Genomic DNA, 57671 nt, shown 5'->3' on the forward strand with positions numbered 1-57671 from the left:
GGCCCTGGAGCGCCGGCACGGCGGGCCGACCCGGGTGGGCGAGGCGGCGCCGCTGTACATGTTCCATCCCCTGGCCCCGGGCCGGGTCGCCGACCTGATCCCGGCGGTGAAGCTGATCGTCCTGCTGCGCGACCCGGTGGAGCGGGCGTACTCGCACTGGAAGGAGCGGCGGACCGAGGGGGTGGAGTCGCTGGGCTTCGCCGAGGCCCTGGCCGCCGAGGAGGAGCGGACGGCGGGGGAGCGGGAGAAGCTGATCGCCGACCCGACGTACGTCAGCACCGCCTACGACTGGTACAGCTACCGGGCCCGGGGCCGCTACCTGGAGCACCTGACGCCCTGGCTGGACCGGTTCGACCGGGCGCAGGTGCTGATCCTGCCCAGCGAGATGCTCTACCGGGAGCCGGCCGCCAGCTACGCCCGGGTGCTGGAGTTCCTCGGCCTGCCGCCGTACCGGCTCGACCGGTACGAGGTGTTCAACGACCGGCGCAGCAGCGCCATGGACCCGGCGGTCCGGGACGAGCTGACCCGGTACTACGCGCCGCACAACCAGGCCCTCGCCGACCGGCTGGGCATGACCTTCAACTGGGGGAGCTGACCGTGGCGAGCGGGACCCGCACCACCGACGAGCACACCGCGACCCGCCGCGACCGCCGGGGGTCCCTGCACGCGCTGCGGTTCCGCCTGGTCGACGCCCCGGACTCGTACGGGGCGAAACGCCGGGCGAAGCGGGCGCGCTGGCTGTCGGAGACCTTCCCCGACCTGGCCGAGATGTCCGTGCTGGACCTCGGTGGCCGGCTGGGCAGCTGGACGAAGGTGCCGGTCCGCCCGAAGCACGTGCACGTGGTCAACCTGGAGCCGCTGCCGGCGGAGCTGCCCGACTGGGCCGAGGCGGACCACGCCGACGCCTGCGAGCTGCCACCGGCCATCCTGAACCGCCGCTACGACCTGGTGTTCAGCAACAGCGTGCTGGAGCACGTGGGCGGCCACGAGCGACGCCGCCGGATGGCCGAGGCGATCCGGGAGCTGGCCCCGCGGCACTGGGTGCAGACCCCGTACCGGTACTTCCCGGTGGAGCCGCACTGGGTGGCGCCGGGCATGCAGTTCCTGCCGGTGCCGGCCCGGGTGGCGGTGGCCCGGAAGTGGCCGCTGGCCTACACCCCGGGCAAGTCCTGGGAGGCGGCGATGAAGCAGGTGCTGACCACCGAGCTGATCGGCCGGGCGGAGCTGCGCTACCTGTTCCCCGACTCGACGATCCGGGCGGAGCGGATGCTCGGCCTGACCAAGTCCATCATCGCGGTCCGGACGGCCTGACCGGCCCCTGCCTCGCCCTGCGGACGGCCGTGTCCGCAGGGCGGGACGGGACGGGCGGCGCATCGGGGCGGCCACCGGGCGTGACAGACTGACCGCTGTGTTGCGCTGGTTGACCGCAGGTGAATCGCACGGACCCGCCCTCGTCGCGCTGCTGGAGGGGGTGCCCGCCGGCATCGCGCTGACCACCGGGGAGATCGCCGGTGAGCTGGCCCGGCGCCGGCTCGGCTACGGCCGGGGCGCCCGGATGTCGTTCGAGCAGGACGAGGTCGAGATCATCGGTGGTCTCCGGCACGGGCTGACCATCGGCAGCCCGGTGGCGATCCGGGTGGGCAACTCGGAGTGGCCCAAGTGGCAGACCGTGATGGCCGCCGACCCGGTCGACCCGGAGGAGCTGGCCGGGCAGGCCCGCAACGCCCCGCTCACCCGGCCGCGACCGGGCCACGCCGACCTGGCCGGCATGCAGAAGTACGGCCACACCGACGCCCGGCCGATCCTGGAGCGCGCCAGCGCCCGGGAGACGGCCGCCCGGGTCGCCGTCGGCACGGTGGCCAAGGCCCTGGTCAAGCAGGCCCTGGGCATCGAGATCGTCTCGCACGTGGTGGAGCTGGGTCCGGTGGCGGCGAAGCCGGGCCTGCGGCCGACCCCGGAGGACGCCGCCCGGATCGACGCCGACCCGCTGCGCTGCCTCGACCCGGAGGCCAGCGCCCGGATGGTCGCCGAGGTCGACGCCGCGAAGAAGGCCGCCGACACCCTCGGCGGCGTGGTCGAGGTGCTCGCGTACGGGGTGCCGCCGGGCCTGGGCAGCCACGTGCAGTGGGACCGCAAGCTCGACGCCCGGCTGGCCACCGCGCTGATGTCCATCCAGGCCATCAAGGGGGTGGAGATCGGCGACGGCTGGCAGCAGGCCCGCTCCCGGGGCTCCGCCGCGCACGACGAGATCATCCCGACCGCCACCGGCGTCCGCCGGGTGACCGACCGGGCCGGTGGCCTGGAGGGCGGCATCACCACCGGCGAGCCGCTGCGGGTGAAGGCGGCGATGAAGCCGATCTCCTCGCTGAACCGGGCGCTGGCCACCGTCGACGTCATCACCGGCGAGCCGGCCACCGCGATCAACCAGCGGTCGGACGTCTGCGCGGTGCCGGCGGCGGCGGTGGTCGCCGAGGCCATGGTCGCCCTGGTGCTCGCCGAGGCGGCGGTGGAGAAGTTCGGCGGCGACTCGGTCACCGAGATGCGCCGCAACCTCAGCGGCTACCTCGAAAGCCTGGTGATCCGGTGAGCGCGAGGAACGCAGCGGAGCGGAGTCCCGCAGTCGCGAACGAAGGGTGGCTCAGATGAGCACCCGGCCGGTCTGCGTGCTGGTCGGGGCGCCCGGCTCCGGCAAGACCACGGTGGGGCAGGCGCTGGCCGAGGCGCTCGGCGTCGAGTTCCGGGACACCGACGCGGACATCGAGGCGCTCGCCGGCAAGCCGATCCCGGAGATCTTCGTGGACGAGGGGGAGGAGCACTTCCGTACCCTCGAACGGGCGGCGGTGGCGGCGGCGCTGGCCTCGCACGCCGGGGTGCTCGCCCTCGGCGGCGGCGCCGTCCTCGCCGAGGAGAACCGCGCCGCGCTGATCGGGCACACCGTCGTACACCTGTCGGTGGAGCTGCCCGACGCGGTCAAGCGGGTCGGCCTGGGCGCCGGCCGGCCGCTGCTGGCGCTCAACCCACGGGCCACCCTCAAGCACCTGATGGACCAGCGCCGCCCGCTCTACGCCGAGGTGGCGACCGCGACCGTGGTCACCGACGGGCGTACCCCGGAGGAGCTGGCCACCGAGATCGCCGCCCTGCTCAAGCCCTGACCCGCCACGGAGTGGACATGGACGAGGTGACCCGGATCCCGGTCGGCGGCGAACGGCCGTACGACGTGCTGGTGGGACGTGACCTGCTCGACCCGCCGCCCCGGCTGCTGCCCGACGCCGAGCGGGTGGCCATCCTGCACGCGCCCCCGCTGAAGGCCCTGGCCGAGGGGCTCGCCGAGCGGGTCCGCGCGGCCGGGGTGACGCCGCTGCTGATCGAGGTGCCGGACGCCGAGGCGGGCAAGCACATCGACGTGGCCGCGGCCTGCTGGGACCGGCTCGGCGAGGCGGGCTTCACCCGTACCGACGCGGTGGTCGGGGTGGGCGGGGGCGCGGTCACCGACCTGGCCGGCTTCGTCGCGGCCTGCTGGCTGCGTGGGGTGCGCTGGGTGCCGGTGGCGACCTCGCTGCTCGGCATGGTCGACGCGGCCGTGGGTGGCAAGACCGGGATCAACACGGCGGCCGGCAAGAACCTGGTCGGCGCCTTCCACCCGCCGGCCGGGGTGATCTGCGACCTGGCGACCCTGGACAGCCTGCCCGCGGCCGACCTGGCCGCCGGCATGGCCGAGGTGGTCAAGTGCGGGTTCATCGCCGACCCGGCGATCCTCGACCTGGTCGAGCGGGACCCGGCCGCGGCGCTGGACCCGACCGGGCCGGTGGCCCGGGAGCTGATCGAGCGGGCCGTGCGGGTGAAGGCGGAGGTGGTCTCCGGGGACCTGCGCGAGTCGGGGGTACGCGAGGTGCTCAACTACGGGCACACCCTGGCCCACGCGATCGAGAAGGTCGAGGGCTACCGCTGGCGGCACGGGCACGCGGTGGCGGTGGGGCTGGTCTACGCGGCCACCCTGGCCCGGCTGGCCGGCCGACTCGACCCGGCCACCGCCGAGCGGCACCGCACCGCGGTCGCCGCGCTCGGCCTGCCGACCGGCTACCGGGCGGACGCCTGGCCGGAGCTGCTGGCCGCGATGCGGGTGGACAAGAAGGCCCGGGGGAGCCGGCTGCGGTTCGTGGTGCTGGACGGCCTGGCCCGCCCGGCGATCCTGGACGGCCCCTCCGACGAGCTGCTGCACGAGGCGTACCGGGAGATCAGCGCATGAGGGTGTACGTGCTCAACGGGCCGAACCTGGGCCGGCTCGGCACTCGCCAGGTCGACGTGTACGGGCTGACCAGCTACGCCGACCTGGCGCAGATGTGCGTGGACACCGGCCGGGAGCTGGGGCTGGACGTGGTGGTCCGGCAGACCGACGCGGAGCACGAGCTGCTCGGCTGGCTGCACGAGGCGGCCGACGAGGGCGCGGCGGTGGTGCTCAACCCGGCTGCCTGGTCGCACTACTCGATCGCGGTGCGGGACGCCTGCGCGCTGCTCCGCGGTCCGCTGGTCGAGGTGCACATCTCCAACATCCACGCCCGGGAGGAGTTCCGGCACCACTCGGTGGTCTCCGCGGTGGCCACCGGGGTGATCTGCGGCCTCGGCGTGGACGGCTACCGGCTGGCCCTGCACCACCTGGCCGGCCGCCGGGCTGAGCCGGCTCCGGACTGAGCCCGCGGTGGGCTGAGCCGGCGGTGGGGACCGGCGGCCGCGATGGCCACTCTCCGTGCTCTCACTTCTCGTAGCTCTGCGTGATGGTGCCGGCTGGCCGGTGCGGGTGCACGCCGCCGCCTTTGCTCTGCAGCCATCCGCGCATCACCCCACTGAGCTGCTGGGATGTGATTCTCGTCGGCCGGCTGCGGAGGCGGATCTGGTCGCGGACGGTGACTGCTGCGCCGGTGGCTGCAGAGCAAAGGCGGCCATGGTGGGTGTCGGAGGCCACACCAGCCGTTACTCTCTGTGATGTTTGGCACGTCAGCGGCGCGGGGCCCCGGTACGCCGGCCGCCCCGGCCCGCAGCACGGCGGACCCGGTTCGACACAGCTAGTAGACTTTCCAGGTCTGTCCGCCAATTGATGATCAAGGCAGGAAATGGCCACCACCAACGACCTCAAGAACGGCCTGGTACTCAACCTCGACGGCGAGCTGTGGTCCGTCGTCGAGTTCCAGCACGTCAAGCCCGGTAAGGGCGGCGCCTTCGTGCGTACCACGCTGAAGAACGTGCTGTCCGGCAAGGTGGTCGACAAGACCTTCAACGCGGGCACCAAGGTCGAGACCGCGACCGTCGACAAGCGCACCATGCAGTACCTCTACGCCGACGGCGAGGACTTCGTCTTCATGGACCTGGAGACGTTCGACCAGATCACCGTCCCCGGCGGCACCGTCGGCGAGGCGGCCAACTACCTCCTCCCGGAGGCCGAGGCGACCGTCGCCACCCACGAGGGCGTGCCGCTCTACATCGAGCTGCCCACCTCGGTGGTGCTCGAGGTCACCTACACCGAGCCGGGCCTGCAGGGCGACCGCTCGACCGGCGGCAACAAGCCGGCCACCGTCGAGACCGGCGCGACCGTGCCGGTGCCGCTCTTCATCACCACCGGCGAGAAGATCAAGGTCGACACCCGCGACGGCCGTTACCTCGGCCGAGCCTGATGGCCGAGGGTCCCAAGCAGCAGATGCCGGCGCGCCGCAAGGCGCGCAAGCGGGCGCTGGACGTGCTCTTCGAGGCCGACCTGCGGGACCGGCCCCCGGTCGAGGTGCTCGCCGGCTACATCGAGCGGATCGAGAAGCCCCGCCCGGAGCACCTGGGCTACGCGGTCGGCCTGGTCGAGGGCGTCGCGGCGCACCTGGACCGGATCGACGAGGTGATCGCCAGCTACGCCGAGGGCTGGACGCTGGACCGGATGCCGGTGGTCGACCGCAACCTCGCCCGGATCGCCGTGTACGAGCTGCTCTACGTCGACGAGATCGACGACGCGGTGGCGATCAGCGAGGCCGTCGAGCTGGCCCGCCAGATGTCGACCGACGATTCCCCGCGCTTCCTCAACGGCCTGCTCGGCCGGATCGCCGAGTACGCCACCCGCTGAGGTCACGGCAGTACGACAGACACCGAGGGCCCGTGCCGGACGGCACGGGCCCTCGGTGTGCGACAGCGGTCGGTCAGGACGCGAAGAACGCCCGCGGGTCGGCGACCAGCACACCGTGCTCGGTGAGCCGCTCGATCAGGCCCGACGGCGAGGCGTCGTAGACGATGGCCAGGGCGCGCAGGTCGTCGGCGCGGATGGAGAGCACCCGGCCGTTGTAGTCGCCGCGCTGCTGCTGGATGGCGCGGGCGTACCGGGCGACGTAGGCGAGGTCCTCGGAGGCCTCGTCGTAGAGCCGCTCCAGGTCCAGCACGATCTTGCTGGTGGGCTCGTGGCGCACCCCGCTGCCGTCGGGCAGCAGCTCCGAGACGGGAACGCGGTAGAAGTCGGCCAGCTCCGCCAGGCGGGACACGGTGACGGCCCGGTCGCCACGCTCGTACGAGCCGACCACCACGGCCTTCCACCGCCCGTTCGACTTCTCCTCCACCCCCTGCAGGGACAGGCCCTGCTGCTGGCGGATGGAGCGCAGGCGGGCGCCCAGCGACTTGGCGTATTCAGAGGGCATTCGGACACTCCCAGTGCTGCTCGGGGTTCTCCCAGCTATCGCTACGGAGCGTGACGGTACGGGGATTGCGACACGCGGTCAAGTGTTCGAGAGGGCCGGGTGTGGAAGCACGCGAGGCTTGTCCACATTTCTCCACCCTGATCGGGGGGTCAGTACCGGCGGCGGTTGGCCCGGTGACCGCTGGTAACGTGGCGTGAAGCCCCGGTCCGGGCCCCACGGGGCCCGCCCGGTCATCCAGACGTCCTTTAACGACCCGTCCCGTGAGGCGGGGAAGGAGGTCCGCCGTGGCCTACCCACCGGCTGCCCACTCGTCGCCGCCGCGACAACCCTCGGTGAAGGTGATCCTCGCCGCCGCCGACGTGTCGCGGGTGGTCGACCGCATCGCCCACCAGATCCTGGAGAAGACCCAGGGCGCCGCCGACACCGTGCTGCTCGGCATCCCCACCCGGGGCGTGCCCCTGGCCCGGCGGCTCGCCGCCCGGATCGCCACCTTCGAGGACGTCACCGTCCCGGTCGGCGTGCTCGACATCACCCTCTACCGCGACGACCTGCGCCGGCACGCCACCCGCGCGGTCGGCCCGACCGACCTGCCGGCCGACGGGATCGACGGCCGGCGGGTGATCCTCGTCGACGACGTGCTCTTCTCCGGCCGCACCGTGCGGGCCGCGCTGGACGCGCTCAGCGACGTGGGCCGCCCGGCCTCCGTGCAGCTCGCCGTCCTGGTCGACCGCGGCCACCGCCAGCTGCCGATCCGCGCCGACTACGTCGGCAAGAACATCCCGACCGCGCTCGCCGAGAGCGTCAAGGTCACCCTCGCCGAGACCGACGGTGCCGACGAGGTCAAGCTGTACGGGGGGACCCCCTCATGATCAGGCACCTGCTCTCCGGGGCCGACCTGGACGCGGCCACCGCCACCCAGATCCTGGACACCACCGCCGAGATGGCCACCGTCGCCGGCCGCGAGGTCAAGAAGCTCCCCGCCCTGCGCGGCCGGACCGTGGTCAACCTCTTCTACGAGGACTCCACCCGGACCCGGATCTCGTTCGAGGCGGCCGCCAAGCGGCTCAGCGCCGACGTGATCAACTTCTCGGCCAAGGGCTCCAGCGTGGCCAAGGGCGAGAGCCTGAAGGACACCGCGCTCACCCTCCAGGCCATGGGCGCCGACGCGGTGGTCGTCCGGCACCCCGCCTCCGGCGCCCCGCACCGGCTGGCCAACTGGGTCGACGGGTCCGTGGTCAACGCCGGCGACGGCACCCACGAACACCCCACCCAGGCGCTGCTCGACGCGTACACGATGCGCTCCCGGCTGGGCCGGCTCGCCGGCCTGCACGTGGCGATCGTCGGTGACGTGCTGCACTCCCGGGTGGCCCGCTCCAACGTGCTGCTGCTCTCCACCCTGGGCGCCAAGGTCACCCTGGTCGGCCCGCCCACGCTCATCCCGGTGGATATCGCCGCCGCGCTCGCGCCGGGCACCGACGTCTCGTACGACCTCGACGCCGTTCTTCCCGGTGTGGACGTGGTGATGATGCTGCGGGTGCAGCGGGAGCGGATGAACGACTCCTACTTCCCCTCGGCCCGCGAGTACGCCCGCCGCTACGGCCTCGACGGCCCGCGCATGCGCCGGCTGCCCGAGCACGCGATCGTCATGCACCCCGGCCCGATGAACCGGGGCATGGAGATCACGCCCGAGGTGGCCGACTCGCCCCGCTCCACCATCGTCGAACAGGTCGCCAACGGGGTCTCCGTGCGGATGGCCGTCCTCTACCTGCTGCTCGGAGGGAACAACCGGTGACCGCGTACCTCATCAAGAACGTCAGCGTGGTCGGCGCCGCGCCGGCCGACCTGCTGCTCCGCGACGGCGTCGTGGCCGAGACCGGCGCGGGGCTCACCGCGCCGGACGCCACCGTCATCGACGGCACCGGCCTGGTCGCCCTGCCCGGCCTGGTCGACCTGCACACCCACCTGCGTGAGCCCGGCCGGGAGGACGCCGAGACGGTCGAGTCCGGATCCCGGGCCGCCGCGCTCGGCGGCTACACCGCGGTCTGCGCGATGGCGAACACCTCGCCGGTGGCCGACACCGCCGGCGTGGTCGAGCAGGTCTGGCGGCTCGGCCGGGAGGCCGGGCTGGTCGACGTGCAGCCGATCGGCGCGGTCACCGTCGGCCTGGCCGGCGAGCAGCTGGCCGAGCTCGGCGCGATGGCCGACTCGGCGGCCCGGGTGCGGATCTTCTCCGACGACGGGCACTGCGTCGCCGACCCGAAGCTGATGCGCCGGGCGCTGGAGTACGTCAAGGCGTTCGACGGGGTCGTCGCCCAGCACGCCGAGGAGCCCCGGCTCACCGAGGGCGCGCAGATGCACGAGGGCGAGGTCTCCACCCGGCTCGGGCTGACCGGCTGGCCGGCGGTCGCCGAGGAGGCGATCATCGCCCGGGACGTGCTGCTGGCCGAGCACGTCGGCAGCCGGCTGCACATCTGCCACGTCTCCACGGCCGGCAGCGTGGCGGTGCTGCGCCACGCCAAGGCGCGCGGCGTGCAGGTGACCGCCGAGGTGACCCCGCACCACCTGCTGCTCACCGACGAGAAGGCGGAGACCTACGACCCGGTCTACAAGGTCAACCCGCCGCTGCGGACCGCGAGCGACATCGCCGCGCTCCGGGCGGCCCTGGCCGAGGGCGTGATCGACATCATCGCCACCGACCACGCCCCGCACGCCGTGGAGGACAAGGAGTGCGAGTGGGCGTACGCCCGGCCGGGCATGCTCGGCCTGGAGACGGCGCTCTCCATCGCGCTGGACGTGCTCGGCCCGCAGTGGGACCTGATCGCCGAGCGGATGTCCCGCACCCCGGCCCGGATCGCCGGGCTGGACGGGCACGGCCTCGACCCGGCCCCCGGCGTGCCGGCCAACCTGACCCTGGTCGACCCGGCCGCCCGCCGCGTCATCGAACCGGCGGAGCTGGCCAGCCGCAGTCGCAACACCCCGTACGCCCGCATGACGCTGCCGGGTCGCATCGTGGCGACCTTCCTGCGCGGCGAGCCGACGGTCCTGGACGGAAAGGCTGTTAAGTGAAGAGGCGTCCTGCGATTCTCGTCCTCGAGGACGGGCGCACGTTCCACGGCGAGGCGTACGGCAGCGTCGGGGAGACCTTCGGTGAGGCGGTCTTCAACACCGGCATGACCGGTTATCAGGAGACCCTGACCGACCCCTCGTACCACCGCCAGGTGGTGGTGCAGACCGCGCCGCACATCGGCAACACCGGCGTCAACGCCGAGGACGACGAGTCCGGCCGGATCTGGGTCGCCGGGTACGTGGTCCGCGACCCGGCCCGGATCGGCTCCAACTGGCGCGCCACCGGCGGCCTGGAGGACCGGCTCGCCGCCGAGGGCGTGGTCGGCATCAGCGGCGTCGACACCCGGGCGCTCACCCGGCACCTGCGGGAGCGGGGCGCCATGCGGGTCGGCATCTCCAGCGTCGACGACGACCCGCGCGCCCTCCTGGACCGGGTCCGCCGGTCGCCCCAGATGGTCGGCGCGGACCTCTCCGCCGAGGTGACCACCGCCAAGCCGTACGTGGTCGAGGCGCAGGGCCCGCACCGGTTCACCGTCGCGGCGCTGGACCTGGGCATCAAGCGCAACGTGCCGCGCCGGCTCGCCGCCCGCGGCGTCACCACCCACGTGCTGCCCGCCGGCTCCACCATCGAGGACCTGCTCGCCACCGGCGCGGACGCGGTCTTCTTCTCGCCCGGCCCGGGCGACCCGGCGACCGCCCACGGCCCGGTGGCCCTGGCCCGGGAGGTGCTCGGCCGGCGGATCCCGCTGTTCGGCATCTGCTTCGGCAGCCAGATCCTCGGCCGGGCGCTCGGCTTCGGCACCTACAAGCTGGGGTACGGCCACCGCGGCATCAACCAGCCGGTGCTCGACCGGGCCACCGGCAAGGTCGAGGTGACCAGCCACAACCACGGCTTCGCGGTGCAGGTGCCGGGCGCGCAGGCCGGGGCGGTCGTCCCCGACCAGGTGATCGACACCGAGTTCGGCGGCGTCCAGGTGTCCCATGTCTGCCTCAATGACAACGTGGTCGAGGGGCTGCGGGCCAAGGACGTGCCCGCCTTCACCGTCCAGTACCACCCGGAGGCGGCGGCCGGCCCGCACGACGCGGACTACCTGTTCGACCGTTTCGCCGAGCTCATCGAAGGCGGAAAGAATGCCTAAGCGGACCGACCTCAAGCACGTCCTGGTGATCGGCTCCGGGCCGATCGTGATCGGGCAGGCCTGCGAGTTCGACTACTCCGGCACCCAGGCCTGCCGGGTGCTGCGCAGCGAGGGGATCCGGGTCAGCCTGGTCAACTCCAACCCGGCGACGATCATGACGGACCCGGAGTTCGCCGACGCCACGTACGTCGAGCCGATCACCCCCGAGTTCGTCGAGCTGGTCATCGCCAAGGAGCGCCCCGACGCGCTGCTGCCCACCCTCGGCGGGCAGACCGCGCTGAACACCGCCGTCGCCCTGCACGAGGCCGGCGTGCTGGAGAAGTACGGCGTCGAGCTGATCGGCGCCAACATCGAGGCGATCAACCGGGGCGAGGACCGGCAACTGTTCAAGGACATCGTGGCCAAGGCCGGCGTACGCCTGGGCCTGGACGACCCGTCCTCGCTGGTGCCGCGCTCCCGGGTCTGCCACTCCATGGAGGAGGTCCAGCAGACCGTCGCCGAGCTGGGCCTGCCGGTGGTGATCCGGCCGTCGTTCACCATGGGCGGCCTCGGCTCCGGCATGGCACACACCGAGGAGGACCTGGCGCGGATCGCCGGCGCCGGCCTGGCCGCCAGCCCGGTGCACGAGGTGCTCATCGAGGAGAGCGTGCTCGGCTGGAAGGAGTACGAGCTCGAACTCATGCGCGACCGCCACGACAACGTGGTGGTCGTCTGCTCGATCGAGAACGTCGACCCGATGGGCGTGCACACCGGCGACAGCGTCACCGTCGCCCCGGCGATGACCCTCACCGACCGGGAGTACCAGCGGCTGCGCGACCTGGGCATCGCCGTGCTGCGCGAGGTCGGGGTGGACACCGGCGGCTGCAACATCCAGTTCGCGGTGAACCCGGCCGACGGCCGGATCGTCGTGATCGAGATGAACCCCCGGGTGTCCCGCTCCTCGGCCCTCGCGTCGAAGGCCACCGGCTTCCCGATCGCCAAGATCGCCGCGAAGCTGGCCATCGGCTACACCCTGGACGAGATCCCCAACGACATCACCCTGAAGACCCCGGCGGCGTTCGAGCCGACCCTGGACTACGTGGTGGTGAAGATCCCCCGGTTCGCGTTCGAGAAGTTCCCCGGCGCGGACCCGGAGCTGACCACCACCATGAAGTCGGTGGGCGAGGCGATGAGCCTCGGCCGCAACTTCACCGAGGCGCTGAACAAGGCGATGCGCTCGATGGAAACCAAATCATCGGGTTTCTGGACCACCCCGGACCCGGAGGGGGCAACCAGGGAGAACACCCTCGCCGCGCTGCGCGTGCCGCACGACGGCCGGCTCTACACCGTCGAGCGGGCGCTGCGCCTGGGCGCCTCGATCGCCGAGGTGGCCGAGGCGTCCGGCGGCATGGACCCCTGGTTCCTGGACCAGATCGCCGCGCTGGTCGAGCTGCGGGCCGAGATCGTCGACGCCCCGGTGCTCGACGCCGACCTGCTGCGCCGGGCCAAGCGGGCCGGCCTCTCCGACCGGCAGCTCGCCGCGCTCCGCCCCGAGCTGGCGGCCGAGGACGGTGTCCGCACCCTGCGCCACCGGCTCGGCGTCCGCCCGGTCTACAAGACCGTGGACACCTGCGCGGCCGAGTTCGAGGCCACCACGCCCTACCACTACTCGACGTACGACCAGGAGACCGAGGTCGCGCCCTCGGCACGCCCCAAGGTGATCATCCTGGGCTCCGGGCCGAACCGGATCGGCCAGGGCATCGAGTTCGACTACTCCTGCGTGCACGCGGTCATGGCCCTGCGGGAGGTGGGCTACGAGACGGTGATGGTCAACTGCAACCCGGAGACCGTCTCCACCGACTACGACACCGCCGACCGGCTCTACTTCGAGCCGCTGACCTTCGAGGACGTCCTCGAGGTGTGGCACACCGAGGACTCCTCCGGCAAGGCGGCCGGCGGGCCCGGCGTGGTCGGGGTGATCGTGCAGCTCGGCGGCCAGACCCCGCTCGGCCTGGCGCAGCGGCTGAAGAACGCCGGCGTGCCGGTGGTCGGCACCTCGCCGGAGTCGATCCACCTCGCCGAGGAGCGGGGCGCCTTCGGCGCGGTGCTGGCCCGGGCCGGGCTGCGCGCGCCGGCGCACGGCATGGCCACCTCGTACGACGAGGCGAAGGCGATCGCCGACGAGATCGGGTACCCGGTGCTGGTCCGCCCGTCGTACGTGCTCGGCGGGCGGGGCATGGAGATCGTCTACGACGACGCCACGCTGCGCGACTACATCGGCCGGGCCACCGACATCTCGCCCGACCACCCGGTGCTGGTGGACCGCTTCCTCGACGACGCCATCGAGATCGACGTGGATGCCCTGGTCGACGCCGACGGCGACGTCTACCTCGGCGGGGTGATGGAGCACATCGAGGAGGCCGGCATCCACTCCGGCGACTCGTCCTGCGCGCTGCCGCCGATCACCCTGGCCGGCTCCCACCTGGCGCAGGTCCGCCGCTACACCGAGGCGATCGCCCGGGGCGTCGGGGTGAAGGGCCTGCTCAACGTCCAGTACGCGCTCCAGGGCGACATGCTCTACGTGCTGGAGGCGAACCCGCGTGCCTCCCGGACCGTGCCGTTCGTCTCCAAGGCGACCGCGGTGCCGCTGGCCAAGGCGGCCGCCCGGATCGCGCTCGGCGCCACCATCGCCGAGCTGCGCGCCGAGGGGATGCTGCCGCCCACCGGGGACGGCGGCACCATGCCGGCCGACGCCCCGATCGCGGTCAAGGAGGCGGTGCTGCCGTTCAAGCGGTTCCGCACCCCGTCCGGCAAGGGCATCGACGTCCTGCTGGGCCCGGAGATGAAGTCCACCGGCGAGGTGATGGGCATCGACACCGGCTTCGGTCAGGCCTTCGCCAAGTCGCAGGCCGCCGCGTACGGCTCGCTGCCCACCGCCGGCAAGATCTTCGTCTCGGTCGCCAACCGGGACAAGCGCGGCATGATCTTCCCGATCAAGCGCCTCGCCGACCTGGGCTTCGAGATCGTCGCCACCACCGGCACCTCCGAGGTGCTGCGCCGGCACGGCATCGCCTGCGAGCAGATCCGCAAGCACTACGAGTCGGGCGAGGGCGAGGACGCGGTCTCGCTGATCCTAGGCGGCGACGTGGCCCTGGTGGTGAACACTCCGCAGGGCTCCGGCGCGAGCGCCCGCTCCGACGGCTACGAGATCCGCAGCGCCGCGGTGACCGCCGACATCCCCTGCGTCACCACGGTGCCCGGCGCCGCCGCGGCGGTCATGGGCATCGAGGCGAGGATCCGCGGCGACCTCCAGGTCCGCCCCCTCCAGGACCTCCACGCCGCCCTGCGGGCCGGCGAGTGACCGCCCCGCTTGCGTCGATCATGAAGGTGTCGCCCGCCGCCCCGGCGGGTCGCGGCAACACCTTCATGATCGACGGGGCCGGCCGTGGAGGCGTGGCGTGATCTTCGAGAAGGTGGTGCGGCCGGGGCTGTTCCGGATCGGGGGCGGGGACGCCGAGGCGGCGCACGAGTGGACCCTCGACCGGCTGGCCGCGGTGTCGCGGCGGCCGGCCGTGCTGGCGGCGCTGCGCGCCCGGTACTTCCGGTCCGCGCCGCGCACCGTGTTCGGAGTGGACTTCCCGAACCCGGTCGGGCTGGCGGCCGGCATGGACAAGAACGGGGTCGCGCTGCCGGCCTGGCCGGCGCTCGGCTTCGGCTTCGTCGAGGTGGGCACCGTCACCGCGCACGCCCAGCCGGGCAACCCCCGGCCCCGGCTGTTCCGGTTGCGCGACAGCGAGGCCGTGGTCAACCGGATGGGCTTCAACAACGCCGGCGCCGAGGCCCTGGCCGCCCGGCTGGCGGTGTTGCCGCGCCCGCTCGGCGTACCGCTGGGCATCTCGCTCGGCAAGTCCAAGGTGACCCCGCTGGACGAGGCCGTCGCGGACTACCTGGCGTCCTACCGGGCGCTGCGGGAGCACGGCGACTACTTCGCGGTCAACGTGTCCTCACCGAACACTCCGGGCCTGCGGTCCCTTCAGGACCGGTCCCACCTGGACGCGCTGCTCGCGGCCCTGGTCGGGGAGAAGCCGGTGCTGGTGAAGATCGCCCCGGACCTCACCGAGCCGGCCATCGCCGAGCTGCTGGAGGTCTGCCTCGACCGCGGCGCGGCCGGGGTGATCGCCACCAACACCACCCTCGCCCGGGAGGGGCTCGCCCCGGCCGACGTGGCGCGGGGCGCGGAGACCGGTGGCCTCTCCGGGCGTCCGCTGGCCGGGCGGGCCCGCGAGGTGGTCGCCTTCGTCCACCGGGAGACCGGCGGCCGGCTGCCGGTGGTCGGGGTCGGCGGCCTCCTCGACCCGGACGACGCGGCCCGGATGTTCGACGCCGGCGCCAGCCTGGTCCAGCTCTACACCGGGTTCATCTACCGGGGCCCGGCCCTGGTCCGGTCGGTGGCCCGGGCGGCCGCCCGGCCCTGACCCACCGTCGGACGACGACTCCAGGTCGCGGCGCGGCGGCAGACGCGCCGAGCTGGAGTTGTCGAACCGCGAGGACACCACGAAGGAGAACCGTGACCCCTGAGGAGATCCTCGCCGCCGACCGGGCGCACGTCTGGCACCCGTACGCGGCGCTGCCGCCGGCCAGCCCGCCGTACGTGGTGGAGAGCGCCGCGGGCGTACGGCTGCGGCTGGCCGACGGCCGGGAGCTGGTCGACGGGATGTCGTCCTGGTGGGCGGCGATCCACGGCTACCGGCACCCGGTGCTGGACGCCGCCGTCACCGACCAGCTCGGCCGGATGAGCCACGTGATGTTCGGCGGCCTCACCCACGAACCGGCGGTACGCCTGGCCCGGACCCTGGTCGAGCTGGCCCCGGACGGCCTGGAGCACGTCTTCCTCGCCGACTCCGGCTCGGTCAGCGTCGAGGTGGCGGTGAAGATGTGCCTGCAGTGGCAGCGGGCCACCGGCCGGCCGGAACGCCGCCGGCTGGGCACCTGGCGGGGTGGCTACCACGGCGACACGTTCCACCCGATGAGCGTCTGCGACCCCGAGGGCGGCATGCACCACCTCTGGGGGGACGTGCTGCCCCGGCAGGTCTTCGCGCCGGTGCCGCCGGGCGGCTTCGACACCCCGCCGGACCCGGCGTACGAGGCGGCCCTGGTGGACGCGGTCGGGCGGCACGCCGACGAGCTGGCGGCGGTGATCGTGGAGCCGGTGGTCCAGGGGGCCGGCGGCATGCGCTTCCACCACCCGCACTACCTGCGGGTGCTGCGCGAGGTGACCCGGGCGCACGGCATCCTGCTGGTCTTCGACGAGATCGCCACCGGCTTCGGCCGCACCGGGACGATGTTCGCCGCCGAGCACGCCGGGGTCGCCCCGGACGTGCTCTGCGTCGGCAAGGCGCTCACCGGCGGGTACCTCACCCTGGCCGCCGCCCTGTGCACCGCCGAGGTGGCCCGGGGGATCTCCGCGGCCGGGGTGCTGGCCCACGGGCCGACCTTCATGGGCAACCCGCTGGCCTGCGCGGTCGCCAACGCCTCCCTGGGGCTGCTGACGGCCGGGGACTGGGCCGGGCAGGTGCGGAGGGTCTCCGCCGGCCTGCGGGCCGGTCTGGAGCCGCTGCGGGGCCTTCCCGGGGTGGCCGACGTCCGGGTGCTCGGCGCGATCGGCGTGGTCCAGCTCGACCACGAGGTGGACCTGCCCCGGGCGACCACCGCCGCCGTCGCGCAGGGTGTCTGGCTGCGGCCGTTCCGCGACCTGGTCTACACCATGCCGCCGTACGTGACCGACGAGGCCGACGTGGCGCGGATCGTGGCCGGCGTCGAGGCGGCGGTCAAGGCGGGCTGAGCCCCGCACCGGGCCCTGGCGGCCCGACGAGCCGGCCGCGGCCGGCGACCGGACGACAACGGGCGACGGCGTACCCGTCGCACACCGGCGCGGCGCGAGGCCGCGCCCAGGAGAGGGAGAGTCGCGATGGAGAGCTTCGGCGCCCGTCTGCACCGGGCCGTGACCGAGCGGGGACCGCTCTGCGTGGGCATCGACCCGCATCCCGGCCTGCTGGCCCGCTGGGGCCTGTCCGACGACGTCGCGGGCCTCGACCGGTTCAGCCGGACGGTGGTGGACGCGCTCGGTGACCGGGTCGCGGTGGTCAAGCCCCAGTCGGCCTTCTTCGAGCGCTTCGGGTCGAGGGGCGTAGGAATTCTTGAGTCAACTATCCGACAGTTGCGAGATTCTGGCGCGCTCGTTCTCCTCGACGTCAAGCGGGGTGACATCGGCTCGACGGTCAGCGCGTACGCCTCGGCGTACCTCGATCCATCCAGCACGCTGTATGTCGACGCGGTCACGGCGAGTCCCTACCTGGGAGTAGGTTCGCTCGCGCCGATGTTCGAGCTGGCCGCCGCGAACGGGGGCGGTGTCTTCGTCCTGGCGCTCACCTCCAACCCCGAGGGCGCCGCGGTGCAGCGGGCCGTGGCGGCCGACGGGCGGACCGTCGCGCAGACCGTCATCGACGAGATTTCCCAGCTCAACCGGGGTGCGGAGCCGCTCGGCAGCTTCGGTCTGGTGGTCGGCGCGACGATCGGTGACACCGGTCACGACCTCTCCGGCGTGCACGGTCCGCTGCTCGCTCCAGGGCTGGGCGCGCAGGGCGCCACGGCGGCCGACCTGCGCACCGTCTTCGGGTCCAGCCTCGGCTCGGTGCTGCCGTCGTACTCCCGGGAGGTGCTGAACGCCGGTCCCGACGTGGCCGCCCTGCGGGCCGCCGCCGAGCGGGCGCTGGCCGACTGCCGGGCCGCCCTGGCCGGCGCGTGACTGACTGACGGCTCGGTCACTTTACGTTGATCTTCGCGCGTCCACGTTGCCGAAAACTCCGTTGACCGCTAGTTTTCCCCGCGCTGGGAACCACGGACCCCTTTGGTTGCCAGCGTCACCACGTTTCACAGCAGCGACGGCGCGTCCCGCCCGTCGCATGAGGGACCTGAGGAGAACTGGTGCCGCTCCCGTCACTGACCCCCGAGCAGCGCGCTGCCGCGCTGGAGAAGGCCGCGGAGATCCGCAAGGCCCGTGCCAAGCTGAAGGAGGACCTCAAGCAGGGCAAGACCAGCCTCGCCACCGTCCTTGAGCAGGCCGAGTCCGACGACGTCGTCGGCAAGCTGAAGGTGTCGGCCGTGCTGCAGGCGATGCCGGGCATCGGCAAGATCCGGGCCACCCAGATCATGGAGAAGCTCAAGATCGCCGACAGCCGCCGCCTGCGCGGCCTGGGCGAGCAGCAGCGCAAGGCTCTGCTTGGAGAGTTCGCCGCCAACTGAGCGCCCCAGGCGTGTAGAAACAAGCGGTGAGCACGGATGACGAGGCGCGCCCGGCGGCTCGGCTCACTGTCCTGGCCGGACCTTCGGGGGACGGCCGGGAGAGTGTCGTCGAGCTGGTCCGGGCGCGCTTTCCGTCGGTGTGGCGGCCCGTGGCCGCCACCACCCGGTCCCGCTGCCCGGGCGAGGTGCCCGGGGTGGACCGGCTCTTCCTCGACCCGGCCGAGTTCGACCGGATGGTCGCGGCCGACGAGCTGCTGGAGTGGAGCCGGGTCGGGCCGTACCGGCGCGGGGTGCCGCGCGCGGGCGTCCGGTCCCGGCTCGCCGAGGGGCGGCCCGTGCTGCTCCCGCTCGACCTGCCCGGCGCGCTCGCCGTCCGGGCCGCCGTGCCGGACGCGCAGCTGGTGCTCCTCGCCCCGCCGGCGTACCGGCCGGACCCGGCGGTCGCGGCCGCCTTCGCACACGCCGTGCGGCACGACCGGACCGAGCGGGCGGCCGACGAGCTGGTAGGCTTGCTCGGTTCTTCCTTCCTGGCTCCGGCCCAACCGCGCCCGAGCGGTTGAGAGCCACCGCTTCCGGGCGGTGCACACAACGCAGAGGTTTATTCGTGGGATCCATCGCCACCAACCCCGAGGGCATCACCAACCCGCCGATCGACGAGCTCCTCGAGAAGACGACCTCGAAGTACGCGCTGGTGATCTTCGCCGCGAAGCGCGCGCGCCAGGTCAACGCCTACTACAGCCAGCTCGGCGAGGGCCTGCTGGAGTACGTGGGCCCGCTCGTGGAGACCACTCCCCAGGAGAAGCCGCTCTCCATCGCGATGCGCGAGATCAACGCCGGTCTGCTCACCGCCGAGCCGACCGACCAGCCGTAAGTCCCACCCGCGCCGATGACCGCCGAGATCGTCCTCGGGGTCGGCGGCGGCATCGCCGCCTACAAGGCGTGTGAGCTGCTCCGGCTCTTCACCGAGTCGGGCCACCGGGTCCGGGTCGTGCCGACCGCGTCGGCGCTCCGCTTCGTCGGGGCGCCGACCTGGGCGGCGCTCTCCGGCCAGCCGGTCGCCGACGACGTCTGGTCCGACGTGCACGAGGTGCCGCACGTCCGGCTCGGCCAGCACGCCGACCTCGTGGTGGTGGCCCCGGCGACCGCCGACCTGCTCGCCAAGGCCGCCCACGGCCTCGCCGACGACCTGCTCACCAACACCCTGCTGACCGCCCGCTGCCCGGTCGTGCTCGCCCCGGCGATGCACACCGAGATGTGGGAGCACCCGGCCACCGTGGCCAACGTGGCCACGCTGCGCGCGCGGGGGGTCCGGGTGATCGAGCCGGCCGTCGGGCGGCTCACCGGCGCCGACACCGGCAAGGGCCGGCTGCCGGAGCCGGCGGAGATCTTCGCGGTCGCCCGCCGCGCCCTCGCCCGGGGCGTCGCCGCCCCGGCCGACCTGGCCGGCCGCCACGTGGTGGTCACCGCCGGCGGCACCCGCGAGCCGCTCGACCCGGTCCGGTTCCTGGGCAACCGCTCCTCCGGCAAGCAGGGGTACGCGTTCGCCCGCGCCGCGGTCGCCCGGGGCGCCCGGGTCACCCTGATCACGGCCAACGTCGCGCTCGCCGACCCGGCCGGGGTGGACCTGGTCCGGGTCGGCACCACCGAGGAGCTGCGCAAGGCGACCCTGGCGGCGGCCGCGGACGCGGACGCCGTGGTGATGGCCGCCGCCCCCGCCGACTTCCGCCCGGCCACCTACGCGCCGGGGAAGATCAAGAAGGCGGACGACGGCAGCGCGCCCACCATCGAGCTGGTCACCAACCCCGACATCGCCGCCGAGCTGGGCCGATGTCGCCGGCCGGAGCAGGTGCTGGTGGTCTTCGCCGCCGAGACCGGGGACGCCGAGGCGAACGGGCGGGCCAAGCTCGCCCGCAAGCGGGCGGACCTGATCGTGATCAACGAGGTGGGCGTGGACAAGGTCTTCGGCGCCGAGACCAACGCCGCCACCGTGATCGGGGCGGACGGGTCCGTGCACCGGCTGCCCGAGCAGCCCAAGGAGGACCTGGCCGACGCCGTCTGGGACCTCGTCGTGGCCCGCCTGACCGAGCCGTCCTGACGACTGGTCACGTGGCCGTTCCCGGGGTCACCCTGGATCACGGTGACTAAACTGCCGCCGAGTGACCTTTCAAAAGTTTTCACATGCTTAGGAGTGCCGTGACACGTCTCTTCACGTCCGAATCGGTCACGGAAGGCCACCCGGACAAGATCGCCGACCAGATCAGTGACGGCATTCTCGACGCGCTGCTCGCCAAGGACCCGCACAGCCGGGTCGCGGTCGAGACCCTGATCACCACCGGGCAGGTGCACGTCGCCGGCGAGGTCACCACCAAGGCGTACGTCGACATCCCGACCATCGTCCGCGAGACGATCCTGGAGATCGGGTACGACTCGTCGAAGAAGGGCTTCGACGGCTCCTCCTGCGGCGTCAGCGTCTCCATCGGCGCCCAGTCCCCGGACATCGCGCAGGGCGTGGACAACGCGTTCGAGCTGCGTACCGGCGGCTCGGAGAGCGCGCTGGACGCGCAGGGCGCCGGCGACCAGGGCATGATGTTCGGCTTCGCCTGCTCGGAGACGCCCGAGCTGATGCCGCTGCCGATCGCGCTCGCCCACCGGCTGGCCCGGCGCCTGGCCGCGGTGCGCAAGGACGGCACCGTGCCGTACCTGCGGCCGGACGGCAAGACCCAGGTGACCATCGAGTACGACGGCCTGCGCCCGGTCCGCCTCGACACGGTCGTGGTCTCCAGCCAGCACGCCGCGGACATCTCGCTCGAATCGCTGCTCACGCCGGACATCCGCGAGCACGTCATCACGCCCGAGCTGGAGGGCCTCGGCCTGGAGACCGAGGGCTACCGGCTGCTGGTCAACCCGACCGGGCGGTTCGAGATCGGCGGCCCGATGGGCGACGCCGGCCTCACCGGCCGGAAGATCATCGTCGACACCTACGGCGGCTACGCCCGCCACGGCGGCGGCGCCTTCTCCGGCAAGGACCCGTCCAAGGTGGACCGCTCCGCCGCGTACGCGATGCGCTGGGTCGCCAAGAACGTGGTCGCCGCCGGCCTCGCCGAGCGCTGCGAGGCGCAGGTCGCGTACGCGATCGGCAAGGCGCACCCGGTGAGCCTGTTCATCGAGACCTTCGGCACCGAGACCGTGCCGGTCGCCTCGATCGAGAAGGCCGTCGCCGAGGTCTTCGACCTGCGCCCGGCCGCGATCATCCGGGACCTCAACCTGCTCCGCCCGATCTACCAGCAGACCGCCGCGTACGGCCACTTCGGCCGCGAGCTGCCGGATCTGACCTGGGAGAGCACCGACCGGGCCGCCGACCTCAAGTCGGCCGCGGGAGCCTGACCGGCACCAGGCACAGCGACCGGCGACCCGCCCCGGGGTCGCCGGTCGCTCGTGTCTGCGTGGACCTGCCCCTGGCCCACCTCGACCGGCCGTTCGACTACCTGGTCCCCGCCGAGCTCGACGACGCGGCGCAGCCCGGCGTACGGGTGAAGGTGCGCTTCGCCGGCCAGCTCGTCGACGGCTGGCTGCTGGCGCGGGCCGAGCGGTCCGACCATCCCCGGCTGGCGTACCTGGAGAAGGTGGTCTCCCCGGTCCCGGTGCTGGCCCCGGAGGTGGTCCGGCTGGCCCGCGCGGTCGCCGACCGGTACGCCGGCAACCTCGCCGACGTGCTCCGGCTCGCCGTCCCGCCCCGGCACGCCCGGGTGGAGAAGGAACTCACCGCCGCCCCGGCGGCCGACGGCGCGGCCCCGGCGGAGGGCACCGGAACGGCCGACGGCGCGGCCCCGGCGGAGGGCACCGGAACGGCCGACGGCCCGGACCCGGCGGAGGGCGCCCGCCCGGCCGCCGGCGGTGCCTCGTCCGGAGCCGCGTCGGCCGCCGTCGCCGGTGGGCCGGTCGACCCGCGCGGCTGGCGGGACTACCCGGCCGGGCCGGCCCTCCTGCGCGCGCTCACCGACGGGCGGGCACCCCGCGCGGTCTGGTCCGCGCTGCCCGGCGAGGACTGGGCGGCCCGGTACGCCGACGCCGTCGCCGCCACCGTGGCCGGCGGCCGGGGCGCCCTGCTCGTGGTGGCCGACGCCCGGGACCTGGACCGCCTCGACGCCGCGCTCACCGACGCCCTCGGGCCGGGCCGGCACGTCTGCCTCTCCGCCGCGCTGGGCCCGGCCCGCCGCTACCGGGCCTTCCTCGCCGCGCTGCGCGGCGACGTGCCGGTGGTCGTCGGCACCCGGGCGGCCATGTTCGCCCCGGTCGACCGGCTCGGCCTCGTGGCGATCTGGGACGACGGCGACGACCTGCACGCCGAGCCCCGGGCGCCGTACCCGCACGCGCGTGAGGTGCTGCTCACCCGGGCCCAGCTCGGCGGGGCGGCCGCCCTGGTCGGCGGGTACGCCCGGACCGCCGAGGCGCAGCTGCTGGTGGAGACCGGCTGGGCCCGGGAGGTGGTCGCCGACCGGACGACCCTGCGGGCCCGGGTGCCGGCGATCGCCCCGACCGGGGACGACCCGCAGCTGGCCCGCGACCCCGGCGCCGCCTCCGCCCGGCTGCCCAGCCTGGCCTGGACCACCGCCCGGGACGCGCTCCGCGCCGACCTGCCGGTGCTGGTCCAGGTGCCCCGCCGTGGCTACCTGCCCTCGGTGTCCTGCGCCGACTGCCGTACCCCGGCCCGCTGCCCGCACTGCGCGGGGCCGCTCGCCCTGCCGGCGGCCGACGGCGCGCCGGCCTGCCGCTGGTGCGGCCGGGGCGTCGCCGCGTACGCCTGCCCGGAGTGCGGAGGCCGCCGGCTGCGGGCCGCGGTCACCGGGGCCCGGCGGACCGCCGAGGAGCTGGGCCGGGCCTTTCCCGGCGTGCCGGTGCGCACCTCCGGCCGCGAGGAGGTGCTCGGCACGGTGCCCGGTGGCGCGGGCCTGGTGGTCGCCACCCCGGGCGCCGAGCCGGTCGCCGAGGGCGGGTACGGGGCCGTGCTGCTGCTCGACTCGTGGGCGCTGCTCACCCGGGCCGACCTGCGGGCGGGGGAGGAGGCGCTGCGCCGCTGGCTGGCCGCCGCCGCGCTGGCCCGGCCCGGCCCGGCGGGCGGCCGGGTCGTGGTGGTGGCCGACGGCGGCCTCGCCCCGGTGCAGGCGCTGCTGCGCTGGGACGCGCCCTGGTTCGCCGCCCGGGAACTGGCCGAGCGGCGCGAGCTGGGCTTCCCGCCGGCGGTGCGGATGGCCAGCGTCACCGGACCGGCGGAGGCGGTGGCCGACCTGCTCGCCGGGGCCCGGCTGCCCGACGGCGCCGAGGTGCTCGGCCCGGTGCCCGCCGACGAGGGGCGGGAGCGGATGCTGGTCCGGGTGCCCCGGGCCCGGGCCGCCGCCCTGGCGCAGGCGCTGCACGTCGCCGCCGGGCAGCGCAGCGCCCGTAAGGCCGCCGACCCGGTCCGGCTCCAGGTCGATCCGCTCGCCCTGTTCTGAGCCGGCCCCGGCGTGGCGTGCGTGCCGGCCCGGCTGGTCGCCGACGGTCGTGACCAGGGGTTTGTCGCACACCTCGTGCGGCAAATCGGGAAACAGCCCGTGATAACCTTTCCCGTCATGCCCGGGTGAACGACGGCTCCAGGTCGCGGCGCGGCGTCAGACGCGCCGAGCTGGACTTGTCGGAGGGTCGCGCGCACAGGCGGCAGCGCGGGGAGCCGAGGCCAAATCGATGATGTCAATCAGCCGGTGAGCAGGGGTGGACCAGTCGTGACCGTTCGTCAGTCGATCGTCTTCAACGGTGACCTCGGCAGCGGCAAGAGCACCGTCTCCGTCGAGATCGCCAAGCGGCTGAACATGCGCCGGGTCAGCGTCGGCGACCTCTACCGGCAGATGGCCGAGGAGCGGCAGATGACCGCCCTCCAGCTGAACCTGCACGCCGAGCTGGACCAGGCCGTCGACGGCTACGTCGACCAGCTCCAGCGGGACATCGCCGCCTCCGGCGAGCGCCTGGTGATGGACTCCCGGCTGGCCTGGCACTTCTTCACCGACGCGCTCAAGGTGCACATGATCACCGAGCCGACCGAGGCGGCCCGCCGGGTGCTCGCCCGGCCGTCCGGCCCGGCCGAGAGCTACACCTCGATCGAGGAGGCGAAGGCCAAGCTCCGGGAGCGCAGTGAGAGCGAGCGCGGTCGGTTCATCGTGCGGTACGGCGTCGACAAGGCCCGGCTGCGCAACTACGACCTGATCTGTGACACCACCCGGGCCACCCCGGAGCAGGTGATCCAGCACGTCATCGACGTGTACGAGGGCCGGCTCGGCGCGGACGTGCTGCGCGACGGGCAGCCGCTGCTGCTGCTCGACCCGGCCCGGGTCTACCCGACCGAGGACGTCGCCGCCCTGCGCGGGCTCTGGGACTCGGAGTTCGTCGGCGACGTGGCCGGGGCCGGCGACGAGGCCCTGGCGCCGCTGACCATCGGCTACACCGGCGAGTACTTCTTCCTGGTCGACGGGCACCGCCGGCTCAGCGCCGCCCTGCAGAGCGGGTTCCCGCTGGTGCCGGCCCGGCTGGTCGCCGAGGTGGAGGAGCCGGTGGTCGGCGGGATGAGCGCGGTCGACTACTTCGCCGCCCAGGTCCGCCCCAGCCTGATCCACGACTGGGAGGCCGCGCACGGCCTCCAGCTCCCGCTGCCCGAGCACGCCCTGCTCGGCGGGGACGCGGTGCTGGCCGGGGAGCCGGGCACCGGCGCCTGAGCCGGCCTCCGGGCGGCGCGCGGGATCGCCGGACCGGGCGTACCGGAGCATGATGAAGGTCTCCGACCCCTGGGGAGGCCGACCGTGGACCCTGCCGACGCCCTCGCGCTGCTGATGTCCCCCGCGGGACGGGTCGACCCGTACCCGACCTACGAGCAGCTGCGCGCGCACGGGCCGGTGGTCCAGGCCGGGCCGGTCTTCTACCTGGTCACCGGGTACGCCGAGGCCGACGCGATCCTCCGCGACGCCCGGTTCGGGGTGATGGACGACGCGCTGCGGGACGAGTTCCTGCCCGGCTGGCGGGAGAGCCCGGCCGCCCTGTCCATCTCCCGGTCGATGCTGCGCACCAACCCGCCCGACCACAGCCGGATGCGGCGGCTGGCGGCCGGCGCGTTCACCCCGCGCCGGATCGCCGCCATGCGGGACGTGGTCGTCGCCCAGGCCGACGAGCTGATCGACGGGATGCTTGCCCGGGGCCGGGACGGCACGCCCGTCGACTTCCAGGCCGAGTTCGCGTACCCGCTGCCGGTGGGGTGATCTGCGCGCTGCTCGGGGTCCCGGCGGCCGACCGGCCGCTCTTCCGGCGCTGGGCGACCGACCTCACCGGCATCCTGGAGCCGGAGATCACCCCGGAGGAGCTGGCGGTGGCCGACCGGGGCGCCAGCGAGCTGCGCGACTACTTCACCGAGCTGGTCGCCGCCCGCCGCCGGGCCCCGGCCGACGACCTGACCACCGCGCTGGTGCAGGCGCACGACGCCGATGGCGGCCGGCTCTCCGGCGACGAGCTGCTGGCCAACCTGATCGTGCTGCTGGTGGCCGGCTTCGAGACCACCACCAACCTGCTCGGCAACGGCCTGGTGGTGCTGCTGGACCACCCCCGCGCGGCGGCGACCCTGCGCGACCACCCGGAGTTCGCCTCCGGGTACGTGGAGGAGCTGCTGCGCTACGACTCCCCGGTGCAGCTGACCTCCCGGATGAGCACCGCCCCGAGCCGGCACGGCGACCTCGACCTGCCCGCCGGGAGCTGGACGCTCGTGCTGCTCGGCGCCGCGAACCGGGATCCCCGCCGCTACCCGGAGCCGGGCCGCTTCGACCCGTGGCGCCCGCAGGTCCACCCGCTCTCGTTCGGCGCCGGCCCGCACTACTGCCTGGGCGCCGCGCTGGCCCGGCTGGAGGCGCAGGTGGCCTTCCCGCTGCTGCTGCGCCGGCTGCCCGCGCTGGCCCTGGCCGGGACGCCCGAGCGGCGGGTCCGGCTGACCCTGCGCGGGTACGCCACCCTGCCGCTCACCGTCGGTGACGAGGCGCCGCCGGCCGCCGATCGCGGTACGCCGGCCGGGACGGCGGGGGCGACTCCGTAGACTGGTACGGCACCACTCGTCCCAGTTGAAGGAGCCACCCCGCGTGACCGTCCAGCCCATCCGTCTGTTCGGGGATCCGGTGCTGCGCACGCCGGCCGATCCGGTCGTCGACTTCGACGCCGAGCTGCGCAAGCTGATCGCCGACCTGACCGACACGATGCGCGAGCAGAGCGGGGCCGGCCTGGCCGCGCCGCAGCTCGGGGTGGGCCTGCGCGTGTTCACCTTCGACGTCGACGACGTCCTCGGGCACCTGGTCAACCCGGTGCTGGAGTTCCCGGACGAGGAGGAGCAGGACGGTCCGGAGGGGTGCCTCTCCATCCCCGGGCTCTACTTCGACACCAAGCGCCGGCAGAACGTCATCGCCAAGGGCTTCAACGGCTACGGGGACCCGCTGCAGATCGTCGGCACCGGCCTGATGGCCCGGTGCGTCCAGCACGAGACCGACCACCTCGACGGCGTGCTCTTCGTGGACCGGCTCGACCCGGCCGGCCGCAAGGCGGCCATGAAGGCGATCCGCCAGGCCGAGTGGTACGACCCGGCCGCCCCGCCCACGGTCAAGGTCAGCCCGCACGCCGCCGGCAACCCGTTCGGCCTGGGGCGGTGACCCGGATGCGCCTGGTCTTCGCCGGTACGCCGGCCGTCGCCGTCCCCGCCCTGGACGCCATCGCCGCGTCCGGCCACGAGCTGCTGGCCGTGGTCACCCGACCCGACGCGCCCGCCGGCCGCGGCCGGGGCCTGGTCCGCTCGCCGGTCGGCGCCTGGGCCGACGCGCACGGCGTCGAGGTGCTCACCCCGGCGAAGCCCCGCGAGCCGGAGTTCCTGGACCGGCTCCGCCAGCTGGCCCCGGACTGCGTGCCCGTGGTCGCGTACGGGGCGCTGGTGCCGCCGGTTGCGCTGGAGATCCCCCGGCACGGCTGGATCAACCTGCACTTCTCGCTGCTGCCCGCGTGGCGCGGCGCGGCGCCCGTGCAGCACGCCGTGCTGCACGGCGACGAGCTCACCGGCGCCAGCGTCTTCCAGCTGGAGGAAGGGCTGGACACCGGCCCGGTGTACGGCACGGTGACCGACGAGATCCGCCCCACCGACACCTCCGGCGACCTGCTGGAGCGGCTGGCCCACTCCGGCGCCGGCCTGCTGGTGGCCGTGCTCGACGCGCTGGCGGCCGGCACCGCCCGGGCCGAGCCGCAGCCCGTCGACGGGGTGTCCCTCGCGCCGAAGCTGACCGTCGAGGACGCCCGGGTCCGCTGGGCCGACCCGGCGTTCGCGGTCGACCGGCGGATCCGCGCCTGCACGCCGGCCCCCGGCCCGTGGACCATCTTCCGCGGCGACCGGGTGAAGCTCGGCCCGGTCACCCCGGTGGCCAACGGCCCGGAGCTGAAGCCGGGCGAGCTGCTGGTGGAGAAGTCCCGCGTCCTCGCCGGCACGGCGACCGTGCCGGTGCAGCTCGGCGAGGTGCGGGCGGCCGGCAAGAAGGCCATGTCGGCGAGCGACTGGGCGCGCGGCGCCCGGGTCGCCGCCGGCGAGGTGCTCGCGTGACGGGGCCGTCCGAGCCCCGGGGTGAGGGCTCCTCCGCCGACGGCCCGCGCGGCGGGTCCGCCGGCCGCCCCTCCGGCGACCGCGGCGAGCGGCCCGCCGGGGGCGAGCGGAGCCAGCGGTACGCCGGTGGCGGGCGGTCCGGCGACGGCGGCCGGTTCGCCGGCCGTGACCGGTCCCGCGAGGGCGGTCGCCCGACGGACGGGCAGCGCGGTGAACGCCCCGGCCGCCGGGCCGACGGGGGCCGCGAGGGGCGCTTCGGCGGTGGCCGCCGGCCGCCACGACCCGCCGTCGACCTGCCCCGGCACGTGGCGTACCAGGCGATCGCCGCGGTGCACCGGGACGACGCGTACGCCAACCTGGTGCTGCCGACGATGCTGCGCGAGGAGGGGCTGATCGGCCGGGACGCCGCCTTCGCCACCGAGCTGACCTACGGCACGCTGCGCCACACCGGCACCCTGGACGCGATCATCACCGACGCGGCCGGCCGGGACGTGCAGCGGATCGACCCGCCGGTACGGGACGCGCTGCGGCTCGGGGCGTACCAGCTGCTGCACACCCGGGTGCCGGCGCACGCGGCGGTCTCCTCGACCGTGGACCTGGTCCGCGCCGTAGGCCCGGGCGCCACCGGCTTCGCCAACGCCGTGCTGCGCGAGGTGGCCACCCGGGACGCCGACGGCTGGGTGGACAAGCTGGCCCCGTCGGCCGAGACCGACCCGATCGGCCACCTGGCGCTGGCGTACAGCCATCCGCAGTGGATCGTGCGGGCGTTCGCCGAGGCGCTCGGCGGCGACCTGGGGGAGACCGCCCGGCTGCTCATCGAGGACAACGAGCGCCCGCCGGTGCACCTGTGCGCCCGGCCGGGGCTGGCCGACCCGGTGGAGCTGGCCGACGAGGTGGGCGGCGCGCCCGGCGCCTTCTCGCCGTACGCGGTCTACCTGTCCGGCGGCGCGCCGGGCGAGCTGCCGGCGGTGGCCGAGGGACGCGCCCACGTCCAGGACGAGGGTTCCCAGCTGGTGGCGAACGCCCTCGCGGTCGCGCCGCTGGACGGGCCGGACGGCCGGTGGCTGGACCTGTGCGCCGGGCCGGGCGGCAAGGCGGGCCTGCTCGGCGCGCTCGCCGCGCAGCGCGGCGCCCGGCTCACCGCGGTCGAGGTGGCCGAGCACCGGGCCCGGCTGGTCGCCCAGGCCACCCGGGGCCTGCCGGTGAACGTGCTGAACACCGACGGGCGCACCGTCGGCGCCGACCCGAAGCTGCCGGAGGGGCACTTCGACCGGGTGCTGGTCGACGCCCCGTGCACCGGGCTGGGCTCGCTGCGCCGCCGGCCGGAGTCCCGCTGGCGCCGCCAGCCGGCCGACCTGCCGCCGCTGACCCGGTTGCAACGGGAACTGCTCACCGCGGCGTTGCGCGCGGCGCGCCCGGGCGGCCTGGTCGCGTACGTCACCTGCTCGCCGCACACGGTGGAGACGCACGTGACGGTGACCGAGGCGTCCCGCCGCTGCGGCTTCCCGGTGGACTTCGTCGACGCCCGGACGCTGCTGCCCGCCGGCATGCCCGGCCTCGGCGACGGCCCGACAGTGCAGCTCTGGCCCCACCGCCACGGCACCGACGCCATGTTCCTCGCAGTCCTCCGCAAGGGCTGACCCCCACCCCCCAGCTCCGGCCGAGGTGATCAAGGAGTTTGCGTCGCCGCGAGGCGTTTTTCTGACGCGAACTCCTTGGTCACCGGGCGCGGGGAGTCCGGGGCGCCCAGGGGGAGGTGGGGGAGGGGTGTTCGTGCGGGATGTGTGACAGCCGGTTGACTCTTATATCGATACATGTAACTGTTCCGATCACCGGTCCGTCGACGCCGAGGCTTCCACCGGAGCCCACGGGTCGCGCCCACCCCGCCCGTCCACCCCGCCGACCCCCACGAGGAGTCCCCATGAGACGTAGCACCCCGACCGCGGGCCTCGCGCTCGCGCTCTTCGCCGCGATGACGGCGACCCTGGCCGGCACCTCCGCGTCCGCCGCCCCCGCCCCGGTGGTCGCGGCCCCCGCGCTCGCCGCCGCCGCGGCACCGGACATCTCGGTGACCAACGTCCAGGCCCACCTCACCCAGTTCAACACCATCGCCACCAACAACGGCGGCAACCGGCGGGCCGGCTCGGCCGGCTACACCGCCTCCGTGGCGTACGTGAAGGGCAAGCTCCAGGCCGCCGGCTACACGGTCACCGAGCAGACCTGCACCACCTGCACCTACCCGGGCAACAACCTGATCGCCGAGTGGCCGCAGGGCCCCGCCGACCAGGTCATCATGTTCGGCGCCCACCTCGACAGCGTCTCCGCCGGCCCGGGCATCAACGACAACGGCTCCGGCTCGGCCACCCTGCTGGAGAACGCCCTGGTGCTGGCGAGCCAGAACCCGACGATGACCAAGCGGGTCCGGTTCGCCTGGTGGAACGGCGAGGAGCAGGGACTGCAGGGCTCGAAGTTCTACGTCAACCAGCTCAGCGCCACCCAGAAGAGCTACATCAAGGCGTACTACAACTTCGACATGGTGGCCTCGCCCAACGGCGGCTACTTCATCAACCGGATCACCTCCGCCACCGCCGCGCCGCTGAAGGCGTACTGGGACTCGTTCAACCTCCAGCCGGAGGAGAACACCGAGGGCCAGGGCCGCAGTGACGACTACTCGTTCGCCAACGCCGGCATCCAGACCTCCGGGTACGCGGCGGGCGCCAGCTACACCAAGACCTCCGCGCAGGCCAGCAAGTGGGGCGGCACCGCCGGGGCGGCGTACGACTCCTGCTACCACCGGGCCTGCGACACCACCAGCAACATCAACGCCACCATCCTCAACCGCAGCGCCGACGGGGTGGCGTACACGATCTGGCAGCTCGCGGTCGGCGGCACGCCGACCAACGACTTCTCCGTCTCGGTGAGCCCGACCTCCGGCAGCGTCGCCCAGGGCGCCGCCACCACCGCCACCGTCAGCACCGCCACCACCAGCGGCAGCGCCCAGACGGTGAGCCTGTCCGCGTCGGGTGCCCCGAGCGGGGTGACGGTGAGCTTCAGCCCGTCCTCGGTGACCTCCGGCGGCTCGGCCACCATGACGGTCAGCGCCTCCTCGACGGCCGCCACCGGCACGTACACCATCACGGTCACCGGCACCGGCGCGGTCACCCACAGCGCCAGCTACAGCCTCACCGTGACCGGCACCGGCGGCTGCGCCGGCGGCCAGCTCATCGGCAACAGCAGCTTCGAGTCGGGCACCACGCCGTGGACCGCCACCTCGGGTGTGATCACGAACGATTCGAGCCAGGCGGCCCGGACCGGGTCGTACAAGGCGTGGCTGGACGGGTACGGCAGCTCGCACACCGACACCCTGTCGCAGTCGGTGACCCTGCCGGCCGGGTGCGCCAGCTACACCCTCGCCTTCTGGCTGCACATCGACACCGCCGAGACCACCTCGTCCATCGCGTACGACAAGCTGACCGTGCAGGTCGGCAGCACCACGCTGGCGACGTACTCGAACCTGAACAAGGCCACCGGCTACACCCAGCGCACCTTCAACCTCGCCGCGTACGCGGGGCAGACGGTGACGCTGAAGTGGACCGGTGTCGAGGACGCCTCCCTGCAGACCAGCTTCGTCATCGACGACGTGACGTTGCAGGTCGGCTAGATGGCGCCCCCGGGGCGGGTCGGGCCGTCGGGCCCGCCCCGCCCCGCTCCGCTCACCGGACCGGCAGCGCCCTGCTGCCGCCGCCCTTGACCGAGCGGGTCAGCGTGCTGTCCGACAGCCACAGGAAGCACTGCACGCCCCGGTTGCCGTCCTTCCACTCCTCCTCGAGCGGGTGGTAGACGATCGTGCCGGCGCGGTACTGCATGTCGCTGTTGTCGGGCACCTTGGCGTACTTGGCGATCAGGCTGCGGCACGCCTTGTGCGTCCGGACCGAGGAACGCTGGAACTGCGCGTACGGGACGTCCGGGAACTGGTAGACGCCGACGAACTCGGCGTGGTGCTTGGCGGTGCAGGCGACCGGCGCCATCTCCTCGATGTCGTCCTTGACCAGCTTCGGATTGAAGCACCCGAAGGCGAGCGGGGAGCCCGGCTTGAGCGCGCCCCGCACGCTGGCGGTCCGCGTGGTGATGCTGCCGTCGTCGAGGCTGGCCACCTCCGACACGTCGCAGCGGAACCAGCGGGCGCCGCCGGTCCAGGCCGACGCCGAGGGGAAGATCACCGAGAGGATCAGCCGGCCCGAGCGCCAGTCCGCCCCGACCGCCTTGTTGACCTGCCGGTCGCACTCCGACCGAGCGGCGCGCATCCCGGTCGACCCGGTCCGCGGCGGCGCGGACCGGTCGGCGTCCGGGCCGGCCAGGGTGCCGACATGCAGGGTCTCGGCCCGGTGCGAGACGGTGCAGTCGACCGGGTTGTAGCCGCTGAGGTAGCCGACGTCCTGGACGGTGGCGTGGCAGACCCCGGCCGCCGGCACGAACGCCTTCGCGGCCGGCAGCGCCGGCCAGTCGTCGGCCAGGTCCCGGTCCACCCCGCCCGGCGCGCCGCAGCCGGCGAGCGCCAACGCCGCCGTCACCCCCACGGCGGCCGCCGTCCACCATCGCCGCATCGCACCGACCTCCCCGTCGTCGTGGTCGCGCCGACCGGCACGTATGCCACGGCGCTGCAGCATACGGCACCGGGGCTCAGGTGACGGGTAGTCCCTCCGGGCCGACCCCGCGCATCGAGCGGGTCAGCTTCCGGTCGTCGCTCCACAGGAAACAGCGCACCCCCCGGTCGCCCTCCGCCCACTCACGCTGGGACGGGGGATAGAAGATCGAGCCGGCCCGGTACGGCAGGTCGCTGTTGTTCGGCACGTTGGCGAAGGCGGCGATCAGCGCCATGCAGCGGCGGTGCGTCTGCGGCGCGTTGCGGGTGAAGTCCGCCCAGCTCATGTCGCGTTCCTCGTAGACGCCGACGAACTCGGCGCGGTGCGGCTCAGTGCAGAGCACCGGGGCCATGTAGTTGAGGTTGTCGTCGATCAGCTTCGGGTCGAAGCAGCGGTGGACGAGGGGGTTGTCGCCGACCAGCGCGCCGCGCAGGCTGCCCACCCGGTTCACCGGACGGGTGTTGTCGATGCTGTCGGTCTCGGCGACGTCGCACCGGTACCAGCGTGCCCCGGCCCGCCAGGCGGCCACCGTGGGCAGCGCGATGTTCATGGTGAGCCGGGCGGCGTGCCAGTCCCCGCCGATGACCTCCCGGGCCCGCTGGTCGCACTCGGCCCGGGCGACCCGCAGCGCGGGGGAGCCCGGCTCGGGGCGGGCGCCGGCCGCGGCGGCCCCGGCGAAGGTGCCGACGTGCACCACCTCGGACAGGTGACTGCGCGCGCAGTCCACCGTCTCGTACGTGCCGGCCTGCACCACGGCCGTGATCCGGGGCAGGCAGGCGTTGGTGGCGGGAATGAACATCCGGGGCGCCGGGAGCGCGGGCCAGTCGTCGGTCAGGTCACCGTCGGCCCGGTGTGTCCGGACGCAGCCAGCCAGGACCATCGTCGCCGTGCCGGCCAGCGCCAGCGCCAGGAGCCACCGTCGCATCGTCCGCCCTTTCCGGGAGATGACAGCGGTCGCCGCGGCCCGTCGGGCGTTCTCCGCCACCGGGCGCGCAGCTTACGTGACCGTCCCCGTTGGAGTGTCGCTGTCTTTCCACCGATCGGCCAGTCGCGCCTGGCTCCTCGTCCCGGATTTTTCTCCGGACGGACGCATTCTGCACCGGGGGTCACGTCTGGATCACAGCGAGTCCCGTCGGTGCCGCGCTGCGAGCGGTGGGTGACCGCGTTCGTACACTGGCCCCGTGACCGTACCGCCGCCGATCGTCGCCCCCAGCATCCTGGCCGCCGACTTCGCTCGCCTCGCCGACGAGGTGCGCGCCGTCGAGCACGCCGCCGACTGGTTGCACGTGGACGTCATGGACAACCACTTCGTGCCGAACCTGACCATCGGGCTGCCCGTGGTGCAGAGCCTGCGCGCGGCGACCGAGCTCCCGTTCGACGTGCACCTCATGATCGAGGACCCGCGCCGCTGGGCGCCCGGGTACGCCGACGCCGGGGCGTACAACGTCACGTTCCACGCCGAGGCGTGCGACGACCCGGTGGCGCTGGCCAAGGACCTCCGCTCGGCCGGCGCGAAGGCGGGGCTGGCCATCGACCGGGACACCCCGATCGAGCCGTACCTGGAGCTGCTGCCCAGCTTCGACACGCTGCTGATCATGACGATCAAGGCCGGCTTCGGCGGCCAGCGGTTCATCCCGCAGCTGCTGGACAAGGTGCGCACCGCGCGCCGGCACGTGGCCGGCGGCCACCTGGAGCTGCGCATCGAGGTCGACGGCGGGATCGCCGCCGACACCATCGAACAGGCCGCCGAGGCGGGTGCCGACGCCTTCGTGGCCGGCACCGCGGTCTACGGCGCCGACGACCCGGCCGAGGCGGTACGCCGGCTGCGCGGCCTGGCGGAACGCGCGATGACCGGGGCCTGACGTGGACCCGGCCGGCGACCGTCCCGACGTCATCCTGGTCGTCGACGACGACGCGGACATCGCCCGCTTCGTCGAGTTCAACCTGCGGCTGCACGGCTTCGAGGTGCTGCACGCCAGTGACGGCCAGGAGGCGCTGGAGGTCATCGAGCGGCAGCGGCCCGACCTGGCCGTGGTGGACCTGATGATGCCCCGGATCGACGGGCTGGAGCTGACCCGCCGGCTGCGCGCCGACCCGATGACCTCGGCCCTGCCGGTGATCATGCTGACCGCCAAGGGCATGACCGTGGACAAGGTCAACGGGCTCGCCGCCGGCGCGGACGACTACCTGGTCAAGCCCTTCGACACCGCCGAACTGGTCGCCCGGGTCAGCTCCACGCTGCGGCGCAACAAGGAGTTCCGGGAGGTCTCCCCGCTGACCGGACTGCCCGGCAACAGTCGGATCCGCCGGGAGATCAGCGACCGGGTGCGCAGCGGCGTGGACTACGCGGTCGGCTACATCGACATCGACCGGTTCAAGAGCGTCAACGACCGGTACGGCTTCGTCCGCGGCGACGAGTTCATCTCCGCCCTGGCCCGCAGCCTGCACCGGGCGGTGGTCTCGATCGGGCTGCCGCCGGCCTTCCTGGGCCACGTCGGCGGCGACGACTTCGTCATCGTCTGCACCCCCGCCCAGATCCGGCCGCTGACCAGCCGCGCGGTGGTCGACTTCGAGAAGGCCGCCGACGCCCTCTACGACCCGACCGACCGGGAGCGCGGCTTCGTCGAACTGAAGGACCGGCGCGGCAACATCCGGCGGGCCGCCCTGGTCACGCTCTCCATCGGGGTCTCCCTCTCCGACGCCAACAAGCGGTTCACCGACCCCCTGGAGGCGATCGCGGTGGCCTCGGAGATGAAATCGGTCGCCAAGAGCCAACCCGGGTCGTACGTCGCGGTCGACCGGCGTAGGGGCGTACCGTGACACCCCTGTTCTCCCTGTGAGGTACCTCGCCTCTGTGGCGCCACCCCCGGCAGAACGTGTAAGACTTCCCGTGTACCCACCACGCGCTGGCGGGGCTCGGTGAAATTCCGAACCGGCGGTGATCCACGGTCCGACCGTGGTAAGCCCGCGACCCGGACGGCTTCGGCCGGACGGTGGACCTGGTGAGAATCCGGGGCCGACGGTTGGGGTGCGGCTCGTCCGCCCCCAGACAGTCCGGATGGGAGACAGCGCGCGGGACGGGGAGGCCTCTGCCGGCCGCCGCGTTGTCGGCCGCCGTCCGGGCCCCCCGGGGTCGGCGCCGCCGTCCCCGGATCTCCGCCGCCGCCTGTCCGCGGCACCCGTGCCGCCACTCCCGCCCCCGCCCGCGCGCGACCGGCGAGCGAGAGGGCAGGGGCAGGCGATGGCGAGCGTCTCCGTCGACGAGGCGATGCGTCGCGCGATCGCGCTGGCCGCCCGCGGCCTCGGCACCACCAGCCCCAACCCGGTGGTCGGCTGCGTGCTCCTCGATCCGGACGGCGAGGTCGTCGGGGAGGGATTCCACGCGTACGCGGGCGGACCGCACGCCGAGATCGTCGCCCTCGCCCAGGCCGGCAAGCGCGCCCGCGGCGGCACCGCCGTCGTCACCCTGGAACCCTGCGACCACACCGGCCGCACCGGCCCGTGCAGCCACGCGCTCATCGCCGCCGGGGTCGCCCGCGTCGTGGTGGCCGTCCCGGACCCCAACCCGGTCGCCTCCGGCGGCGCGGCCACCCTGCGCGCCGCCGGAATCGAGGTCGAGATGGGGGTGCGCGCCGAGGAGGCCGAGGCCGGCAACATCGCCTGGCTCACCTCGATGCGGCGCGGCTGGCCGTACGTGATCTGGAAGTACGCGGCCACCCTCGACGGGCGGTCCGCCGCCGCCGACGGCACCAGCATGTGGATCACCTCGGAGGCGGCCCGGATCGACGTGCACGCCCTGCGCGGCACCGTGGACGCGGTGATCGCCGGGGTGGGCACCGTGCTCGCCGACGACCCCCGGCTCACCGCCCGCAACCTGCGCGACGGCACCCTGGCCATCCGGCAGCCGCTGCGCGTGGTGGTGGACAGCTCGGGGCGTACCCCGGTCGAGGCCCGGGTCCGCGACGGCGCCGCCCGGACCTGGATCGCCACCGCCGCGGAGGTCGGGGCCGGCCCGGACGGCCGGGTCGACCTGCCGGCGCTGCTCGCGGAGCTGCACCACCGCGGCGTCCGGGCCGCCCTGCTGGAGGGCGGTCCCCGGCTGGCCGGCGCGTTCCTCGCCGCCGGCCTGGTCGACAAGATCATCGGGTACGTCGCGCCGAAGCTGCTCGGCGCCGGCCCCACCGCGCTGCTCGACGCGGGCGTGACGACCATCGCCGACGCCATCGAACTCGAACTCACCGACGTTACGCAGGTCGGTCCCGACCTGCGGATCACCGCGCTGCCCCGGAAGAGGGAGGCCTGACATGTTCACCGGCATCGTCGAGGAGCTGGGCGAGATCGTCCGGACCACCGAGACCGGGGGCGACTCCGCGCTGGTCGCGATCCGCGGCCCGCTGGTCACCTCCGACGCCCGGCACGGCGACTCGATCGCGGTCAACGGGGTCTGTCTGACCGTGGTCGACGTCGACGGCGGCGTCTTCACCGCCGACGTGATGGGGGAGACCCTGCGCCGCACCGCGCTCGGCGCGCTGCGCCCGGGCGACCCGGTCAACCTGGAACGCGCCGCCGCGCTGAACAGCCGGCTCGGCGGGCACCTCGTCCAGGGCCACGTCGACGGGGTCGGCGAGGTCGTCTCCCGGGAGCCGGCCGCGCAGTGGGAGACGGTCCGCTTCCGGCTGCCGGCCGGGCTGGCCCGGTACGTGGTGGAGAAGGGCTCGATCACCGTGGACGGCGTCTCGCTGACCGTCGCCCAGGTCGGCGACGACTGGTTCACCGTCGGGCTGATCCCGACCACCCTCAAGCTCACGACCCTCGGCGCCAGGGGGGTCGGCGACCCGGTCAACCTCGAGGTGGACGTGCTGGCCAAGTACGTCGAGCGGCTGCTCGGCGACCGGGCCGCCGGAGGTGCCCGGTGATGGGCCCGCTCGGCTGGCTGCTCGACGCCCAGGTCGTCGTCGCCGGCTCGCCGGTGCTGGTCCGGGAGATCGTCGGCAACGTCTTCGGCCTCGCCTCCGCGCTGCTCGGGCTGCGCCGGCTGGTCTGGGCCTGGCCGGTCGGCATGATCGGCAACGCGCTGCTGTTCACCGTCTTCCTCGGCGGCGTCTTCGCCACCCCGCAGGCGCACGACCTCTACGGCCAGGCCGGCCGGCAGGTCTTCTTCTTCGCGGTCAGCGTGTACGGCTGGTGGCGCTGGTCGCGCAACCGGCGGGCCGGCGGTGGGGAGCAGTCGGCGGTCACCCCGCGCTGGGCCACCTGGCGGGAGCGGCTCGGCCTGCTCGCCGCCGCCGTGATCGGCACCGCTCTGGTGGACCCGGTGCTGGCCGCGCTCGGCTCGTGGGGGCCGCTGCCGGACGCCTGGATCCTGGTCGGCAGCCTGCTCGCCACCTACGGCATGGCCCGCGGCTGGGTGGAGTTCTGGCTGATCTGGATCGCCGTCGACGCGGTCGGCGTACCGCTGCTGCTGCAGGGCGGGTTCTACCCGTCGGCCGCCATGTACCTGGTCTACGGCGGGTTCTGCGTGGCCGGCCTGGCCGCCTGGTGGCGCACCTCCCGGGCCACCCCGCCCGCCCGCACCCCGATCCCGCCGACGTACTCGGAGGCTGTGGCATGAGCACATTCGGCTCCATCGAGCAGGCGGTGGCGGACATCGCCGCCGGCCGGCCCGTCGTCGTGGTGGACGACGAGGACCGGGAGAACGAGGGCGACCTGATCTTCGCGGCCGAGCTGGCCACCCCGGAGCTGGTCGCGTTCATGGTCCGCTACACCTCGGGGTACATCTGCGTGCCGCTCACCGAGAGCGAGTGCGACCGGCTGGACCTGCCGCCCATGCACCACACCAACCAGGACCGGCGGGGCACCGCGTACACGGTGACCGTGGACGCCCGGGAGGGGATCAGCACCGGCATCTCGGCCGCCGACCGATCGCACACCATCCGGCTGCTGGCCGACGCCGCGACCGACCCCACCGACCTGGCCCGCCCCGGGCACGTGGTGCCGCTGCGCGCCCGCGAGGGCGGGGTGCTGCGCCGGCCCGGGCACACCGAGGCGGCCGTCGACCTGACCCGGCTGGCCGGGCTGCGTCCCGCCGGGGTGCTCTGCGAGCTGGTCAACGACGACGGCACCATGATGCGCCTGCCCGACCTGGAGAAGTTCTGCGCCGAGCACGGGCTGACCCTGATCACCATCGCCGACCTGATCGCGTACCGGCGGCGCACCGAGAAGCAGGTGGAGCAGGTCGCCGACGCGCGGATGCCCACCCCGTACGGGGTGTTCCGGGCGCTCGGCTACCGCAGCGACTTCGACTCGGCCGAGCACGTGGCGCTGGTCATGGGCGACCTCGGCGACGGGCGGGACGTGCTGGTCCGGGTGCACTCCGAGTGCCTCACCGGGGACGTCTTCGGCTCGCTGCGCTGCGACTGCGGCCCGCAGCTGCAGGCCGCCCTGGCCCGGGTCGGCCAGGAGGGGCGGGGCGTGGTGCTCTACGTGCGCGGCCACGAGGGGCGGGGCATCGGCCTGCTGCACAAGCTGCAGGCGTACCAGCTCCAGGACCAGGGCCGGGACACCGTGGACGCGAACCTCGACCTGGGGCTGCCCGCCGACGCCCGCGACTACGGCACCGGCGCGCAGATCCTCTACGACCTCGGCGTCCGCTCGATGCGGCTGCTGACCAACAACCCGGCCAAGCGGGCCGGCCTGGAGGGGTACGGCCTCACGGTGAGCGGCCGCGAGGGGCTGCCCATCCGGTCGAACCCGGAGAACGTGCGTTACCTGCGGACCAAGCGGGACCGGATGGGCCACCTCCTGGAGGGGCTGGACGAGGTGACCGAGGCGCCGATGGGCCGCCCGGTCGCCGGCGACGAGATCGGAGCATAGGCATGGCGGGTTTCGGGGAGCCGGGCGTCACCGCGGTGGACGCCGCCGGTTTGACCGTCGGCATTGTGGCGGCGCGCTGGCACGGCGACCTCACCGACCACATGGTCGACCGGGCGGTGGCGGCCGCCGAGGCGTGCGGCGCGCGGTCGGTGGTGGCCCGGGTGGCCGGGTCGGTCGAGCTGCCCGTGGTGGCCCAGGCGATGGCCCGCCGGTACGACGTGGTGGTCGCCCTCGGCGTGGTGGTGCGGGGCGCCACCGCGCACTTCGACTACGTCTGCCAGTCGGTCACCGAGGGGCTGACCCGGGTCGCGCTGGACGAGGGCAAGCCGGTGGCGCACGGGGTGCTCACCGTGGACACCATCGAGCAGGCCCGGGACCGGGCCGGCCTGCCCGGCTCGGCGGAGGACAAGGGCTGGGCGGCCACCGTGGCGGCGCTGGACGCCGCCCTGGCCATCCGTGGCCTGGACGCCACCAACGGCCACCGCGTCGGCTTCGCCTGACCACGCTGCCACTCCCGCCGCCCGCTTACCAAGATCACGCACGACCACGGGGCCGCCGGGGTGTCCAGGATGTGGTCGGCGTCCCTTCGGGGCGGACCCGGGGGGCGTGGTCACCCGGGGCGGCTGGAAGAATCGCCTTCCGTGAAGACGTTCGAGGAGTTGTTCGCCGAGCTGCAGGCCAAGGCCGCCGCCGGCACCCCGGGCTCGGGCACGGTCGCCGCGCTCGAGAAGGGGGTGCACTTCATCGGCAAGAAGGTGGTCGAGGAGGCAGCCGAGTCGTGGATGGCCGCCGAGCACGAGGGCCCGGAGCGGGCCGCCGAGGAGATCTCCCAGCTGCTCTACCAGGCCCAGGTGCTGATGCTCGCCACCGGTCTCGAACTGAAGGACGTCTACCGACATCTGTGAGTGCCCCCATCCGCTGATCACCTGATCGATCGAAGGAGCACTCCCATGCTGCGTGTCGCCGTACCCAACAAGGGCGCGCTGGCCGAGTCGGCCGCCCAGATGCTGCGCGAGGCGGGCTACCGCCAGCGCACCGACCCGAAGGACCTGGTCTGCCGGGACGAAGCCAACGACATCGAGTTCTTCTACCTGCGCCCCAAGGACATCGCCACCTACGTCGGCTCGGGTGACCTCGACGTCGGCATCACCGGCCGGGACCTGCTGGTCGACTCCGGCGCCCCGGCCGAGGAGATCGTCGACCTCAACTTCGGCCGGGCCACCTTCCGGTTCGCCGCCCGCCCCGACGACGTCGACTCGGTGCAGCAGCTCGGCGGGCACCGGATCGCCACCGCGTACCCCGGGCTCGTCGAGCGGCACCTGGCCGAGCTGGGCGTCAAGGCCGAGGTGATCCGCCTGGACGGCGCGGTGGAGAACGCCATCCGGCTCGGCGTCGCGGACGTGGTCGCCGACGTGGTGGAGACCGGCGCCACGCTGCGCCAGGCCGGCCTGGTGGTCTTCGGCGAGCCGCTGCTGCGCTCCTCGGCGGTGCTGGTCCGCCGGGTCGGCGCGCCCGGCTCCGCCCAGCAGGAGCAGCTGCTGCGCCGGCTGCACGGCGTGCTGGTCGCCCGCCGGTACGTGATGCTCGCCTACGACGTGCCGGCCGGCCTGCTGGACCGGGCCAGCTCGCTCACCCCGGGTATCGAGTCGCCGACCGTCTCCCCGCTGCACCGGGAGGGCTGGGTCGCGGTGCAGGCGATGGTCCTGCGCGACGACGTGCACCGGATCATGGACGAGCTCTACGAGCTGGGCGCCCGGGCGATCCTGGTCACCAACATCCACGCCTGCCGGCTGTGAGGCCGCTGCCGGTTCCGGCCGCCCTGTCCGTGGTCGTCCTCGGCGGGGTGGCCTCGGCCGCGCAGGGGCTGGTCAACGCCGAGCTGGGGGAGCGCGCCGGCGATCCGATCGTCGGCGCGGTGGTCAACAACCTCGGCGGCTGCCTGCTCGTCCTGCTCGGGCTGGTCGCCGTGCCGTCGATGCGGGCCGGGCTGGCCGGGTTGCGCCGGTCCGGGCTGCGCTGGTGGGCGTACCTGGGCGGGCTGGGCGGGGCGGCGATCGTGGTGATCGCCCCGTTCGTCGTGCCGGCGCTGGGCGTGGCGATCTTCACGATCGCGCAGGTGGCCGGGGGCAGCCTCGGCGGGCTGGCCGTCGACCGGGCCGGGCTGGCGGCGACCGGCCGGCTCCCGCTCACCGGGCCGCGGGTCGTCGGGGCGCTGCTCGGGATCGCCGCGGTGACCCTCGCCCAGCTCGGCCGGCCGGTCGGCGACCTGGCGGTGGGGCTGGTGCTGCTCTCGGTCGCCGGTGGCCTGGCGGTGGCGCTGCAGTCCGCGCTCAACGGGCGGGTGGCCGCGGCCGTCGGCCCGGCCGCCGGGCTGGCGGTGAACTTCGCGGTCAGCACGTCGGCGATCGCGGTGGTGGCGGGGCTGGCCGGCGTGCTGGTCACCCACCCCAGCTGGCCCGCGCAGTGGTGGCTCTACGGGGGCGGCCTGCTCGGGGTCGGCATCGTGCTCTCCCTGCTGGTCGGCGTCCGCGCCGCCGGGGTGCTGCGGACCGGCCTGGCGCTGGTGGCCGGGCAGCTCGGCGGGGCGCTGCTGCTGGACGCGGTGCTGCCCGGCGGGGCCGGGGCCCGGCTGCCGGTGCTGGCCGGCGCGGCGCTCACCGTGCTGGCGGTGCTGGTCGCCGGCGTACGCCGACGGCCGCCGGTCCGTGTGGCGGCGGAACGCGAGCCCGAACCGGATGGCAGACTGGTCGGGTGAGCGAGCGAACCATCAGGCCCGGCGGCGGGAGCGATTCCGTGGTGACCGTGCGACCGCGCCGCGTCCGGATTGTCTGCTGGGCGTCGGCCGCGGCTCTGCTGGTGGTGTTCAGCGCGGTGGCCACCTCGCTGACCGGGGCCACCGGCGACGGGTACGGCACCTTCCAGCGGGGCGACCAGCTCGCCATGGTCGGGCTGGGCGTCTTCGGCGCCCTCGGCATCCTGCTCTTCACCCGCCCCCGGGTGGTGGCCGACACCAGGGGCGTCCGGGTCCGCAACGTGATCGGCTCGTACGAGCTGCCCTGGGAGGTCGTCCGCGGGGTCCGGTTCGACCGGGGCGCCCCGTGGGCCAGCCTGGAGCTGCGCGACGACGACCTGCTGCCGATGGTCGCCCTTCAGGCGGCCGACAAGGAGCGCGCCGTCGAGGCCGTCCGCGCCCTGCGCCGCCTGCACCAGGCCCACCTGGCCACCCTCGCCGGCGACCCCGCCCCCCACTGACCGACCCCCTCACCACCGCCGTCGCCCGCGCTGCCCGGCGTCCGGCGAGGCCGCTGTTTCACGGAAATAGTGGCCATCGCGCGCCGGATGACCACTATTTCCGGGAATCAGGCCGCTTGTACGGCGGGCGGGGCGGTTTGGGGGTGGGTGGGGTGGGGGTGTAGTGTTGCTGAGTCGACCAGACTGCCCCCGTCCCTGATGTGCGGGTGGTCCTGAAGCGGAGCGCCTGCTCCCACCCGAGTCGCCCCTGTAGGTGGCCGGGTCCGGTCCCCGGTTCCGGGTACGTCCCGGTCCCGGATGCGCGATCATGTGATCGTGCCGACCGGTCGAGCGGGCCCTGGCATGCGCCAGGGCCTTCTGCTTTCCGGGTCGGCTCCCGCCCGGGAGCCCGCGGAGTCGGCACCGTAGGAGACTCGACTCGAGGAGGCCCCATCAGCGTCGAACCACGCGTGAACGAGCAGATCCGGGCACGTGAGGTCCGACTGGTCGGCCCTGAGGGTGAGCAGGTGGGCATCGTCCCGCTGGAGCGCGCCCTGCAGCTGGCCGCGGACGTCGACCTGGACCTGGTCGAGGTTGCGCCGATGGCGCGCCCGCCGGTGTGCAAGCTCATGGACTTCGGCAAGTTCAAGTACGAGAGCGCACTGAAGGCGCGCGAAGCGCGGCGTAACCAGCAGCAGACCGTCATCAAGGAGATGAAGCTCCGGCCGAAGATCGACCCGCACGACTACGAGACCAAGAAGGGTCACGTGGTGCGGTTCCTCAAGGCCGGCGACAAGGTCAAGGTGACGATCATGTTCCGCGGTCGCGAGCAGAGCCGCCCGGAGCTGGGTTACCGGCTCCTGCGTCGGCTCGAGTCCGAGATCTCGGAGCTGGGGTACGTCGAGGCCGCGCCGAAGCAGGACGGCCGCAACATGATCATGGTGCTCGCACCGCACCGCGCCACCAAGGCGGCCGCCACGGCTGCCCGCGGCAGCGCACTACCGCGGGGCGAGCGGGAATCCGGCGCCCCCGAGGCGGCGCCGCCGGCCGAGGCGGCCGGGCCCGCCGGGACCACCGGCGAGTAACAGGGGAGAAGACGTTCCAATGCCGAAGATGAAGAGCCACACGGGTATGGGCAAGCGGGTCAAGGTGACCGGCAAGGGCAAGATCGTTGCCCAGCAGGCCGGCCTCCGCCACAACCTGGAGAAGAAGGCCTCCACCCAGACCCGCCGGCTGACCGGCACCGTCGAGCTGGCCAAGGCCGACGTCAAGCGAATCAAGAAGCTGCTCGGCCGCTGACGCGCGCCACCTGAACCGAAGAAGGAGTTGAGATGGCACGCGTCAAGCGGGCTGTGAACGCCCAGAAGAAGCGTCGTACCCTGCTGGAGACCGCGAGCGGCTACCGCGGTCAGCGCTCCCGCCTCTACCGCAAGGCCAAGGAGCAGGTGCTGCACTCGATGCAGTACTCCTACCGGGACCGTCGCGACCGCAAGGGCGACTTCCGGCAGCTCTGGATCCAGCGGATCAACGCCGGCGCCCGGGCCAACGGCCTCACCTACAACCGGCTGATCCAGGGCCTGCGCCTGGCCGGCATCGAGGTCGACCGCAAGATCCTGGCCGACCTGGCCGTCAACGACGCCGCGGCGTTCGCCGCGATCGTCGAGCTGGCCCGGGCCGCCGTGGCGGCCGAGGGCACCGGTGGCGCCGCGGCCCAGGCCGCCTGATCCACCCGTACCGGCAGATCGAGGCGTCTCCCATGCAGTCACCAGCGCGCGGGAGGCGCCTCGACGCTGTCTCCGGCCCGTTCACCCCGCGTACCCCCAGGGTGGTGGCGGCCCGCCGGCTCCAGCGCCGCCGGGACCGCGAGAACGCCGGCCGCTTCCTGGCCGAGGGGCCGCAGGCCGTCCGGGAGGCCCTGGCCCGCGCGGGCACGGTGGTCGAGCTCTTCGGTACCCCGGCCGCCCTCGACCGGTACGCCGACCTCGCGGCCCGGGCCGCCGGGGCCGACGTGCCCGTCTCCGAGGTCACCGACGAGGCCCTGGCGGCGCTCACGGAGACCGTCGCCCCGCAGGGCCTGGTGGCCGTCTGCCGGCACCTCGACGTACCCCTGGAGCGGGCCCTCGCGCACGGGCCGCGGCTGGTCGCGGTGCTCGCCGAGATCCGCGACCCGGGCAACGCCGGCACCGTGTTGCGCACCGCCGACGCGGCCGGCGCGGGCGCGGTGATCTTCGCCGGCGAGGCGGTCGACCCGTACAACGGCAAGTGCGTGCGGGCCTCCGCGGGCAGCCTCTTCCACGTCGACGTGGTCCGCGCCGCCGACCCGCTCCACGCCGTCGACGCGCTGCGGGCCGCCGGGCTCACCGTCTTCGCCACCACCGGGTACGGCGACAGCGACCTGGACGACCTGGCCGACGCCGGCCGGCTCGCCACCCCCACCGCCTGGCTCTTCGGCTCGGAGGCGCACGGCCTGCCCGCGGAGTTGACCGAGGCGGCCGACGCCCGGGTCCGGGTGCCGCTGCACGGGCGCGCCGAGAGCCTCAACCTGGCTGCGGCGGCGGCCGTCTGCCTGTACGCTTCAGCCAGAGCACTGCGCTGACCGCCGGCCGGTCGCGCGGCACACACAGCAGGGGAGTCGTCCACGTGATGAACGCGCCACGGCGTTCGTTTAGCCAGCCCGCCGGTGTCGGCGGGCGGCGGGCCTGACCCTCCCCCCTGCGTAACTCCCACCGGCGGGCTGCGGCGAAGCCGCGCGTCCGTAGACTCGCCTAGCCGCCCGTGAGGGCCGGCGCCGCCGTGAGGGAGTGCCCGTTCACCATGAGCTACCGCAACGATCCGTACGACCCGAAGCAGGTCGCCCTGCTCGACCCGGACGCCCTGGCCGGCGCCGTCGCCGACGCCGAGAAGGCGTTCGCCGCCGCCGCCGACCCGGACGCGCTGACCGCGCTGCGCCCCGCGCACCTCGGGGACCGCGCCCCGGTCTCGCTGGCCCGCCGGGAGATCGGCGCGCTGCCGCCGGCCGCCAAGGCCGACGCCGGCAAGCGGGTCAACGAGGCCCGCCGCGCCATCGAGACCGCGTACGCCGCCCGGCAGGAGACCCTGGAGCGGGAGCGGGCCGAGCGGGTGCTGGTCGAGGAGCGGGTCGACGTGACCCTGCCGTACGACCGCCGGCCGCGCGGCGCCCGCCACCCGCTGAGCACCCTGATGGAGCAGATCAGCGACCTGTTCATCGGGATGGGCTACGAGATCGCCGAGGGCCCCGAGGTCGAGCTGGAGTGGGCCAACTTCGACGCGTTGAACATCCCCGCCGACCACCCGGCGCGCGGCCTGATGGACACCTTCCACATCGCCCCGCCGCCGGGCGCGGAGAGCTCCGGTCTGGTGCTGCGCACCCACACCTCGCCGGTGCAGGCGCGCACCATGCTGTCCCGCAAGCCGCCGATCTACGTGGTCGTGCCGGGCCGGGTCTACCGCACCGACGAGCTGGACGCCACCCACGCGCCGGTCTTCCATCAGGTCGAGGGGCTGGTGGTGGACAAGGGCATCACCATGGCGCACCTGCGCGGCACGCTGGACCACTTCGCCCGGGCCATGTTCGGCGAGGGCGCGAAGACCCGGTTCCGGCCGCACTACTTCCCGTTCACCGAGCCGTCGGCCGAGTTCGACGTCTGGTTCCCCGAGCACCGGAACGGTCCGCAGTGGGTCGAGTGGGGCGGCTGCGGCATGGTCAACCCGCGGGTGCTGCGCGCCTGCGGCATCGACCCGGAGGTCTACTCCGGATTCGCGTTCGGCATGGGCATCGACCGGACCGTGATGTTCCGGCACGGGGTCAGCGACATGCGGGACATGGCCGAGGGCGACGTGCGGTTCACCCGCGCGTTCGGGGTCTGACGGTGCGGGCACGAGTTACGGAGACGGTGGTTTAACAGTCATGCGAGTTTCTGTCAGTTGGCTGCGGGAGTACGTCGACCTCCCCGCCGACCTGCCCGCCAGCGACCTGGAGCAGGCGCTGGTCGATCTCGGCATCGAGGTCGAGTCCATCGTGGACCTGCGGGAGACCGTGACCGGTCCGCTGGTGGTGGGTGAGGTCCTGGAGATCGAGGAGCTGACCGGCTTCAAGAAGCCGATCCGGTTCTGCCGGGTGGACGTCGGGGCCGCCAACGGCACCGGGGAGCCGCAGGAGATCGTCTGCGGGGCGCGCAACTTCGCCCCCGGCGACAAGGTGGTGGTGATCCTCCCCGGCGGCGTGCTGCCCGGCAACTTCGCCATCGGCGCGCGCAAGACGTACGGGCGCACCTCCGCCGGCATGATCACCTCCGCCAAGGAGCTGGGTCTGGGCGACGACCACTCGGGCATCATCGTGCTGCCCGAGGACACCCCGGCCAAGCCCGGCGACGACGCCCGCCCGGTGGTCGGCCTCGACGACGTCGTGGTCGAGATGGAGATCACCCCGGACCGCGGGTACGCGCTCAGCGTGCGGGGCATCGCCCGCGAGCTGTCGCACGCCCTCGGCGTGCCGTTCCGCGACCCGGCCGCGATGCCGGCGCCCGGCGCGACCGCCGAGCCGGCGTACCCGGTGGAGGTGCGGGACACCGTCGGCTGCGACCGGTTCGCCGCGCGGATGGTCCGGGGCGTCGACCCGACCGCGGAAACCCCCGGCTGGATGGCCCGGCGACTCACCGTGGCCGGCATCCGCAGCATCTCGCTGCCGGTCGACATCACCAACTACCTGATGCTCGAACTCGGCCAGCCGATGCACGCCTTCGACGCCGACCGGATCAGCGGCCCGCTGGTGGTCCGCCGCGCCGAGCCGGGGGAGAAGCTGACCACCCTGGACGGGGTGGCCCGCACCCTGGTCGCCGAGGACATGGTGATCTGCGACGACACCGGGCCGATCTCGCTGGCGGCGGTGATGGGCGGCGAGACCAGCGAGGTGGTGGCCTCCACCACGAACGTGCTCTTCGAGGCGGCGCACTGGGACCCGGCGATGGTGGGCCGCACCGCCCGGCGGCACAAGCTGTTCAGCGAGGCGGCCAAGCGCTGGGAGCGGGGCGTCGACCCGGCCCTCCCGCTGGTCGCGCTGGAGAAGGCGGTACGGCTGCTCACCGAGCACGCCGGCGGCACGGTCGGCGACGAGATCCTCGACCTCGACCATGTCCGGCCGCGTACCCCGATCACCCTGCCGGCGGACCTGCCGTCGCGGCGGGTCGGGGTGGCGTACGCCCCGGAGCGGGTGGTCGAGCTGCTGGAGCAGGTCGGCTGCACGGTCACCCGGGGCACCGACCGGCTCGGCGAGGACCCGGGCGAGGTCGGGGTGGCCGCCCCCGGCGGCGGGTACGTGCTCAGCGTGACGCCGCCGACCTGGCGGCCCGACCTCACCGACCCGGCGGACCTGGTCGAGGAGGTGGTCCGCCTCGACGGGTACGACCGGGTGCCGTCGAAGCTGCCCACCGCGCCGGCCGGCCGGGGCCTCACCTGGCAGCAGGTGCGCCGGCGGGCGGTCGCCCGCTCGCTCGCCGAGCGCGGGTACGTCGAGGTCCTCGCCCACCCGTTCGTCTCCGCCGACCTCGCCGACCAGCTCGGCCTGCCCGCCGACGACCCGCGTCGGGCGGCGGTCCGGGTGGCCAACCCGCTGTCCGAGGAGGAGCCGCTGCTGCGGACCACGCTGCTCGGCCCGCTGCTGGGCATCCTCAAGCGCAACATCGGCCGGGGCCAGCGCGACGTGGCGATCTACGAGATCGGCACGGTGTTCCACCCGCGTCCGGGCGCCGGCGCCCCGCCGGCGATGGGAGTGGACCGGCGGCCCACCGACGAGGAGTTCGCCCGCGCCGACGCGGTGGTGCCGGACCAGCCGCGGCACGTCGCGGTGGCCCTCGCCGGCGAGATGGAGCCGACCGGCTGGTGGGGTGCGGGCCGGGCGGGCGGCTGGGCGGACGCCGTCGAGGCCGGCCGGATGGTGCTGGCCGCCGCCGGCATCCCGGCCGACCGGGTCACCGTCCGGGCCGCCGAGCGGGCGCCCTGGCACCCCGGCCGCTGCGCCGAGTTGCGGGTGGACGACACCACCGTCGGCTACGCGGGCGAGCTGCACCCGGTGGTGGTGGCGACGCTGGAGCTGCCCCGCCGGACCAGCGTGATGGAGCTGAACCTGGATGCCCTGCCCGCCGCGCCGCTGGTGGCCGGGCCGGCCATCTCCACCTTCCCGCCCGCGCTGATCGACGTGGCGCTGGTGCTGGACGAGTCGGTCCCGGCCGCCGAGGTGGAGCGAACCCTCGTCGAGGGGGCCGGCGAGCTGCTCGAGAGCGTCCGGCTCTTCGACGTGTACGCCTCGGAACAGCTCGGCGCGGGGCGCAGGTCGCTGGCGTACAAGCTCACCTTCCGGGCCCCGGACCGGACGCTGACCGTCGAGGAGGCGGTGGCCGCCCGGGACGCGGCGGTCGCGCTCGCGGCGGAGCGCTTCGGCGCCACCCTGCGCGGCGCCTGACCGGTCGGGAGGGTCTGGGCACCACCTGCCCAGGCCCTCCCGTCAGGCACCCGCGCCGCGCAGCCCGCGCCGGTCGACGCCGATGTCCGCCGACAGCTCGCGCTGCCTCGTCTCGCGGGACAGCAGCACCGCGATGATCGTGATGATCGCCGAGCCGGCGAGGTAGATCGAGATCGGTGTGGCCGACCCGTAGCGGGCCAACAGGGCGACCGCGATGAGCGGAGCCAGGCTGCCCGCGATGACGGACGGGCTGTCCTGGACCGCCGCAGCATTCTCGGCGGCGCCCTTCCTGAACCTCCGGCCACTGCGCGCTGCCCGGCGTCAGCCGAGGCGTCCGCGCCCGAAGGCGTCGGCACGGCCCCACCGCCCGGGGACGCGCAGCAGTTCGATCCGGCCGATCTGGCTCGGCACCGCGGGCCTGACCACCAGGTGCTCGCCGCGTGGCTCCATGCCGAGCATGGTCCGCAGCAGCAGCAGGGGAGCCCCGGTCGACCAGGCCTGCGGGCTGCACGCGGTCGGGTACTGCACGGGATACCGGGTCAGCTCCCGGTCGTATCCCCCGAAGGCCTCCGGCAGCCGGCCGTCGAAGCACTCGGACGCGTCGATGATTCCCGCGGCGATGCGGGCGGCCTCCTCGGTGAAGCCGTAGCGGCGCAGCCCCCAGGCGATGAACGAGTTGTCGAAGGGCCAGACGGTGCCGACGTGGTACCCGATCGGGTTGTACCGTCCCTGCCCGGTGGCGAGGGTCCGGACGCCCCAGCCGGAGAAGAGCCGCGGGCCGAGCAGGTGTTCGGCGACCTTCTTCGCGCGGGACTCCGGCACGATGCCGCTCCAGAGCAGGTGGCCGGTGTTGGAGGAGAGCGCGTCGACCTGGTTTCCGTCGCGGTCGAGGGCGAGCGCGTAGTACTCGCCGTCGGCGACCCAGAAGTCCCGGTTGAACCGATCCTTCAGCTCGGCGGCCTCCCGCTCCAGCCGGTCGGCGTACGCGGGGTCGCCCCAGAACTCCCGCGCCAGGCGCGCCCCGCGCCGCTTGGCGTCGTACGCGTAGCCCTGCAGCTCACAGGTGGCCCGGGGCGCGGCGGGCAGCCGGCCGTCCCGGTAGCAGATGGCATCGGGGGAGTCCTTCCAGCACTGGTTCTCCAGCCCGACGTGCTCGTTGCGGCGCCGGTACCAGATGTAGCCGTTGCCCATGATGTCGGCGTACTCGTCGATCCAGTGCAGGGCGCGGCGCGCGGCGCGCTCGTAGGACCGCACCGCCCCGGCGTCGCCGGTCCAGCGTTCGTACTCGTCGAGCAGGATCACGAACAGGGGCGTGGCGTCCGCCGTGCCGTAGTACGGCGAGTGCGGCTGCTCCCGGAAGCCGGTCGACTCCCCGTACCGCAGCTCGTGCATGATCTTGCCCGGTTCCTCCTCCCGGAAGTCGTCGAGGACGACGCCCTGCGTGAGCGCCAGCAGTTGCAGCGTCGTCGCGGCGAGTCCTGGTGCGAAGGGCAGCGCCTGCAGGCTGGTGAGGATGCTGTCCCGGCCGAAGATGGCCATGAACCACGGCAGACCGGCCGCCGGCAGGGTCCGACCGCCGCCGGTCAGCGGCGCGAACCGCAGCGCGGCGAGGTCGACCAGGCTACGCCGGTACGTCCTGGTCAGGGTCGCGGAGTCACAGGCGAGCCGGGGCGCGTCGGCGAGCCACCGATCCAGATCACCCTGCATCTCGTGCCGGATCCGGCCGGGCCGGCCCTGGAGGCTCTCCCGCAGATCACGCCCGTCCACGCCCAGGGTCTGCACGTGCAGGTCGGTCAGCCAGTGGCCATGCGGCTCGATCCGGACGTCGTACGTCAGTCCACCCTCGTCGACCCGGGCGGGGACGGTGGTGGAGACGGTGGTCTCCCGGCGGAACGACTCCCGCTGGTAACCGATACGGAGGCGCCCGTCCTCGACCAGGGTGTAGTGCGCGCCCTTCTTGCGCCGCACGTCCTTGACCTCGAACAGGTCGGCGAAGTCACTGCCGACCTCGATCCGGACCTGCACGTTCACCGGTTCCGCCTCGTGGTTGATCACCGTCAGCCGTTCGTGGAAGCTGCCGGCGATCGCGCGTTCCCGGATGACCGAGATGCCGGTGTCGACGAAGGGCGTCGGAGTGCCCGGGACGAGGAAGAACCGGGTTTCGTAGTACTGAATGTCATCGATGGTGAGGGGGTTGAGCCGGTTGCCGTCGATGCTCAGGATCCATTTCGACAGGAACCGGGTGTCGAACGAGAACAGCCCGGTGGGCTTGGCCGGCGACGCGTCGATGTCGCCGCTGGCCTCGCTGAGCACGAACGTGTTGCCGTCCAGCTGCCGGACGAGGTTGGCGGTCATGCCGATCGACTCCCCTCGCCGGCGAATGCCCGCGGGTGGTGCGCGTCGGGCGGTCCCGGCAGGACCCGCAGGAAGACGTAGCCCAGGACCACGTCGCCCTCGACCCGCAGCGCGTTTCGGGCCCACGCCGCATACACGTACTGCTCTCCGCTGGCGAAGCGGTCGAAGAGCGTGCGGCTGGTGCGCCACACGCAGCCGGCCTCGCGCTCCTCCCGCGAGACGTGCAGGTCGCCCTGGTCGATCAGCACGAACCACCGGTCGATTCCGTGCTCGTGCTCGAGGTCGAAGCGGATCGTCCCGGTCACCCCTTCCAGCAGGGGTTCGTGGCCGCGACGACCAAGTCCGGCGAAGAACTCGGCCGTGGGATCGGACATCGGTCTCCCCTCAAACCGCTGACCGACTCACCATGACCCCGGGCACGGCGTGCCCGCATCACCCTGACCGGGTGAAGTTCGCCCCGCCCACGTGCTCCGCCGGCAGGACCACCCGATCCGGGTGATGCCACCGGACCAGGTACCGGGTGACGCTGCCTGTGGGCCCGTCAATTCGCCGGAGGTGGTGGTGTGTCCGCTACGACCGAGAAGTTCTTCGCCGAACTCGACCGCCGCGGCGGGGAGCGCCTGCTGCGGAAGACCAGCGGCACGATCCGCTTCGACCTCGAGCACGAGGGCCGGACCGACCACTGGCTGGTCACCGTCGTCAACGGTGAGGTCCGGGTCTCGCGGGAGGACCGCGAGGCCGACACCGTCGTCCGTACGGACCTCGAGTTCTTCGAGCGGATGGCGCGCGGTGAGGCGAAGCCGCTGTCCGCGTGGTTGCGGAACGACATCACGAGCGAGGGGAAGTTCCGGTTCCTCGTGCTGCTGGAGCGGTTCTTTCCGGCGTCCCCGGGGGCACGCCACCCGCGGACCCTGTCCCGCGTCGACCGGGGGCCGGCATGACGGCGGAACCGGTCCGCATCCTCGACGGCAACATCTTCGTCCTGAGCGACCACCGCGGGGACATCGAAACCGACCCGGGGACGCCGCGCGGGTACTTCTCCTTCGACACCCGCTTCCTGTCGCTGTGGCGGTTGACGGTCAACGGCGAACGGTTGAACCCGCTGGCCATCGACCACCCGCACTACTTCAGCGTCCGCTTCTTCCTGGTCCCGGGTGAGCCGACCCAGTACGTGGACGCCAAGGTGTCGGTGATCCGGGAACGGACGGTGGCGGGCAGCTTCGAGGAGCGGCTGACCATCCTCAACCACCGCGAGGAGGCCAGCGACTTCACCGTCCGCCTGGACGCGGGCAGCGACTTCTCCCCGCGCGGCACGGTCCGGGAGCAACGAGCGCCGATCGGCCGGATCTACCGACGGGTCGAGGACGGGCGCCTGCGCCTCGGCTACCAGCGGGAGAAGTTCCAGCGCGAGACGGTCATCTCCAGCACCGAGCCGGCCGAGATCGACGAGGAGGGATTCACCTACCACGTCCGGGTCGGGCCGCACGGATCGTGGAGCACGATGCTGCACGTCCGTGGTCTGGTGCTGCGTCCGGACGGGGAGGACGTCCGGGAGCGCCTGGACCGCCGTCGCCAACGGACCGGGCCGCAGCTCGAACGCGACCTCGAGCGGTGGCTCGCGGAGGCGCCGAAGCTGACCTGCGACTGGGACACGATGACCACGGCGTACCAATGCAGTCTGACCGACCTCGCCGCGTTGCGGTTCTCGCCACTGACGCTCCCCGACCAGGCGATGCCCTCCGGTGGCCTGCCGTGGGCCGCCGGCCTCCTCGGCCGGGACAGCATCCTCACCAGCCTGCAGTCGCTGCCCTTCACCCCGAGCCTGGCCGCCGCGACGGTGCGCATGCTCGGGATCGACCAGGGCGCGGCGCTGGATGACTTCCGCGACGAGGAACCCGGGAAGATCCTGCGCGAGTTCCGCTACGGCGAGCGGACCGCGTTCGAGGAGCGGCCGCAGTCCCCGTACTACGGCGCGGCCGACCTCACCCCGCTCTACGTGATCCTGCTCGACGAGTACGAGCGCTGGACCGGGGACGTCGCCCTGGTCCGGGAGTTCGAGGAGGAGGCCCGAGCGGCGCTGCACTGGATCGACGAGTACGGCGACATCATGGGCAACGGGTACGTCTGGTACCAGCGCCGCAACGAGACGAGCGGAGTGGTGAACCAGTGCTGGAAGGAGGCGGAGAACTCCATCTCCTACCGGGACGGGCGGCTGCCCGGGCTGCCTCGGGCCACCTGTGAGCTGCAGGGCTACGCGTACGACGCGAAGATCCGCGGGGCGCGCCTGGCGCGGGAGTTCTGGAATGATCCCGCGTACGCCGACCGGCTGGAACGGGAGGCGGCCGAGCTCAAGGAGCGGTTCAACCGGGACTTCTGGATCGCCGACGGCGAGTACTACGCGCTCGCCCTCGATCGCGACGGAAACCAGGTGGACGCGCTCGCCTCCAACATGGGCCAGCTGCTCGGGAGCGGCATCGTGCCGGAGTCCCGCGCGAAGCGGATCGTCGAGCACCTGCTCGGCCCGCGGCTCTTCTCCGGTTGGGGGGTGCGCACGCTGGCCATGGGGGAGGGGCGGTACAACCCACTGGGGTACCACGTCGGCACCGTCTGGCCCTGCGACAACTCCTTCATCGCCTGGGGCCTGCGCCGCTACGGCTTCGCCGAGGAGGCCGGGCGGATCGCCGAGAGCATCATCGAGGCGGCCCGGTACTTCGACGGCCGGCTGCCGGAGGCCTTCGGCGGCTACGACCGGGAGCTGACCCGCCATCCCGTCCCGTACCCCACGGCGAACAGCCCGGCCGCCGGGTCCACCGGGGCGCCGCTGCTGCTGCTCCGGGTCCTGCTCGGCCTGGAGCCGTACGGGGACGACCTGGTCGTGGCGCCGGCGCTGTCCAGGCGGTTCGGCCGGCTCGAACTGTTCGACATCCCAGGCCGATGGGGCCGGATCGACGCCGTCGCGCCCGCACCGCAGGAGGTACACGACGGCCGTTGATCCGGTCCGGGCCCACCGGACAGGGCCGGCTCCGCCCGCCACGGCCCTGACCACCCGTCGGCGCCGGTCGAATCTCCCGACCGGACGCCCCCTGCCCGCTGCCGTGGGATACTGGATCGAACGGGGCGAAATTAGGGCAAAGCCACATGGTTAGGCAGGATGAGGCGGCTGAGCTGCCGGGGAGCCGTCAGCCCCCGCAGCGGGCCGGTTTCGTCGAACTGCTCTTCGACGTGGTGCTCGTCTTCGCCCTCACCCGGCTCTCCGACCGCCTGGTCGAGCACCTGGACTGGCGCGGGTTCTACTCGTCGCTGGTGCTGACCCTGGCCCTGTGGTGGCTCTGGTACCGGATGGCCTGGACGGCCAACCGGTACGACCCCACGCGCCCGATGGTCCAGGTCATGGTCATCGTGACCATGCTCGGCGCCCTGTTGATGGCCGCCGCGTTGCCGGCGGCCTTCGAGGCGTACGGGGCCGTCTTCGCGGGGGTCTACGTCGCCGTCCAGATGCTCCGGCACGTCTGGCTCGTCCTGTTCGGCGGGGACGGTTACGCGCGCGGGGTCAGCATCCGGATCCTATTCTGGTTCGGCATCTCGGCGGTGCCGTGGATCGCCGGGATCTTCGCGGCCGACGGCCCCCGACTGGTGTTGTGGAGCGTGGCGGTCCTGATCGACTACGCCGCTGGAGTGCTCGACTTCCCGACGCCCTGGCTGGGGCGCGCGGGACTCCGGGGTCACGCGATCGCCGAGGAGCACCTGACGGAGCGCTACCGGCAGGTGCTCATCATCGCCTTCGGCGAGACCATCCTGACCTCCGGCATCCAGATCAGCCCGTACGGTTTCGAGCGCGTCCGAACGGCCGCGTTGCTGGTGGCGTTCGTGATCACCGTGCTGCTCTGGCAGATCTACTACTACCGGGCGGGCGAGTTGCTCCCCGCCGCCATCGCGGCGTCCCGGGCGCCGGCCTTCGTCGGTGAACTCGCGTCGTACGCGCACCTGGTCATGGTGATCGGCGTCGCGGTCAGCGCCGTGGGCGACCGGCTGATCATCACGCAACCCCTCGGCGAGGCGCAGCTGTCGCGGATCGTGGTGATTCTCGGCGGCCCGGCGCTGTTCCTGGTCGGCCGCGCGATGCTCGACTACGCCACGTTCAGCCGGGTCTCCTGGTCGCGGCCGATCGGCGTGCTGGCGCTCGTCGTCCTGGCCCCGCTGAGCATCGCGCTCCCGCCGCTGCTGGTCGCCGTGGCCGCCGCCGCGGTGCTGGCCGGCGTCGCCACGTCGAACGTGCTCTCCTGGCGGATGTACCCGAGGCGGATGTCCCCGCCGCCCGAGGTGCCACGCCGGTGAGGGGCGGGCATGCGCCCCGCGGGCGGCAGGGCTCCAAGTTCATGCAGTGGGCTGCATGAACTTGCACTCGGCGATCATCGCTGCTAGCCTTCTCTGCATAGTCATGCGGAGGTGAGTATGGGCATCCGAGTCGCGGTCGCCGGGGCCAGCGGATACGCCGGCGGCGAGCTGCTGCGGCTGCTCGCCGGTCACCCCGAGTTCGACCTGGTCGCCGCCACCGCCCACTCCTCGGCCGGCCAGCCCGTCACCGCCGTGCACCCGCAGCTCGCCGGGCTGGACCTGGTGTTCGGGGCGACCGACCCGGCCACCCTGGCCGACGCGGACCTGGTCTTCCTGGCCCTGCCGCACGGCCAGTCGGCGGCCCTGGCGGCGGACCTCCCCGCCACCGTCAAGGTGGTCGACCTCGGCGCCGACCACCGGCTGCGCGACGCGGACGCCTGGGCCCGCTACTACGGCGGCCCGCACGCCGGCGCCTGGACCTACGGCCTGCCCGAGCTGCCCGGCCACCGGGCCGCGATCGCCGCGGCCACCCGGGTCGCCAACACCGGCTGCTACGCGGTCGCCACCACGCTCGCCCTCGCCCCGCTGATCACCGCCGGCGTGGTCCGCCCCACCGACGTGGTGGTGGTCGCCGCCTCCGGCACCTCCGGCGCCGGCCGGGCCGGCAAGGCCCACCTGCTGGGCAGCGAGGTGATGGGGGACCTGTCTCCCTACAAGGTCGGCGCGCACCAGCACGTGCCGGAGATCAAGCAGGCCACCGGGGCGACCAGCCTCTCCTTCACCCCGGTGCTCGCCCCCATGCCGCGGGGCATCCTGGCCACCATCACCGCCGTCCCGACCGGCGACGCGGACCCGCGCGAGGTGCTGGCGCGGGCGTACGCGGACGCGCCGTTCGTGCACCTGCTGCCCGAGGGGGCGTGGCCGCACACCGCCGCCACCGCCGGCTCGAACTCCTGCCACCTCCAGGCCGCCGTCGACGTCGACTCCGGCCGGGTGATCGTGGTCAGCGCCATCGACAACCTGGGCAAGGGCGCGGCCGGCCAGGCCGTGCAGAACGCCAACCTGATGTTCGACCTCCCCGAGACCACCGGACTCTCCGCGTTTGGAGTGGCCCCATGAGTGTCACCACCCCCCGGGGCTTCCGGGCGGCCGGCGTGGCCGCCGGGCTCAAGGCCAGCGGCGCCGCCGACGTCGCCCTCGTCGTCAACGACGGCCCCGACGCCGGGATCGCCGGCGTGTTCACCGCCAACCGGGTCAAGGCCGCCCCGGTGCTCTGGACCCAGCAGGTCGTGCGGGGCGGCGTGGTCCGTGCCGTGGTGCTCAACTCCGGCGGGGCGAACGCCTGCACCGGCCCGGCCGGCTTCCAGGACACCCACGCCACCGCCGAGCACACCGCCGCCGCGCTCACCGGCAGCAGCCCCCGGCTGATGGTCGGCGCCGGCGAGGTCGCGGTCTGCTCCACCGGCCTGATCGGCGAGCGCCTCCCCATGCCCGCCCTGCTCTCCGGCGTGGGCAGTGCCGTGCGCCGGCTCTCGCGCGACGGTGGGCAGCCGGCCGCCGAGGCGATCATGACCACGGACACCCGGTCGAAGACCACGGTGGCCAGGGGCAGCGGCTGGACCGTCGGCGGCATGGCCAAGGGCGCCGGCATGCTCGCCCCGGCGATGGCCACCATGCTCTGCGTGCTCACCACCGACGCGGTGGCCGGGCCGGAGACCCTGGACGCCGCGCTGCGCGCCGCCACCCGGGTCACCTTCGACCGGATCGACTCCGACGGCTGCATGTCCACCAACGACACGGTGCTGCTGCTGGCCAGCGGCGCCTCCGGCATCGAGCCCACCGAGGCCGAGCTGACCGCCGCGGTGACCGCCGCCTGCCACGACCTGGCCCAGCAGCTGATCGCCGACGCCGAGGGCGCCACCAAGCAGATCGCCATCGAGGTGGTCGGCGCCGCGAACGAGGACGACGCGG

Annotated in this window: 55 protein-coding genes, 1 pseudogene and 1 riboswitch (2 of these 57 running past the window's edge); of the genes and pseudogenes, 50 read left to right on the top strand and 6 right to left on the bottom strand. The window is 73.6% G+C overall.

Annotation, left to right across the window (positions count from 1 at the left end; translation table 11 throughout):
* From ACGFI9_RS28455 to nusB, 8 genes are all read left to right on the top strand, one after another.
* Positions 1-595 carry the 3' portion of a sulfotransferase domain-containing protein gene (locus ACGFI9_RS28455; protein WP_393182690.1) on the top strand. The gene continues 299 nt to the left of window position 1, outside the view, so only the last 595 of its 894 coding nucleotides appear in the window; its start codon lies beyond the left edge, outside the window; it ends in the stop codon at positions 593-595.
* Positions 596-660: 65 nt separating this feature from the next.
* On the top strand, positions 661-1311 hold the full coding sequence (locus tag ACGFI9_RS28460; protein WP_393182826.1) for a methyltransferase domain-containing protein: 651 nt from the start codon (positions 661-663) through the stop codon (positions 1309-1311).
* A 97-nt stretch (positions 1312-1408) separates the two neighbouring features.
* A complete protein-coding gene (gene aroC, locus ACGFI9_RS28465; protein ID WP_393182692.1) occupies positions 1409-2587 on the top strand; it encodes a chorismate synthase in 1179 nt (392 codons plus the stop codon).
* A 55-nt stretch (positions 2588-2642) separates the two neighbouring features.
* Entirely contained in the window at positions 2643-3152 is a 510-nt protein-coding gene (locus ACGFI9_RS28470) for a shikimate kinase (protein ID WP_393182694.1), read from the top strand.
* Between the two features lie 17 nt (positions 3153-3169).
* Positions 3170-4246, top strand: a complete 1077-nt coding sequence (gene aroB / locus ACGFI9_RS28475) for a 3-dehydroquinate synthase (protein ID WP_393182696.1) — start codon at positions 3170-3172, stop codon at positions 4244-4246.
* Positions 4243-4689, top strand: a complete 447-nt coding sequence (aroQ, locus tag ACGFI9_RS28480; protein WP_393182698.1) for a type II 3-dehydroquinate dehydratase — start codon at positions 4243-4245, stop codon at positions 4687-4689. Before aroB ends, aroQ begins: the two co-directional genes overlap by 4 nt.
* Before the next feature lie 419 nt (positions 4690-5108).
* Entirely contained in the window at positions 5109-5666 is a 558-nt protein-coding gene (gene efp, locus ACGFI9_RS28485) for an elongation factor P (protein ID WP_393182700.1), read from the top strand.
* A gap of 23 nt (positions 5667-5689) precedes the next feature.
* The gene (gene nusB, locus ACGFI9_RS28490) at positions 5690-6100 is read left to right on the top strand and encodes a transcription antitermination factor NusB (protein WP_265008862.1); all 411 of its coding nucleotides are present in this window, start codon (positions 5690-5692) and stop codon (positions 6098-6100) included.
* 73 nt (positions 6101-6173) lie between these two features.
* On the opposite strand, the gene ACGFI9_RS28495 is transcribed toward nusB, so the two are convergent.
* Entirely contained in the window at positions 6174-6662 is a 489-nt protein-coding gene (locus tag ACGFI9_RS28495) for a transcriptional regulator (protein WP_013285505.1), read from the bottom strand.
* 284 nt (positions 6663-6946) lie between these two features.
* On the opposite strand from ACGFI9_RS28495, the gene pyrR reads away from it, so the two are divergent.
* The 20 genes and pseudogenes from pyrR to ACGFI9_RS28595 all read left to right on the top strand — a co-directional run bounded on the left by pyrR (position 6947) and on the right by ACGFI9_RS28595 (position 31446).
* The gene (gene pyrR, locus ACGFI9_RS28500; RefSeq protein ID WP_393182702.1) at positions 6947-7531 is read left to right on the top strand and encodes a bifunctional pyr operon transcriptional regulator/uracil phosphoribosyltransferase PyrR; all 585 of its coding nucleotides are present in this window, start codon (positions 6947-6949) and stop codon (positions 7529-7531) included.
* On the top strand, positions 7528-8454 hold the full coding sequence (locus tag ACGFI9_RS28505) for an aspartate carbamoyltransferase catalytic subunit (RefSeq protein WP_393182704.1): 927 nt from the start codon (positions 7528-7530) through the stop codon (positions 8452-8454). Before pyrR ends, ACGFI9_RS28505 begins: the two co-directional genes overlap by 4 nt.
* Positions 8451-9728: a dihydroorotase gene (locus ACGFI9_RS28510; RefSeq protein ID WP_393182706.1), complete on the top strand. Its 1278-nt coding sequence runs from the start codon at positions 8451-8453 to the stop codon at positions 9726-9728. Before ACGFI9_RS28505 ends, ACGFI9_RS28510 begins: the two co-directional genes overlap by 4 nt.
* The gene (gene carA / locus ACGFI9_RS28515) at positions 9725-10867 is read left to right on the top strand and encodes a glutamine-hydrolyzing carbamoyl-phosphate synthase small subunit (RefSeq protein WP_393182708.1); all 1143 of its coding nucleotides are present in this window, start codon (positions 9725-9727) and stop codon (positions 10865-10867) included. The genes ACGFI9_RS28510 and carA overlap by 4 nt, the downstream gene beginning before the upstream one ends.
* Positions 10860-14207: a carbamoyl-phosphate synthase large subunit gene (gene carB, locus ACGFI9_RS28520; protein ID WP_393182710.1), complete on the top strand. Its 3348-nt coding sequence runs from the start codon at positions 10860-10862 to the stop codon at positions 14205-14207. Before carA ends, carB begins: the two co-directional genes overlap by 8 nt.
* 97 nt (positions 14208-14304) lie before the next feature.
* Positions 14305-15321, top strand: coding sequence for a quinone-dependent dihydroorotate dehydrogenase (locus ACGFI9_RS28525; protein WP_393182712.1), 1017 nt, complete (start codon positions 14305-14307; stop codon positions 15319-15321).
* Between the two features lie 92 nt (positions 15322-15413).
* Complete coding sequence (locus ACGFI9_RS28530; RefSeq protein WP_393182713.1) at positions 15414-16688, top strand: adenosylmethionine--8-amino-7-oxononanoate transaminase; 1275 nt, start codon at positions 15414-15416, stop codon at positions 16686-16688.
* 126 nt (positions 16689-16814) lie between these two features.
* Positions 16815-17651 (top strand): orotidine-5'-phosphate decarboxylase, encoded by an 837-nt coding sequence (gene pyrF, locus ACGFI9_RS28535; RefSeq protein WP_393182715.1) that lies wholly within the window; start codon positions 16815-16817, stop codon positions 17649-17651.
* Positions 17652-17830: 179 nt separating this feature from the next.
* On the top strand, positions 17831-18148 hold the full coding sequence (gene mihF / locus ACGFI9_RS28540) for an integration host factor, actinobacterial type (RefSeq protein ID WP_046564635.1): 318 nt from the start codon (positions 17831-17833) through the stop codon (positions 18146-18148).
* Positions 18149-18174: 26 nt separating this feature from the next.
* On the top strand, positions 18175-18708 hold the full coding sequence (locus ACGFI9_RS28545) for a guanylate kinase (RefSeq protein ID WP_393182717.1): 534 nt from the start codon (positions 18175-18177) through the stop codon (positions 18706-18708).
* A 44-nt stretch (positions 18709-18752) separates the two neighbouring features.
* Positions 18753-19019: a DNA-directed RNA polymerase subunit omega gene (gene rpoZ / locus ACGFI9_RS28550; protein WP_013285517.1), complete on the top strand. Its 267-nt coding sequence runs from the start codon at positions 18753-18755 to the stop codon at positions 19017-19019.
* 15 nt (positions 19020-19034) lie between these two features.
* Positions 19035-20243, top strand: coding sequence for a bifunctional phosphopantothenoylcysteine decarboxylase/phosphopantothenate--cysteine ligase CoaBC (gene coaBC / locus ACGFI9_RS28555; RefSeq protein WP_393182719.1), 1209 nt, complete (start codon positions 19035-19037; stop codon positions 20241-20243).
* Between the two features lie 83 nt (positions 20244-20326).
* A complete protein-coding gene (gene metK, locus ACGFI9_RS28560; protein ID WP_393182721.1) occupies positions 20327-21532 on the top strand; it encodes a methionine adenosyltransferase in 1206 nt (401 codons plus the stop codon).
* Between the two features lie 59 nt (positions 21533-21591).
* The gene (locus ACGFI9_RS28565) at positions 21592-23640 is read left to right on the top strand and encodes a primosomal protein N' (protein ID WP_393182723.1); all 2049 of its coding nucleotides are present in this window, start codon (positions 21592-21594) and stop codon (positions 23638-23640) included.
* 267 nt (positions 23641-23907) lie between these two features.
* Positions 23908-24891: an AAA family ATPase gene (locus ACGFI9_RS28570; protein WP_393182725.1), complete on the top strand. Its 984-nt coding sequence runs from the start codon at positions 23908-23910 to the stop codon at positions 24889-24891.
* Positions 24892-25005: 114 nt separating this feature from the next.
* A pseudogene (locus tag ACGFI9_RS28575) lies at positions 25006-26249 on the top strand (cytochrome P450).
* Between the two features lie 43 nt (positions 26250-26292).
* Positions 26293-26853, top strand: a complete 561-nt coding sequence (gene def / locus ACGFI9_RS28580) for a peptide deformylase (RefSeq protein ID WP_393182727.1) — start codon at positions 26293-26295, stop codon at positions 26851-26853.
* Positions 26854-26858: 5 nt separating this feature from the next.
* Positions 26859-27785 (top strand): methionyl-tRNA formyltransferase, encoded by a 927-nt coding sequence (gene fmt / locus ACGFI9_RS28585; RefSeq protein ID WP_393182828.1) that lies wholly within the window; start codon positions 26859-26861, stop codon positions 27783-27785.
* Complete coding sequence (locus tag ACGFI9_RS28590) at positions 27782-29425, top strand: RsmB/NOP family class I SAM-dependent RNA methyltransferase (protein ID WP_393182728.1); 1644 nt, start codon at positions 27782-27784, stop codon at positions 29423-29425. Before fmt ends, ACGFI9_RS28590 begins: the two co-directional genes overlap by 4 nt.
* A gap of 281 nt (positions 29426-29706) precedes the next feature.
* Entirely contained in the window at positions 29707-31446 is a 1740-nt protein-coding gene (locus ACGFI9_RS28595; protein ID WP_393182730.1) for a M28 family peptidase, read from the top strand.
* Positions 31447-31498: 52 nt separating this feature from the next.
* Here the strand turns inward: ACGFI9_RS28595 and ACGFI9_RS28600 are convergent, their stop codons facing one another.
* Together ACGFI9_RS28600 and ACGFI9_RS28605 are read right to left on the bottom strand one after the other, a co-directional pair.
* Positions 31499-32389 (bottom strand): septum formation family protein, encoded by an 891-nt coding sequence (locus ACGFI9_RS28600; RefSeq protein WP_393182732.1) that lies wholly within the window; start codon positions 32387-32389, stop codon positions 31499-31501.
* A 76-nt stretch (positions 32390-32465) separates the two neighbouring features.
* Entirely contained in the window at positions 32466-33353 is an 888-nt protein-coding gene (locus tag ACGFI9_RS28605; RefSeq protein ID WP_393182734.1) for a septum formation family protein, read from the bottom strand.
* Between the two features lie 256 nt (positions 33354-33609).
* Between ACGFI9_RS28605 and rpe the strand changes: the two genes are divergently transcribed.
* The 17 genes from rpe (at position 33610) to pheT (ending at position 49010) form a co-directional block, all read left to right on the top strand.
* A complete protein-coding gene (gene rpe / locus ACGFI9_RS28610) occupies positions 33610-34290 on the top strand; it encodes a ribulose-phosphate 3-epimerase (protein WP_393182736.1) in 681 nt (226 codons plus the stop codon).
* Position 34291: 1 nt separating this feature from the next.
* The gene (locus ACGFI9_RS28615) at positions 34292-35248 is read left to right on the top strand and encodes a response regulator (RefSeq protein WP_393182738.1); all 957 of its coding nucleotides are present in this window, start codon (positions 34292-34294) and stop codon (positions 35246-35248) included.
* A gap of 81 nt (positions 35249-35329) precedes the next feature.
* Positions 35330-35502: riboswitch (FMN riboswitch) on the top strand.
* A gap of 167 nt (positions 35503-35669) precedes the next feature.
* Positions 35670-36731, top strand: coding sequence for a bifunctional diaminohydroxyphosphoribosylaminopyrimidine deaminase/5-amino-6-(5-phosphoribosylamino)uracil reductase RibD (gene ribD, locus ACGFI9_RS28620; protein ID WP_393182740.1), 1062 nt, complete (start codon positions 35670-35672; stop codon positions 36729-36731).
* Between the two features lies 1 nt (position 36732).
* A complete protein-coding gene (locus ACGFI9_RS28625) occupies positions 36733-37344 on the top strand; it encodes a riboflavin synthase (RefSeq protein ID WP_393182742.1) in 612 nt (203 codons plus the stop codon).
* Entirely contained in the window at positions 37344-38039 is a 696-nt protein-coding gene (gene pnuC / locus ACGFI9_RS28630) for a nicotinamide riboside transporter PnuC (protein WP_393182744.1), read from the top strand. The genes ACGFI9_RS28625 and pnuC overlap by 1 nt, the downstream gene beginning before the upstream one ends.
* A complete protein-coding gene (locus tag ACGFI9_RS28635) occupies positions 38036-39301 on the top strand; it encodes a bifunctional 3,4-dihydroxy-2-butanone-4-phosphate synthase/GTP cyclohydrolase II (RefSeq protein WP_265008422.1) in 1266 nt (421 codons plus the stop codon). Before pnuC ends, ACGFI9_RS28635 begins: the two co-directional genes overlap by 4 nt.
* A 2-nt stretch (positions 39302-39303) precedes the next feature.
* Positions 39304-39801, top strand: a complete 498-nt coding sequence (gene ribH / locus ACGFI9_RS28640) for a 6,7-dimethyl-8-ribityllumazine synthase (protein WP_393182746.1) — start codon at positions 39304-39306, stop codon at positions 39799-39801.
* Between the two features lie 141 nt (positions 39802-39942).
* Positions 39943-40206 (top strand): phosphoribosyl-ATP diphosphatase, encoded by a 264-nt coding sequence (locus tag ACGFI9_RS28645; RefSeq protein ID WP_036375234.1) that lies wholly within the window; start codon positions 39943-39945, stop codon positions 40204-40206.
* Between the two features lie 45 nt (positions 40207-40251).
* Positions 40252-41097 carry an ATP phosphoribosyltransferase gene (gene hisG, locus ACGFI9_RS28650; protein ID WP_393182748.1) on the top strand — a complete coding sequence of 282 codons (846 nt, stop codon included), beginning with the start codon at positions 40252-40254 and terminating at the stop codon, positions 41095-41097.
* Positions 41094-42056: a DMT family transporter gene (locus tag ACGFI9_RS28655; protein WP_393182750.1), complete on the top strand. Its 963-nt coding sequence runs from the start codon at positions 41094-41096 to the stop codon at positions 42054-42056. Before hisG ends, ACGFI9_RS28655 begins: the two co-directional genes overlap by 4 nt.
* Positions 42057-42094: 38 nt before the next feature.
* Positions 42095-42553, top strand: coding sequence for a PH domain-containing protein (locus tag ACGFI9_RS28660; RefSeq protein WP_393182830.1), 459 nt, complete (start codon positions 42095-42097; stop codon positions 42551-42553).
* Between the two features lie 449 nt (positions 42554-43002).
* Positions 43003-43617 carry a translation initiation factor IF-3 gene (gene infC / locus ACGFI9_RS28665; RefSeq protein WP_393182752.1) on the top strand — a complete coding sequence of 205 codons (615 nt, stop codon included), beginning with the start codon at positions 43003-43005 and terminating at the stop codon, positions 43615-43617.
* Positions 43618-43636: 19 nt separating this feature from the next.
* Entirely contained in the window at positions 43637-43831 is a 195-nt protein-coding gene (rpmI, locus tag ACGFI9_RS28670) for a 50S ribosomal protein L35 (protein ID WP_073835294.1), read from the top strand.
* A 32-nt stretch (positions 43832-43863) separates the two neighbouring features.
* Positions 43864-44256: a 50S ribosomal protein L20 gene (rplT, locus tag ACGFI9_RS28675; RefSeq protein WP_091263835.1), complete on the top strand. Its 393-nt coding sequence runs from the start codon at positions 43864-43866 to the stop codon at positions 44254-44256.
* 32 nt (positions 44257-44288) lie between these two features.
* Entirely contained in the window at positions 44289-45128 is an 840-nt protein-coding gene (locus ACGFI9_RS28680; protein ID WP_393182754.1) for a TrmH family RNA methyltransferase, read from the top strand.
* Between the two features lie 218 nt (positions 45129-45346).
* The gene (gene pheS, locus ACGFI9_RS28685) at positions 45347-46420 is read left to right on the top strand and encodes a phenylalanine--tRNA ligase subunit alpha (protein WP_393182756.1); all 1074 of its coding nucleotides are present in this window, start codon (positions 45347-45349) and stop codon (positions 46418-46420) included.
* A gap of 40 nt (positions 46421-46460) precedes the next feature.
* On the top strand, positions 46461-49010 hold the full coding sequence (gene pheT, locus ACGFI9_RS28690) for a phenylalanine--tRNA ligase subunit beta (protein WP_393182757.1): 2550 nt from the start codon (positions 46461-46463) through the stop codon (positions 49008-49010).
* A 42-nt stretch (positions 49011-49052) separates the two neighbouring features.
* Here the strand turns inward: pheT and ACGFI9_RS28695 are convergent, their stop codons facing one another.
* The 3 genes from ACGFI9_RS28695 to ACGFI9_RS28705 all read right to left on the bottom strand — a co-directional run bounded on the left by ACGFI9_RS28695 (position 49053) and on the right by ACGFI9_RS28705 (position 51739).
* Positions 49053-49211, bottom strand: coding sequence for a hypothetical protein (locus tag ACGFI9_RS28695; RefSeq protein ID WP_393182759.1), 159 nt, complete (start codon positions 49209-49211; stop codon positions 49053-49055).
* 120 nt (positions 49212-49331) lie between these two features.
* Positions 49332-51365 carry a glycogen debranching N-terminal domain-containing protein gene (locus ACGFI9_RS28700; protein WP_393182760.1) on the bottom strand — a complete coding sequence of 678 codons (2034 nt, stop codon included), beginning with the start codon at positions 51363-51365 and terminating at the stop codon, positions 49332-49334.
* Entirely contained in the window at positions 51362-51739 is a 378-nt protein-coding gene (locus ACGFI9_RS28705) for an SCP2 sterol-binding domain-containing protein (RefSeq protein ID WP_393182762.1), read from the bottom strand. Before ACGFI9_RS28705 ends, ACGFI9_RS28700 begins: the two co-directional genes overlap by 4 nt.
* A 189-nt stretch (positions 51740-51928) precedes the next feature.
* On the opposite strand from ACGFI9_RS28705, the gene ACGFI9_RS28710 reads away from it, so the two are divergent.
* The 5 genes from ACGFI9_RS28710 to argJ all read left to right on the top strand — a co-directional run.
* A complete protein-coding gene (locus tag ACGFI9_RS28710) occupies positions 51929-52306 on the top strand; it encodes an SCP2 sterol-binding domain-containing protein (RefSeq protein WP_393182764.1) in 378 nt (125 codons plus the stop codon).
* Complete coding sequence (locus tag ACGFI9_RS28715) at positions 52303-54357, top strand: glycogen debranching N-terminal domain-containing protein (RefSeq protein WP_393182766.1); 2055 nt, start codon at positions 52303-52305, stop codon at positions 54355-54357. Before ACGFI9_RS28710 ends, ACGFI9_RS28715 begins: the two co-directional genes overlap by 4 nt.
* Positions 54358-54503: 146 nt before the next feature.
* Entirely contained in the window at positions 54504-55700 is a 1197-nt protein-coding gene (locus tag ACGFI9_RS28720) for a low temperature requirement protein A (protein ID WP_393182768.1), read from the top strand.
* 117 nt (positions 55701-55817) lie between these two features.
* Positions 55818-56819, top strand: coding sequence for an N-acetyl-gamma-glutamyl-phosphate reductase (argC, locus tag ACGFI9_RS28725; protein WP_393182769.1), 1002 nt, complete (start codon positions 55818-55820; stop codon positions 56817-56819).
* On the top strand, positions 56816-57671 hold the 5' portion of the coding sequence (argJ, locus tag ACGFI9_RS28730) for a bifunctional glutamate N-acetyltransferase/amino-acid acetyltransferase ArgJ (protein ID WP_393182771.1). It continues 317 nt past the right edge of the window; 856 of the gene's 1173 nt are visible here — the first part of the coding sequence; the start codon lies at positions 56816-56818; its stop codon lies beyond the right edge, outside the window. The genes argC and argJ overlap by 4 nt, the downstream gene beginning before the upstream one ends.

This window comes from Micromonospora sp. NPDC048930 (assembly GCF_043197935.1).
Taxonomy (GTDB): domain Bacteria; phylum Actinomycetota; class Actinomycetes; order Mycobacteriales; family Micromonosporaceae; genus Micromonospora.

Bases quoted from the DNA above. Each gene is read 5' to 3' on its own strand.
- ACGFI9_RS28470 (WP_393182694.1), top strand. From the start codon at position 2,643: ATGAGCACCCGGCCGGTCTGCGTGCTGGTCGGGGCGCCCGGCTCCGGC.
- aroB (WP_393182696.1), top strand. From the start codon at position 3,170: ATGGACGAGGTGACCCGGATCCCGGTCGGCGGCGAACGGCCGTACGAC.
- aroQ (WP_393182698.1), top strand. From the start codon at position 4,243: ATGAGGGTGTACGTGCTCAACGGGCCGAACCTGGGCCGGCTCGGCACT.
- efp (WP_393182700.1), top strand. From the start codon at position 5,109: ATGGCCACCACCAACGACCTCAAGAACGGCCTGGTACTCAACCTCGAC.
- nusB (WP_265008862.1), top strand. From the start codon at position 5,690: ATGCCGGCGCGCCGCAAGGCGCGCAAGCGGGCGCTGGACGTGCTCTTC.
- ACGFI9_RS28495 (WP_013285505.1), bottom strand. From the start codon at position 6,662: ATGCCCTCTGAATACGCCAAGTCGCTGGGCGCCCGCCTGCGCTCCATC.
- ACGFI9_RS28505 (WP_393182704.1), top strand. From the start codon at position 7,528: ATGATCAGGCACCTGCTCTCCGGGGCCGACCTGGACGCGGCCACCGCC.
- carB (WP_393182710.1), top strand. From the start codon at position 10,860: ATGCCTAAGCGGACCGACCTCAAGCACGTCCTGGTGATCGGCTCCGGG.
- pyrF (WP_393182715.1), top strand. From the start codon at position 16,815: ATGGAGAGCTTCGGCGCCCGTCTGCACCGGGCCGTGACCGAGCGGGGA.
- coaBC (WP_393182719.1), top strand. From the start codon at position 19,035: ATGACCGCCGAGATCGTCCTCGGGGTCGGCGGCGGCATCGCCGCCTAC.
- metK (WP_393182721.1), top strand. From the start codon at position 20,327: ATGCTTAGGAGTGCCGTGACACGTCTCTTCACGTCCGAATCGGTCACG.
- fmt (WP_393182828.1), top strand. From the start codon at position 26,859: ATGCGCCTGGTCTTCGCCGGTACGCCGGCCGTCGCCGTCCCCGCCCTG.
- ACGFI9_RS28595 (WP_393182730.1), top strand. From the start codon at position 29,707: ATGAGACGTAGCACCCCGACCGCGGGCCTCGCGCTCGCGCTCTTCGCC.
- ACGFI9_RS28600 (WP_393182732.1), bottom strand. From the start codon at position 32,389: ATGCGGCGATGGTGGACGGCGGCCGCCGTGGGGGTGACGGCGGCGTTG.
- ACGFI9_RS28605 (WP_393182734.1), bottom strand. From the start codon at position 33,353: ATGCGACGGTGGCTCCTGGCGCTGGCGCTGGCCGGCACGGCGACGATG.
- ribD (WP_393182740.1), top strand. From the start codon at position 35,670: ATGGCGAGCGTCTCCGTCGACGAGGCGATGCGTCGCGCGATCGCGCTG.
- ACGFI9_RS28625 (WP_393182742.1), top strand. From the start codon at position 36,733: ATGTTCACCGGCATCGTCGAGGAGCTGGGCGAGATCGTCCGGACCACC.
- pnuC (WP_393182744.1), top strand. From the start codon at position 37,344: ATGGGCCCGCTCGGCTGGCTGCTCGACGCCCAGGTCGTCGTCGCCGGC.
- ACGFI9_RS28635 (WP_265008422.1), top strand. From the start codon at position 38,036: ATGAGCACATTCGGCTCCATCGAGCAGGCGGTGGCGGACATCGCCGCC.
- ribH (WP_393182746.1), top strand. From the start codon at position 39,304: ATGGCGGGTTTCGGGGAGCCGGGCGTCACCGCGGTGGACGCCGCCGGT.
- hisG (WP_393182748.1), top strand. From the start codon at position 40,252: ATGCTGCGTGTCGCCGTACCCAACAAGGGCGCGCTGGCCGAGTCGGCC.
- rpmI (WP_073835294.1), top strand. From the start codon at position 43,637: ATGCCGAAGATGAAGAGCCACACGGGTATGGGCAAGCGGGTCAAGGTG.
- rplT (WP_091263835.1), top strand. From the start codon at position 43,864: ATGGCACGCGTCAAGCGGGCTGTGAACGCCCAGAAGAAGCGTCGTACC.
- ACGFI9_RS28680 (WP_393182754.1), top strand. From the start codon at position 44,289: ATGCAGTCACCAGCGCGCGGGAGGCGCCTCGACGCTGTCTCCGGCCCG.
- pheS (WP_393182756.1), top strand. From the start codon at position 45,347: ATGAGCTACCGCAACGATCCGTACGACCCGAAGCAGGTCGCCCTGCTC.
- pheT (WP_393182757.1), top strand. From the start codon at position 46,461: ATGCGAGTTTCTGTCAGTTGGCTGCGGGAGTACGTCGACCTCCCCGCC.
- ACGFI9_RS28700 (WP_393182760.1), bottom strand. From the start codon at position 51,365: ATGACCGCCAACCTCGTCCGGCAGCTGGACGGCAACACGTTCGTGCTC.
- ACGFI9_RS28705 (WP_393182762.1), bottom strand. From the start codon at position 51,739: ATGTCCGATCCCACGGCCGAGTTCTTCGCCGGACTTGGTCGTCGCGGC.
- ACGFI9_RS28715 (WP_393182766.1), top strand. From the start codon at position 52,303: ATGACGGCGGAACCGGTCCGCATCCTCGACGGCAACATCTTCGTCCTG.
- ACGFI9_RS28720 (WP_393182768.1), top strand. From the start codon at position 54,504: ATGGTTAGGCAGGATGAGGCGGCTGAGCTGCCGGGGAGCCGTCAGCCC.
- argC (WP_393182769.1), top strand. From the start codon at position 55,818: ATGGGCATCCGAGTCGCGGTCGCCGGGGCCAGCGGATACGCCGGCGGC.